We start from the raw sequence: 57,671 nt of genomic DNA on the forward strand, positions 1-57,671 counted from the left end.
GAAAGTTAATTTTTTTTGTATAGCCACGCTAATAACCATCTCCTGTTGGCATGGTAAATAAATTATATTTTTTAACAAATTATCCACTGCTTTTTTAGCACCTGCGTAAGCTTCGTTATAATAATCATGCACTAAAATAACGTCTAAATTTATCATTTTAGGATAAAAGTACTCAAGTCCTGCTAAGATAGGTTCATATAGGTCACAATCTATATTTACAAAGTAAAATTTTTCTTTTTCTAAATTTTTATCATCTTGCACATTTTGTGGAAACCAACCCTTTTTAATGATAATATTTTTTAGATTTTGCATTTTTGACATAACTAAATATAAAAGTATCGCTTAAATGTCCTTTTTATGGTTTTGTTTAAGGAAATTTCACAAATCTTTTTCACTAAAACCTTAAAAGCTATCAAAAAGATAAAGTTTTTTATCACAAAAATGCACGTTAGTCTCATTTGCAAATTTTCCTTGAAAAACTCAAAGTTCAGCCACATTTCCCTTTTAAATCAAATTCCTTACATTGCATAGCAAAATTCTTTAAAAATAAAATTCTAGTCTTTATTCTTAAAAAGCCATAACTGCTATCTATTTTGACTAATGGGATATTAAAATTTTTAAGTAAGTTGTTTTGGTATATCATACATACCAACTAAAGATGCGATTATAATTTTATCAAATTCGTAGTTTTTAAGTTCATTTGGATTTTTAATATCTAGGATATAGATTTTTTCTTTATGAGATATTTCTATTGTATCTTTCCACTTTTTAGGGTTATTATCGACAAAAAATAAAACTTCATTTTTATCGCTTACCTCCCCCCCCCATAAGTTTTTTAAAGATATTTATCCCAGAGCTACCTGCTCCAAAAATAATAACTTTTTGCATTTTTTCTCCTTTAAATAAATTTGCGTTAATGATATATTAAATTAATTTGAAAATACCTTGCAAACCTGTAATCATCATTTTTGCCCCAACTGCTACTATAAATACTTGAGTAATTCTTGCTATTACATGTAAGATTAAGGTGCCTAAAATTTTTTCAATGGTGGCTGCGTAATGAAATAAGATAAACAAAAATAAAAAAGATGCTAAGACCGAAAAGGTAGCTATTAAAAGCCCTGAAAGTTCAGATATTACTATAACAGTTGCTAAGGTACCAGGTCCTATAAGCATAGGAAAGGCCATAGGTACAAGACTTTGTTTTAAAAGTTCTTTCTCACTCATTGTTTTAAAATGTGAAAAATCCTGCGTTTTGGCTGAAAAAAGCAAATTTTTTATAGACATTACAATGAGTATTAGACCTCCGCCCACTCGTAAATCATCTAAATTTATTCTAAATACATAGGACATAAAAAAAGGACCTGTAAATAAAAAAACTAAAACTATTATAAAACCCGTATAAAGTATAGCCCTAAAAAGTTTTTTTCGCAAAAGCAAGGGCAAACCCTGACTCATTGCTAAAAATTGGGTTAAATTCCCAAAAGGATTTAAAACTGCAAGTATAGTAACACAGGCAAGTAAAATGGCCTCTACTTCGTTTTCTAAAATCTCAAACATCGCTTTTAAAATCAAGGCTAATTGAATTTACGCAGTGCCTTATATTTTTATGCGTAAAGCCCTCGCCTATAAAAATATGACCTAAATGACCCCCACAATTTGCACAGACAATCTCAGTTCTTCTTCCGTCTTTATCAGGAATCTTCTTAACACTATCCTTAATCTCATTATCAAAGCTAGGCCAACCACAACCTGATTTAAATTTATCATTTGAGTTATAAAGTGGCACGCCACACTGCTTACAAAGATAAATTCCTTTTTCATAAAAATCATTAAATTTACCAGAAAATGGTGCTTCTGTGCCTTTATCTATAATAACTCTTTTTTCTTCGTCGCTTAAATTTTTCATATCAAACCTTTAAAATTTTAAAAGCCTTATTATACTAAAATACCCTTATTTATTAAAGGGTTAGTATGAAAGAATTTTTTTCTAGCATAGAAAAAATTTTGTATGAAAATGATTTAGGGCTTAAATTTAAGGAATTTGAAAACTTTTTTGATGATTTTAAAAGTACTAAAATAATATTTAATATGCAAACTATACCTCTTGAAAAAGATTTAATTAATACGAATTTAAAGGTACTGCACCCAACTCGCATAAGAAGACCAAAATCTACAAATAGCAATACGGCCTTGGCTAAGATTATACACTCTGTTGCTCATATTGAATTTTGTGCTATAAATTTAGCCCTTGATGCCTTGTATCGTTTTAAGGATTTGCCTATGCAATTTTACAAGGACTGGCTAGAAGTAGCAGACGAAGAGATTAAGCATTTTAAGCTTTTAGTAAGGGCCTTAAATGAGCTTGGTTTTGAGTATTCAAGTTTTGCTGTGCATAATAATTTATATGAGGCCATGAATTTAACAAAAGATAATTTAGCACTTCGTATGGGCGTGGTACATAAGGGCTTAGAGGCAAAAGGACTTGATGCAAATCCTTTTGTAATAGCTAAAATTCAACATTCTAATAATCCTATAAAAAGTTATATAGAAGAAGTTCTGAAAATCATTTTAGAAGATGAGATAAAGCATGTTAAAAAGGGCAATATCTGGTGGGAATTTGCTAAAAAAGATATGGACTTTTTAAGCATTTGCAAGGACTTTAATCAATTTTGTTTAGCTGGAAAAAAGCTAAATATTCACGCAAGATTAAGGGCTGGTTTTAAAAAAGAAGAATTAATCAAGCTAGAAAATTTTTATAATTAAACTCAATCTAAAATATATTTGTGATATTGTGTTCTTTGATTTGTTGGCGAAAGTGAGTTTTAAAATTTCGCTTAAATCTATTATATTAGTATATTTTTTAAGCATATTATTGTACCACTCACTTCACATTTTTTTAAATATAAAAATATGACTAATAAAGAAATTTAATCCCACCAAAGTGGCGAGGTATTATTTAAATTTAAATTTATTCAAGCTTTCATTGAGTTTAATGGCTTGATTGTTTAACTCATTTGAATATGATTGTATTTGCTTGTCAATTTGTGCAAGTTCTCTAACACAATCTACTATAAAGCCATTATTTTGAAGGCTTGAACTAGTATTTTTATGGATAATATTCATTTATTTTATATCTTCAAGCGGGGTAGAAATGACCTTATTTATAGTTTCAGCAAGTTTTTTCATATCATATTTCATGGTGATTGACTGATCTGCAAGTTCTCTTCTAGTTTTTTGAGTTTTCTTGCATTTGGGTACTTATGTCATCAATTGACTTTAAAAGTTTTTTTACTATTGCATCAGTTTGGGTTATTGATTGTTGAGTTCTTTCGGCTAAGGAGCGAACTTCATCGGCCACCACGGAAAAACCACGTCCATGTTCTCCAGCCCTAGCTATTTCAATGGCTACATTAAGGGCCAGTAAATTTGTTTGGTCTGCAATGTCAGTAATAATCTTTAATATATCTAAAATTTCTCTTGCTTTGTTGTTTAAGATATTAAAATTATTAGTGATTTCTTGTACTATCTTGGATATTATCATAAATGCTATCTATGATTTGTTCTGTTATTTTAGAATCGCTTATTACCATTTCAAGATGTGCTTTTGTCTGTTGTGAGTGATTAACGTTAGTTTGAACTGCTTTTTGATTAAGCTCACCTAAATTTTTATTTTTATCACTAATGCTAGTATTGTCGCTAAGATTTTTAGAAATATTCATAAAAGAATCTGAAATTTTAAGATTTTCACTAGTTTGCTTAGAAGTTTGTGAAATGATATTTCTTGTATAATCTATAAAGGTATTAATAGGCTTTGTGATAAACCTTATATCATCGTGACTTCTAACATCTATTTTTTCTGTTAAAATTTTATTAGATATGATAAAATCAATCTTTTTTGTGATATTTCTTAGATTACCTAACATATTTTTAATTATAGCAATGGATAAAACAAGGGTTACTAAGATTATCACTGCTTCAAGTATAATTAATATTAAAAAATACGATTTTAAATCAGAAATAATTTTGCAATATTTAAATTTACCCCACTTACAATCTTATCTTACACATTTTTAAGACATCAATCTTTTGAGTAATGGTATCAAACCAAGTTTTAGCAGGTACGCCGTATTCTCCTTGAGTGTACTTTGCTATTAAGATATCTCTCATTTTTTGTACTTCGTTAAAACTTTTATCATTAATAGCATTATCATAAAAGGCTATATCATCTTTATTTGCAAAATTTTTAAAAAGCTTTACAAAGGCTTCTTGTTCGGTTATTAGACTTAAAAATTTATTATAAGCTGCAATTTGTGTTGGCATGCTTGTAACAAAGATAGCATTTGCAGTGGCCCTTTCAAGACCTGCTCTTTCTTTTGCATATAAAAAATTGACATAAGCTAGGGTTTGTGTGGCTATATTAATATTATCAATTAATTTAATTGTATTAAACTACCACCTAAAAGTACGTCAATGGTGTTTGTATAATAATTCACGGTTTGACCTGTTAATGGGGTTGAGTTAATAGACTCATCGGCGTTTTTTCTAGTAGTAGAAAGTTTTTGTAATTCTTCTATACCATTTTTTAAATATCCTAAATAAAGTTCATTAACATCAGTGGTATTTTTGATAAAATCAAGTAAATTTTTATGCTTTTCATCTGTTAATTTGCGTTGATTAACTAATTCATTTGCAAAGGCCTTTCCCTTGCTAGATAAAAAACCAGCACTCATACCTCTTTCTTTTTGCATTTCATGCACTAACTAGATATTCTTTCTGATATAAAAATTTGATTTTGTAGTTGTATATTTTGCTTTACTAAGCTATGAGTTCTGCTAAGTTCGTATACTAAGAAAAAAGTAGGGCAAGGGATGGGATTAAAACTAATGAAGAGCTTAAAAAATAAGCAATTTAAGCATAAAAATTTTAGTAGATTTTTTTGAAAAATGATTTATTTGTTAAATTTTTTTGTTTAAATTATAAATTTTTATATTTTTACAAGGGCTTTAAAGATTGATATTTTAGGCATTTAATGCTTTTTTAACTTTTGTTTAAAGATATTATAAATAGCTTATTATTTGATTTTACTTTAAATTTGACTGGGCATTACCATTTTACACAATAATTTATAAATTGTTACAAAATTTATCGTTTTTTAATGCTTTTTGCTAAAAAAATACATAAGATTATAAGAAAACTAACGCAAAGCACTTCTATAATGATGAGTATTATAAAATATGATTTTAGCTTTAAGATTATTTGATTTATCTCTTCTTTAAGCTCATTTACAAGCTCATTTTCTATATCTTTTAATAAATCAATCTTTTTGGTAATAGTATCAAACCAAGTAATTACATTTACATTATATTCCCCTAAGTTATGCTTTGCATATATAGTACTTCTCATGTTTTGAACTTCTTCAAAAATTTGATTTTGGCTTATTTCATTATAAATATCTATGTTAGTTAAGGACCCTAGCGATTTAAATAAGTTTATATAAATTTCTTGCTGGGATACAAGGGTTAAAAATTTGGTGTAAGCGTTGTTAGAAAGGGCTTTATTAGTGATAAAAATATCATTTACAAAGGCCCTTTCTATCCCTGTTTTTTCCTTTGCATATAAAAAATAAGTATAAGATAGACTTTTTCTAGCAATATTAGCATTATTTATCAATTTATTTGCATTTAGGGAGTTATCAAGCAAATCTTGTATGGTGTTTGAATAATAATTTAGAATTTCATTGATTAAATTTTCACTTTTTAAACCATTATCAACATTGCTTCTAATCTTTGTAATAAGTTTTAAATTTTCAATCCCTTGGTGTATTAAATATATATAATTTACATTAACATTTTTCATTTTTTCAATGAAAAGCAACAATTGATTATATTTTTTATCACTTTTTAGTCTTTGGGCTTTTAACTCGTTTGCAAAACGTTCTTTATTGCTTGATAAAAAGCCTATACTCATTCCCCTTTCTTTTTGCATTTCGTGTATAAGGGCTGAGAATTTTTCAGAGATTAAAATTTGATTTTGTAATTTATCGTTATCATCTAGTAAAAAATAGGTTTTATTAAGTTCATTTGCAAGAAAAAAAAATATAGCAAATAAAGGAGCAGTAGCAAGTAGCATAATCTTAATTTTTAGGTTAAATTTAGTAATCATTAATTTTTCCATTAAAAGTTTTGAAAAATATTATAATCATTATTTATTAAATGAATTTTAAACAAAAAGATTTTTTTTAAATATTTTGTAAATGAGTTTGTAAATTTCTAAAATTATCAAAGCCACTTTTAGAATTAATCTTATTTTCTAAAAGCTTTAAAAACTCAGTTCTGTCTATATTTTTAGCACCCATAAATTCTAAATGCTTATTATAAACTTGACAATCTATTAAAAAATTATATTCTTTTAATAGTTTGCAAAGTGCGATTAAAGCTATTTTTGAGACATTTTTTTTAAGGCTTACCATGCTTTCTCCAAAAAACATTTTACCTATGATAAGTCCATAAATTCCACCTATTAATTTATCATTTTCATAAAGTTCAAGGCTGTGTGCTACTCCTTTTTTAAAAAGGGTGTTATAGGTCTTTATAAATTCATTATCTATCCAAGTTTTTTCCCTATTTGCACAAAGTTTAATAAGGCTTAAAAAATCATAATCAAGCCTGAATTCATAGCAGTTTAAAAATTTTTTTATGCTTTTTTGTATGTGAATTTGATTTGGAAATAAAACGCAACGTGGATTTGGACACCACCAAGTAACAGGCTTACTAGTCCAAGGAAAAAGCCCAAATTCATAGGCATTTATTATAAAATCACAATCTAAATTAGGGGTTAAAAAAACGGGGGCATCACTCGGGGCGTTTAATAATTTAGAATACAACTGAGATTTGTTCATTTTTATCAAGCTTGATTTTAGCCTTACCACCTTTTTTCAAGCGACCAAATAAAATTTCATCGCTTAATTTTTCGCCGATTTGTTCGCTTATAACGCGTTTTAAAAGCCTAACGCCAAATTCCTTTTTATAAGCTAGTCTTGCTAAATGAATTTTTACCTTCATATCAGCACTAAGACTTACGATTTTTAAATTTTGTGAAATTTCATCTAATTCTTTTTGAACGATTTTTGCTAAAATTTCATCATCTAAGTCATTAAAATGTAAAATTTTATCTATTCTATTTATAAATTCAGGTGCGAAAAATTCCTTTATAGCCCTATCGTTTTTTTTACTTGTAGAGCTTAAAAAACCAAGTTCGTTATTATCTTTTAAACCTAAATTTGAAGTCATTATTATAATGGTATTTTTAAAATCAGCCTTTAAGCCACTATTATCTGTTAAAGTTGCATTGTCAAAAATTTGCAAAAAGGTATTGCTAAGGTCAGGGTGTGCCTTTTCTATCTCATCAAAAAGCACTACGCTAAAAGGATTTTTTCTTATAGCATTACTTAAAAGTCCACCTTCTTCATACCCTACATATCCAGCTGGAGAGCCTATTAGCTTACTTAAAGAATGCTTTTCTGCATACTCACTCATATCAAAACGTTCTAAATTTAAGCCTAAAAAATTTGCTAACTTCTTACAAAGTTCAGTTTTTCCAACTCCACTTGAACCTGTAAATAAAAACACACCCTTTGGTGAATTTTGATTCTTAAACCCTGCCCAGCTTTGCTTTAAACTTGCACAAAGTCCATCTATTACTTCATCTTGTCCAAAAATTTTTGTTTTTAAATTTGAGTTTAAATTTAAAAGGGCCTTATTTGTATCAAGTTCAAAAATTTTATGAGAATGAGTCATTTTTGCTAGTGTATCTTCTAAATCCTTTAAGCTAGGCGTTCTTTTTTTCTTTGCGTTTAAAACAAAGGAAGCCCCAAGTTCGTCGATTAAATCAATAGCACTATCAGGCAAGAATTTATCATGGAAAAATTTCTTAGCTAATTCAACGCAAGCCTTTAAAATTTCATCATTTAATTTTATATGATGAAAGCTTTCATATTTGCTTTTTAAGCCTTTTAATATAAGCAAACATTCTTCTTCGCTTGGTTCATCGACATTTATCTTAGCAAATCTACGACTCAATGCCTTATTTTTATCAAAGGTATTTTTATATTCTAAAAAGGTAGTAGCCCCTATACATTTTAAGCTACCATTGCTAAGTGATGGTTTTAATAAATTCGCACAATCTGCATTATTTTCACCGGCTGCTCCAGCCCCAACAATGGTATGAATTTCATCTATAAATAAAATAGCATTTGGCATTTTTTCAAGTTCATTTAAAACACTTTTAATGCGTTTTTCAAAGTCACCTCTATACTTTGTACCCGATAATAAAGCACCTAAATCAAGGCTATAAATTTGAGCATCTTCTAAATTTTTTGGCACTTCTTTGTTAGCAATCTTTAAGGCTAGTCCCTCAACAATAGCTGTTTTTCCAACACCGGCCTCGCCTATTAAGATAGGATTATTTTTCTTTCTACGAACTAAAATTTGCATCATTCTTTCAAGTTCGAAATTTCTTCCTACTAATGGGTCTATTTTACCATTATTTGCAAGGGCTGTTAAATTTATAGTGTAAAGATTTAAATTTTCTACATTATTCATATTTTTTAAGGATGAAAGCTTATCTAAGTTTAGCCCATGTTTTTGAAGTAAATAGCTAGAATACGAACGTTTATCAATTAAAATTTGTTCTAAAAAATCAACTATTTTAATATTTATTTTTGGATTTTTCTTTTTAAAATTATTTAAAATTTCATCAAGTACAACAGAAACTATAGGAGTGGTATTTTTTTCCTTTAAAATCTCGTTTTTATCGGCTATATAGCCTCTAAGTTCCCTTTCTAAAAGCTCAAAATCTCCATCTGCGTACTCTTTAAAAATTTCCTTAAAATTATTGCTTAACTTTAAAAGTGCAAAAAGTACATGTTCACAAGTTATAAATTCATGGTGATTTATCACGCTTAAATGTTTTGCGTTATCAAAAAAACTTTTTAATTCTTCATCGTATTTCATTATTCTTCTTCTACTATGCTTTGTAATGGAAAATTTGCAAGTCTTGCAGCACTTCTTACCCTTTTTTGCTTAGAAAGTGCTATTTCTTGGCTATAAATGCCACAAATTCCACTGCCCTTATTGTGTATATCAAGCATGATTTTACTAGCACTATCCATATCGTGTCCAAAAATATTCATTAAAATTTCAACTACAAAGTCCATAGTGGTAACATCATCATTTATTAATATAACCTTGTATAGTTTTGGTTCTTTAAGTTCGATATCTTCAAGTGTTTTTTCTTTAGGCATTACTTTTCCTTAATCCTTTGTATATCAGCTTGCATTAAGCTTGTAGGCACCTTGCCAAGATAAAATTTAACCATCTTACTCTCATTATAATAATCGCTTAAATCCTGATAAACTCCATTTTTAAGCATAATTTTAAAGGGCAACTGTTCCATGTGTTTATAATCAATGTCTGATAAAATTTGGGCTATAATCTTATCATTATCCTTAGAATTACTTAAAAAATAATAGGCCTTATAATCATCGGCAAATTTTTTCACCACTTCATCACTAACATCTTCAAAATGAGTTAGACCTATTATTAACAAATCTTTATTATTGTTTCTCCAAAGCTTGGTAAGTTCGCTTGCTTCTTCTTTACATGGTGCACAAAAGGTACCAAATAAATCAATTAATACAATCTTATCTTCTTCATTTTCAACCACAAAACCATTTTGCGTTCTAACTAAGGTCTTAGAACCACCATTTACGCTTTGAAGTGTGATTTTATCATTTAATTCATAGTGTTTAAACATAAAATCATTTTTAACTATCTCTTCACCACTACAAGCACAAAAATAACAAGCACAGCATAAAACAAGCAATAAGCTTGTAAGTTTTTTCATATTTATCCTTTTTTTAAAAATAAAAATTAAATTTTAACATTTTTGATTTAATATTTAGATATTTTTATAATTTTTCATAGCCATTTTTGCGTCTAAATCAGCTTGTTTTTTCTTTAAACTTTCTCTTTTATCGTGTAAATTTTTACCCTTTGCAAGTGCTAAGGTCGCTTTAACCTTGTTTTTATCATTAAAATATAAATCTAAGATTATTAAAGTAAAGCCTTCCATGCTAACCTTGCCAAAAAGTTTATCGATTTGCTTTCTATGCATTAAAAGTTTACGGGCCCCTTTTTCTTGGTGCTTATAAAAGGCGTGAGTTGTATTTAAGCAAGAAATATGGGCATTTAGTAAAAATAATTCTGATTTTATAATCCTTACAAAAGAATCCTTTAAATTCGCCCTACCTGCCCTTAAAGATACCACTTCGCTACCCTTTAAAACAATACCAGCTTCAAATTTTTCTATTATAAAATAATCAAAAAGCCCCTTTTTATTTCTAGCAATAATTTTCATTTTTTAGCCTTAAAAATAGTACTTCCACTACCACTCATAAAAAAATTTTCATCTAAGTACTTTTTCATTTTAGGATATAAATCAACGCAGGGTTTAAATAAATCATTTAGCAAGGTATTTTTTTCTAATAAAAGTTCTTTTGAATTAATTTGTTCTAATTTTTTAGCTATTTTTAAATTTTCACTAAAATCAATATTTTTTTTATCAAATTCCTTATAAACAGCCTGTGTTTGGCATTTTATATTAGGCATTATAAGAGATAAATCTATCTTTTCATCATTAAATTCTTTTAAAATTTCCCCACAACCACTTACATTTGCACTATTAAAGCCAGATATAAAAAAAGCTATATCACTACCTAGTTTAATGCTTAAAGTTATTAAATCTTCTTTTGTGTATTTTAAATTTAATTCTTCATTCATCATTATTAAAAAGGCTGCACAATCACTACTTCCACCTCCTAAACCAGCACAATGAGGGATATTTTTAATAAGCTTTAAGCTTTTATCTTTAAAAAATTCTTTTAAACTTTCTTTATGCCCTAAACTAGCTAATAAATCATAGGCCTTAAAGATAATATTATCATCAAAATTAACATTGCTAATTAACTCAAAGCCTTCTTTATTTTTATCATTAATTAAAATTAATTCATCAAATAAATCATTGATTAAAACAAAGCGAGAGCTTAATAAATGGTACTTTCTACTATCAAGTCCTAAAATTTTTAAAAAGATATTAATCTTTGCTTTTGCTTTCATTTTTGTGAAATTTTTCCCTTAATGCTTTTAATTGCTTGATATCGCTTTTATGAAGTACGGAGTGTAAATTTTCATCCTTAATTTGAGCTATTAATTCTTTTCTTAAAATAACTAAGGATTTTGGGGCCTTAATGCCTATTTTAGCATAGCCTTTGCCTGTTTGAACGATAGTTATTTCAATATCGCGTCCTATTTGTATGCTTTCATTTTCTTTTCTTGATAAAATCAACATAGCTTACTTTCCAAAATATTTTGGCAAAGTTTAGCACAATTTCATTTAACAAAGCTTTTATTTTAAAAATTCATTCATATCCTGCAAGGCCTTAAAGATATTTTGTCTGTTTTTAATATTTGCGTGATTTGAATAATTTATATCCTTAAAAGATAGCACGCCAAGCTTGTTTATTAAAATGATTCTATCCTTTTCGATTATGGCATTTTCAAGGTAAGACCCAGCTATAAAATACTCTCTTTGCGTCAAATTAAATAAATTTTGCCCCAAGCTATAAGTTTTAGGGTTATTTTTAACGCCAAAAACTTCTTGCATTAAGGTAACTGGTATATCATAAGCAGTACTTAAAGTATCAATTTCTTGTCCTTGCTTTAAGGGGTGTTTTACAATGAGTGGAATTTTAATTTGAGTATCTGTAAAATTGCCATTGTGACCAAAAAAGCCCTTTTTATTGTCATCAAATTCCTCGCCATGGTCTGAACTAATTATAATTATAGTATTTTTATCTAGGTTTTTTTCTTTTAAAAGTTCTAAAAGCTTATTTATATTTGTATCAGCGTAATAAACAGCGTTTTGATAAAGATTAAAAAACTTAGTTTTTTCTTCATCATTTTTTAAATTTAGTTGATTAGGCTTTGGAATGTATGGATTAAACGGTGTTTTAAAATCTGGTGGAAAGGAAAAGCCATGTATATTATCAAAAAATATAAAAGAAAAAAATCTTTCATTATCCTTTAAATTTGTCAAAAATTCCTTAAAATCACTTATACATTCTTCATCCCTTAAATACGCAGGATTAGGCTTTGAACCAAATCTTAGATTATTTTCTTGATTAAAGATATTTTTATAAAATTCAGGCTTATTAAGACTTGCTGAGGTAAAAACGCCTAGCTTATAATCATTCTTATAAGCACTTTGAAGTAGGGCTGGAATGGTACCAGCATTTAAACTAGCATGCCAGTAATTTGGACTTATCCCATAGAAAAGCCCAAAAATTCCACCTCTTGTAGAATTTGAACTTGAATAATGATTTTTAAAAACAAGGGCATTTTTTGAAAAAGCATAGCTTAGTGGCATATTTGTTTCATTTAACATATCAAATCTAAGCGAGTCATTAATGATTAATAAGATATTTAAGGGCTTTTTCTTATTTTCATCAAAGATTAAGTCTTCTTTTGGATAATCAAAAACGCTTGATTTTGAAAGAGAAATTTTATTATTATGCAGTTCATCCTTGCTAATTAAGCCAAGTCTAAGCATCATATTATTTGCAGTCAAGGGCTTAAAAAGTGGTAAGCGATTTATAAAATCAGTTGTATTTATTAAATTTTTTGCATTTGAATAAGCATGATTTAAATTTGCAAAAATAAGGCAAAAAAGGGCAGTTAAAACGAAGTATCTAACCTTAAATTTATTAAGCATTTTAGCTAGGTAAATAATAAAAAAGGCATATAAAATAAGACAAGCAATTTCAATAAAAGAGCGAATTTTAAGTGAAGTACTTAACTCAATCACGTCCCCACCATTAAAAAATAAATCAAGCATGGCTAAATTTAAATGAAAGCGGTACAAAGAAAATAAATGGCTATCTATGGCTAAAATCACAAAGGCAAGGCTTAAAATTAAAATTTGAAAAAAGATACTTAGTTTATTTTTTATAAAAAGAAAGGGCAAAATTAAAAGAGAAATTATAAAAAAATATATGAAAAAATGCCCCAAAGAAGCTATATAAAAAAAGATTAAAGTCAGGTTAGTACTTTCACTTTTTAAAGGTGCAAAAAAGCTAGAATAATACAAGGCAAGTGGCAAAGAAAGTACGCTAAGCCATAAGATATATTTAAATTTTAACATTTTTTATTCCTTTGGTATATTGTTTAAAAGGTAAGAAACCTTTTCGTCTTTAAGTTCTATAATGCTGAAATTTTCTTTATTTTCTATATAATAAATTCCATTTTCTTGCACTTTTAACTCATCTTTATTTAATTTTGCTCCAAATTTTAATTTATCTAAGTTATCAATAAAATTTGGTCTTAAATTTAAGGTCTTTAAGGCATTTAAGCTTTTTTCATTTTCATAGATAAAATTGCCTTCTGCTATTCTTTCAAGTGAACTTAAACTTGCATTAATGCCTAATTTTTTAGCAAATAACTCACACCAAGAACGAACATACCCTCCCTCGCTTAAAATTATTTTGATATTTAAAAAGGGGTGATTATAACTTACTATATCGCATGAAAAAACCTGCATTTTACAAGTTTTTAATTCTATCTTTAAATCCCTTTTTGCAAGTTCATAAGCCCTTATGCCATTAATCTTTTTAGCACTAAATTTTGGAGGGATAAAGTTAAGTTCTCCAAGTAAGGAATTTTTAATATCTTCTAAAAAATGTAAATCAAAGGGCTTTAAAAGATTTAATTTTTCTATATTGTGCGTATCAAGGCTTTTTGATTTAAGCCCTAGCCATATTGTAGCCTTATATATTTTTTTATTTTTATCTAAAAAGCGAAAAAGTTTGCTAAATTTGCCAAAGGCTATTATTAAAACGCCTTTTGCAAAGGGGTCAAGAGTGCCAGAATACCCAGCCTTTTTTACCTTGTACTTTTTTTTAAGTTGCGTTAAAAAGGCGTTTGAGCTTAAATTTATAGGTTTTTTTGCAACGAAGAGTTTATTCATTGATTTTAGCTAAAAAAGTAGATAAAAGAATTCTAGTCTTACCGCTAAAATTTACGCTTACAAAAATTTCATTTTTTTTATGTTCGGTTACTGAAATAACTTTTCCAACGCCAAAAATTTTATGTCTAACTAAATCATTCTTTTTAAAATCATCGCTTTTATCTTGTTTATCTTTAAATTCTATATCTTCTTGCTTTTGAGCTTCTTCTTTTATAATCTTACTTTCTTTTAAGAAACGACTTTTTTTAAGGTCAAATTCTATACGCCCATTGCGTATTCTCTTTTTTGAGTAGTGAAAATTAAGCTGTTTTCTTGCCCTAGTAATGGCTACATATGCTAGTCTTCTTTCTTCTTCCATGTCACTAGACAAAGTACTAATTGGAAAAATTCCTTCTTCAAGCCCAACTATAAAAACATAATCAAATTCTAAACCCTTACTAGCGTGAATACTCATTAAATAAACATTATCTTCTTTTTCTTCCATGTTATCTTGGTCGCTTAGTAAGGAGATATTATTTAATATTTCAATTAAATTAAGTCCTTCTTTGGATTGTTCTTTTAAATCAGAATAAAAAGAATCTATATTTTCAAGCCTATCCTCATCGTTTAAATGTTCTTTATAATATGCCCTAAGTCCTATTTTTTCTTCAAAATTTTCAAATATTTCTAAGCAATTTTTGCAACCCCTTAAAAATTTTATACCCTCTATGAAATTTTTTATTTGATTGTCTGTTTTAACGCTAAAATAGCCAGTATTTGAGAGATTAACAAGGCTTTTAAATAAGGGTTGATTATGTTCAAAGGCCTTTAATTCAAGCATATTTAAGGAAGTTTGTCCAAAGCCTCTTAAAGGGCGATTAATGATTCTTTTAAAAGAATAATCATCATCTAAATTTACAATCAATCTTAAATAAGCGATGATATCCTTAATCTCTTGCCTTTCATAGAATTTTATACCACTTAATAATTTATAAGGAATTTGCTTTTCTAAAAGGCTTTTTTCTATATTCCTTGAAAGTGCGTTTATGCGAAATAAAACAGCTATTTCACCAGCCTTTACGCCTTTGTTTAAAAGATTTTTAATATTTGAGCTTAATTGTTCACCTTCTATCCTTTCATCAGCACTTTCATATACTCTAATCTCTTCTCCTACTTCTTGAGTACATATTAAATTTTTACCTAATCTTTTTTGATTATTTCTTATAAGTTCATTTGCAGCATCTAAGATAACGCCAACTGAACGATAATTTTGTTCTAGGGTTATTCTTTTTACATTTTCAAATTCTTTTTCAAAATTTAAGATATTTTCTATCTTAGCACCTCTCCAAGAATAAATACTTTGGTCATCATCTCCCACAACGCAAAGATTATCATGGCTAAGGCATAAATTATTTAAAATTTTATGTTGTAAAAAATTTGTATCTTGGTACTCATCAACCGTTATATATTGATAAAAAGAACTTTGAAATTGTCTAAATCTATCATCTTGTTCTAAAATTTCATTAGTAAGTAAAAGCAAGTCATCAAAGTCAACAAAATTATATTTTAATAAATATTTTGTGTATTTTTCATAATATGTAATTAAATTTTTAAAATTCTTTTCTGTAAAATCATAATCTTCACAGAAAAAATTCTCGTATTTTTCAATATTATTTTTGAATTCCAAAGCACTTATAGCTTGATTTTTAAGCCGTGAAATAGCATTTATAAATTTATTTACTATCTTTTTATCAAATTCATCTTCTATAATTTCTCTTTTTAAAATGCCCTTTACATCATCGCTATCTTGTACAGAAAAATCACTTAATCTATTTAGCCTATGTATGTGAGCCCTTAAAAACAAAAGGCCAAATTTATGAAAGGTACAAAGCAAGGGGTTTATATCACTTCTTTCTATCATATTTAAAGCCCTTTGTCTCATAACACTAGCTGCTTTATTTGTAAAGGTTAGGGTTAGGGTATTTTGTGGGGCAATGCCTACTTCTTTTATCAAATAAGCCAGTCTTGTAGTTATAGTTTTAGTTTTACCACTACCAGCCCCTGCTAAGATTAATAAAGGGCCATCAATATGACTTGCTGCTTGTTTTTGGCTTTCATTTAAGCTATCAAAAAGTGTTGTCATTTTTTCAAATTCTTATTGTTTGGATTATTTAAAAAAAGTTTTTTTGAATTTTGTGTTAAATGCTTTTTATCACACTCGCCCTTATAAAGGCTAAAATTTACAAAAATAACACTATTTTCAACTTGAATTTGATTAATAGCTGCTAAATTTAAATTAACTAGGGTTTCATAATCATCAGGTCCAAAACCTGCCTCAAAAAAGAGTTTATCTTTTTCAAGAGAGATTGACTCAAAGGTATAACCTGCAAGGGCAAACACGCTAAGGGCGTGATTTTGTATACCAAATTCTTCAGGTAAAGGTGGGTTAAAATTTACAAATTTGGTATGTACAACTATGTTAAATTCAATACCTCCATTAGTTAGCATTTTAATAACATCATAACAATGACTTGTCATTAAAGCCACAAATTTATTATCGGCTAAAAATTTATCTAGCATGTTTTATCCTTGTTTTAAAACTAAAAATTCATTAAGTATTTTTTTTACTTCCTCAATGCCTATTTGCCAAAATTCATCATCATCTATATCAAAACCAAAGCTTGAAATAAGTTCTTTTGGACTTTTAGAACCTCCACTTTCAAGTAAATTTATATATAAATTGCTAAAATTGTCACATTTTCCACTCTTATAAAGCCCATAAAGTGCTAGTACTAAAAGTTGGGCATAAGCATAAGCATAGCAGTAAAAAGGAGAGTGTATGAAATGAGGTATATAAGCAAACCAAAGTGCGTAATCATCGCTTAAATGAACGCTTTCTTTAAACATTTTTTGCGATTCTTCCATCCAAATTTTACTTAATTCTTCTATACTTAGATTATTCTCACTTGCATGAATTCTTCTTTCAAAGGTGGTAAAATTTATCTGTCTATACAAGGTAGCAAAGATATCTTCAAGCTTAGTAGCATAAAGGGCGATTAACTCATTTTTTTTAAGCCTTGTTTTTACATAATCAAAAACAAGCATTTCAGCAAAAACAGAGGCAGTTTCAGCTGTAGTTAAAGGGGTATTTTGATTTAAAAAACTAACCTTATAGCTAAGTTTTTGGTGTATGCTATGACCTAATTCATGTGCTAGGGTAAATAAATCTCTTCTTGTATTTGTGTAATTTAATAGTATAAAAGGGTGGGTATCAGGCACACTAGAATGAGAAAAAGCACCCCCTTGCTTATTTAAAGCAGGATATACATCTATCCAGCCTTCATCAAAGGCACTTTTGGCTATTTCTTTAAATTTAGGCGAAAAGGCATCAAAGGCTTTTAAAACTATATCCTTGCTCTTTTCAAAATCAAACTCACTTTCTTTTCCAATAGGGGCATATCTATCATAATCCTTAAGCTTTGCAAGTCCTAAAATTTGTTTTTTTCTTTTATAAAAGGTATCTACTATGTCAAAATTTTTTTCTACTATGTTTATTAAAGAATCAACGCTTTTTTGTGAAATTTGATTGCTTAAATGCCTCGGGGTTTCAGCACTTTCATAGCCCCTTAAATGGCATTTTGTACGAAGCTCTGTTTTAATGGTATTTAAAATAAAGCTTAGCAAATGGGCATTTTTTCTTAAAACCTTACTAAAGGCCTTTGCAGCTTTTTTTCTATCACTTCTTTTAGCACTATAAAGCTTACTTAAAATTTCTTCTTCGCTTAATTTTTTACCATTAAAATTTATCCTAAGTCTTGCCATGCTTTCATCAAAAAGGCGAGAAAAGGCATTTGCCCCACTATTTGAAAGATGAAGCATAATCCTTTCTTCTTTTTTGCTAAGCATGTATTTTTTTTGTTTTATCAAAGTTTCTAAATAATAGCCATAATTTGTTCCACAATGACTATAATTATTAATAAAGCTTATAATTTCCTTGCTTTTTTTATCACTTAAAGCACAAAATTCAAGCTCAAAAAATAATAAATTTTCTTCAATCTTCTTACTTTCTTCTTCAAATTTAGCTAAAAACACACCCTTACTAGTATCCTTTGCAAATACTAAATAAGCATAGGTCATAATTTTATTTAAAGCAAGATTTAATTTTTCAAATTCTAATAAAACGTTTAAAAATTCATCATTACTAAGATTTTTTAACTTACCTTCATTTTCTTTAAAGGCTAGTGATTTTGAAATAGTATCTTGTGTATAATCAAGCAAGTCGTTTTCATCCTTAAATAAAACGCTTAAATCCCATTCTAACATTTTTCACCTTTCTAAAATAAGTTTTTTCAATACAGCCATTCTAATGGCAACGCCGTTTTTAACCTGCTTTAAAACAAAGCTTCTATTATCATTTAAAACTTCATCGCTTATATCAATATTCCTATTTACAGGACCTGGGTGAAGTATGATTACTTTGTGTTTGTCTAAAAGTCTTAAATTTAGACAAAAATCATTTGCATAATCTTTTAAGGAGGCATAAATGCTTTTATTATGTCTTTCAGTTTGAGTTCTTAAGTTCATAATAATATCTGCACTTTTAATTAATTTTTCATCAAGCTTATAAGCCTTATTTAAAGGCGATTTTGGCATAAAATGAGGAGGGGCAACAAGGGTTATATTTAAACCAAAACGAGTTAGAAGTTCTATATTTGAAGAAGCCACCCTTGAATTTTTTATATCTCCTATTATTAAAATGTGTTTATTCTTAACCTTGCCTTTAAAATGCGTAAAAATGGTAAATAAATCAAGCAAGGCCTGGGTAGGATGTGCATGTTTTCCATCGCCTCCATTTAAAATAGGACAATGAATATGCTTTGCCAGGATATGAGGAACGCCTGAATTACTATGTCTTATCACAATAGCATCAGGGCTCATTGCATCCAAATTTGCAGCCGTATCAAAAAGCGTTTCTCCCTTACTTGAACTACTTCTTGAAACATCAAGTCTTAAAACACTAGCACCAAGGCGGCGAGCCGCACTTTCAAATGAAGAAAGAGTCCTAGTTGAGTTTTCAAAAAATATAGTTGTCACACTTTTTTTACTAAGTAAAGTTCTAGCCTTTTCATCTAAAAATTCCTTAGCATCTTCGAAAAGTTCTAAAATTTCATCTACTTCAAGGTCTTTTGTAGTTATAAGATGCCTCATTTTTGTCCTTATATTCTTTGAGTTTTTATTTTATCAAATTAAGGTTAAAAATTGCTATGAAGTTAAAAATTAAGTCTTAAATCATTACATTTTTTTGCTAGAATATGCCGTCTTTTTTAGACTAATTCAATCCGAAAGGAAAAAAATGTATCTATTCACTTCCGAAGTTGTAAGTCCTGGACACCCTGATAAGTGTGCAGATATAATCGCTGATACAATAGTGGATATACTTTTGAGCAATGACAAAGACTCAAGAGTGGCGAGCGAAATCTTTGTCGCAGGAAATAAAGTAGTAATTGGAGGCGAGATTAAGTCAAAGCATAAACTTTCTCGTGCAGATTATGAAAATTTGGTAAAAGGTGCCTTAGAAAAAATAGGCTATGATGGTAAAAGTGCTTTTAGCAAAGAACAATGCTTGCACCCAGATGACATAGAGATATTGCTTTTCATAAATGAACAAAGCCCTGAGATTAATCAAGGGGTAGACCAAGAAAGTGGTGAGATTGGTGCAGGAGACCAAGGCATTATGTTTGGTTTTGCAAGTTGCGAGGCCCCTGAATTTATGCCAGCAGCAATTTATTATGCTAGAATGATTTGTAATAAGGTCTATGAGTATGCAAAGGCTCACCCAAACGAACTTGGCGTAGATATAAAAACTCAAGTTACTATTGATTATGAAGATAAGAAAAATTTCGAAGAATGTAATCCTAAGCACATTCATACCATAGTAGTATCTGCACCTTGCGTTGAAAGTATGAGTATAGAAGAGGTTAGAAAACTTATTACTAAGCTTATTTTAGAAAGTAATTTACCAAAAGAACTTTTCAATCCCGATAAAACAAAAATCTTAATAAATCCAACAGGTAAATATGTAAGTCACTCATCCTTACATGATAGTGGTTTAACAGGAAGAAAACTTATAGTTGATAGTTTTGGAGGATATGCCCCAATTGGAGGTGGTGCGCAATCTAGCAAAGATTATACAAAGGTAGATAGAAGTGGACTTTATGTAGCTAGGTGGCTTGCTAAGCATATAGTGGCTGCAAATTTGGCTAAAAAATGTGTGGTTCAATTAAGCTATGCTATAGGGGTTGCTAAGCCTATATCAATTAGCGTTGATTGCATGGGTACAAATTCAAAGCTTGATGATAATATTTTAAGCGAATTTATCACTAAAAACTATCCTCTTACCCCAAAGTGGATAACTCAAAAATTTGCCCTTGACAAGCCTTCTAAAACGCATTTTTTATATGCAAATGTAGCAGCTAGGGGTCAGGTTGGTCAAAAGGATTACCCTTGGGAGCAACTTGATGAGTTAGATAAATTTAAAGATTTGCTTTTGCATTCTTTTGAACTATCACTTTAAAGGCTTTAAGCCTTTAAGGTTTTTTAGGATTTTTAATAAATTTCAAATAGATTTTAATTTTTTTATATCATTAATCTTAATGAAAATAGGGGTATTAATATTTTAAAAAATAAAAACAAGCAAAATTTATAAATTCACAAGGGAATTTTTAGGTTTTATAGAAAGCTTTTAAAATATATATATACAATGCATAAATATTAAAAAAGCTTTTAAAAATTTTTAATTTGTCGTGCTATTTTTACAATACAATAATAAGGCCTTATAGTATAAGCTATTTTTTTCTTCATCAGGTAATAAATTTAAATCATTTATCTTTATTATCACATTGCATTCATCTTCTGAGGGCTTTTTATCATTGATAAATTGTTTTATATAATTTAAAGCACTTGTAGAATCTGTAATATCCGAACTTGTAGAAGTACTGCTAGAAGAGGTACTATTTTTATTTAAGACAGATTTTAAATCAAAACCACTCATAAATAACACAGCTATTAATATAGCACTAAATTTAATAATTTTCATTTTTTATCCTTTTTAAAAAATTGTAACATAAATAAATTATTTTTTAGGTGTTTTATTTGCCATTTGATAAATAAAGGCAAAGACCTCTGCTACTGCCTTATACATATTTGGTGGAATTTCATCACCCAAATCAAGTTTACTAAGTATCTCAACCAAGTCCTCATCTTCTTTTATAGGCACTCCATGTTCTTTTGCAAGGGATATAATCTTAGCTGCACTTTCTCCTTTTCCACTAGCTAAAACCTTTGGGGCGTTATGTAATTCTTTTTGATAGCCAAGGGCAACTGCCTTTTTTATGGACTTTTGACTCATACCTTTTTATCCATTCCCATTTGTAAATCATAATTTCTTAAATTCTTTGTATCAAATTTTGACCTTATTATATCTCCTATAAAGAAATTTGAACTTAAAAGCCCAGCCTTGTTAATACTGCGTTTTAACTCGTGTGCATGTTCATAAATAGTTTTACGAAATTCCACATTTTCAGCCATTATATTAATATCAATATATTTTTCATTATTTAAACAAACCAGTACTTCAAGTTCGCCAAGGTGTGCAAATTCAAGCTTAATTTGTGCAAAAAATTTATCCTTCTTACCTCTTCTAAATACCACCTTAGAATCATTTAAATCCTCCCAAAAGAAAGGCAAATAAGTATTTATAGTATCATTTGCAAGAGATAAAAGTTGGTTATTTTCAATTTGTGCTAAAAGCCTATTTGAAGCATTATAAACTGCCTCATCGCCCTCATTTTTAGCTAAATTTGAAATTTGTAAAAGCGTGGATTTTACATCGTTTTTTATCTCATTTGCTATGTCTTGTTGGGTTTTAACCCCTATATTTGATAAATCTTTTAAAGAAATATTAAGCTTATTATTTAAAATTCTTAACTCGCTTAAATTTGTCTTGGCCGCCTGACTTTGTGGTTCAAGCTGCTTTAAACTTTCATTAATTCGCCTTGAAAGATTTGCTAAATCCTTGCTTAAATTTTCTACCTTGCTAAGTTCGCCAGCCTCCGTTTTAAAGGCTAAATTCTTTGCAACATGCGTTTTTACAATATCAACTCCTTTTAAGGCATTGTGCAAGGCCTGATTAACCTGGGCTGCTTGATTTTGCTTAGCTTGGGCTGAATTTATCGGAATTTGTGTGGTTTGTTGTGTATTTTGTTGATTTTGTGCTTGTTGATTTTGTGAATTTACTTGGGCGTTATTTTGAGTTTGGTTATTTTGATTTTGTATATTTGGCTGATTTTGCGTTGTTTGTTGATTTGGTTGGTTTTGTTGAGTTTGTACCCCTTGCGTATTTTGATTATTTTGTAAATTTGGGTTTTGATTATTTGTCTGTTGTGTTGTATTTTGATTAGCTTGATTTTGTTGTACTCCTTGGGAATTTGGTGGATTTTGTGCTCCTTGTTGACTTTGTGCCTGGGCGTTATTTTGAGTTGAGTTATTTTGATTTTGCAAATTTGGCTGATTTTGTGTTGTTTGTTGGGCTTGGTTTTGTTGATTTTGCGTATTTACTTGCTGATTTTGATTAGCTTGATTTTGTTGTACTCCTTGGGAATTTGGTGGATTTTGTGCTCCTTGTTGACTTTGTGCCTGGGCGTTATTTTGAGTTGGGTTATTTTGATTTTGCAAATTTGGCTGATTTTGTGTTGTTTGTTGGGCTTGATTTTGTACCCCTTGTGAATTTGGAGTTTGGTTTTGCGTATTTACTTGCTGATTTTGATTAGCTTGATTTTGTTGCATTTCTTGAGAATTTGCTTGGGCTGTTTGTTGATTTTGTGTTTGTTGATTTTGCGAATTTACTTGAGCGTTATTTTGATTTTGTATATTTGGCTGATTTTGCGTTGTTTGTTGGACTTGATTTTGTTGCACTCCTTGCAAATTTGGCTGGGTATTTTGATTATTTAAATTTGGTGTGTTTTGTGGATTTGTTGTATTTTGCAAGTTTTGCAAATTTGGATTTTGAGTTGTACCTTGCGTACTTTGAGTTTGAGAATTTTGCGTGTTATTTAGTATATTTTTTAATGTTGTTTCAAGACGCTCAAATCCTTGTGCTGCTTGATTTAAGCTATTTGTATTGTGCATTAAATTTAAATTTTCTGGCTTTGCAAGAGTAGCAAAAAAATCACTTTTTATAATGTTTAAGGTCTTTAAAATAAAGTTTGCTATTTGATTTACCTTGCCCTCGGCTCCCATAGGATTTTTATTTATATAATTTCTAAAATTTTCTAACTTAGAAGAAAGGTCTAAAAGAATCTTGTAATTACTAGCTTGTAATACTTGCTTATTTTCTACTTGATTATTATTTATGATATTTTGAAGTTCTTTAAGGCTATCTTTAGTGCTTAAATTTTGCGTTTCAAGCATCCAAATTTCAGATAAAATTTTCTCGCTACTTAGCGATTTTGCTGAATTTATAAGGCTATAAAAGCTTTTAGGAAGCATTTCTTCGTTTAATGCGTTTTTAAGCTTGGTTTCAAAAAATACCCCTGAATTTTTAAAAAGTGGGGCTAGATTGTTTGATTTTATTTCGCTGGCTGGTTTTAAAATTTCATTTATCTTATCTAAAAGTTTGCTAAATACATCACTTTTTGCAAGCTCACTACTTAAAAGTTTAAGCTCATTTGCAAAATTTGGGGCAAAATTTAAGGTATTTGCTTGTTTCATTATAGAGGTGTTATGGTCTTTGTTTGTTTGAATTTGGTTTAATAATTTATCTACTAATTCTTGTAATTTTTGATTGGTTTGAGTTGGGCTAAATTGTTCTTGTAAAAGATTTGTGGTGCTATTTATTAAGCTTTGTTTAAGAGTTTGTGATAAGGTACCCTTAGTATCAAGTAATTTTTCCCTAACCTCGCTTTTAATCTCGCCTTTGCTATCTGGTTTTGTAGCATTTGCAGCAACTTGAGAACTAATGGTGTTGGTATTAATCATACTTTTTCCTTATTTAAATGCACTTTTTACATAAAAAGCAAAGATGAAAACACACAAAATCAAAACTGAAATTCCACTTACAAAGCCTAAAACTGAAAGTAAATTATGGCGATGCAAGTATAAAAATCCAGCGACTAAAATCACATAAGCCAAAATTTTTAGCAAGGAAAAATACAAAGAAAAATATTGTATTTTTTGCTTAAAATTTGGCTTTAAATCGGCATTAAAGGCTTTAAAGTTAATAATTTCAGGTAAAATTTTATACTTTTTTAAAGTTATATTTAAGGGTGGATTTTCATAATTTAATTTACTAGCCCTTAATAAAATTTGTCTTTTATAGCTTAAAAAAGAAGTAATTATAATTAATAAAAAGCTAAAAATTCCTACTTCAAAGCTTAAAAAAACGGATAAATTTAAGCTATTAAAAAGCCAAAATACAATTAAGGATATTAAATTTAAGGTGCAAAAAATAACACAAAAGGCAAGTTTTTTTTGCATTTATTTTTTTTCTTTTAATTTTTTAGCTATCAATTCATCTCTTTCTTTAAATTCTTGATAGCTTTTAACCTGTCCTTGATAGGCTTTAAAGATATTTAAAAAGGCTGCTAATATGCCTATTATAACGCCTAGCCAAAAAAGCCAAGGATAGGGCGTATAGTTTTTTAATAAAAGCCCTATGCCCATGCCTAAAAAAATGGCTACAACAATGGAAATTCCAAGGCTTAATCCATCGGCTGCTTGTATGCTTTTTTGTACTATTTCTTGCCTTTTGTTATCGTATTTTTTCATTTTAGAGATTCTTAAAGCTTATAAAGGCACTATCAAGGGCTTTATCTATGATTTTTTCATTCATACAAGCACAAATAAAGCCTGTTTCAAATTGAGAAGGTGCTAGATAAATTCCATGTTTAAGCATATTTTTATGAAATTTAGCAAAAAGCTTAGTATCTGAACTTAGGGCATCTTGGTAATTTTGTACCCTTTTATCGGTGAAAAAATACCCAAACATAGACCCTACAAAGCAAGTTTGAAAAGGAACACCTTTTTCATTTGCTATTTTTTGTAAGCCCTTTGTAAGCCTTTTTGAAAGTTTTGCTAATTTTTCATAAAGATTTGGGGTATATTTTGCCTTTTTAACACTAACTAGACCTGCTGCCATGGCTAAGGGATTGCCACTTAGCGTACCTGCTTGATAAACTCCACCTTGAGGGCTTAAAAGTGTCATTATCTCATTTCTCGCTGCAAAGGCAGCAGCAGATAAACCTCCTCCTATTACCTTGCCAAAGGTTACTATATCAGCTTGTATATGATTTATGCCGTAACTTCCTAAAAAAGACGCTCTAAAGCCACTCATAACTTCATCAAAGATTAAAAGCGTTTCATTTTCTTTACAAATTTTAGTTAATTCTTGCAAAAATTCAATTTTGCCAGGTACTAAGCCCATATTACCAGCGATAGGTTCTATAATCACACAAGCTATATCTTTATGCTTATCAAAGCATTCTTTAACGCTATTTATATCATTATAAGTTGCTACTAGGGTATGTTTTGCAAAATCTTCTAAAACGCCTAAAGAACTAGGGGTATTAAAGGTAGCTGCACCACTTCCAGCACTTACTAATAAGCTATCACTATGTCCATGATAACAACCTTCAAATTTTAAAATTTTATCCCTTTTTGTAAATGCCCTAGCTAATCGAATAGCACTCATAGTAGCTTCTGTGCCACTATTTACAAAGCGAATTTTATCAAGATGAGGAAAGTCTTTTAAAACAAGCTTTGCTAAACTTGTTTCAAGCAAGGTAGGTGCTCCAAAGCTAGTACCTCTATTTAAGGCCTTTAAACACGCATTGTTAATATCCTTATCACAATGTCCAAAAAGTAAGGGTCCCCAGCTTTGCACAAAATCTACATAGGTATTTCCTTCAATATCCTTTATGAAAGCCCCTTTTCCACTATGTATAAATGGTGGATTAGAATTTACGCTTTTAAAGGCACGAACTGGCGAATTTACGCCACCTGCTATATATTTACACGCCTTTTCAAAGGCCTTTTTATTTTTCATTTTTTTGCTCCTTATCTTGGTTTATATAATTATACAAGGCAATTATCTCATTATCAGTTAATGAATAATTTGGCATAATGGATTTTACGCTTTTAATTTGCATTAAAGATTTTTTAAAGTCTTCAAAATTTAGCCCCTGTATGCTTGGTATAAGATATGGCGTTTTAATGCCTTTATTTGTGTAATAGGCTAAAATTTTACCCTCCCCTCTTTCTCCGTGGCAGTTTTTGCAACCTATACCTCTTGGATTTTCATAAAGCATTTTAGCGTATTCTTTCATAGTTATAAAATCTTCTGCAAAAAGACAAGATATTACAAAAGATATGATTAATAAAAATTTCAAAATTTCACCTTGTTAATATAGTTTTAGTATGATACAATTTTTACTTTAAAAAAGTGATTAAAAAAAGGAAAATTAATGACTCTACTTGATGGTAAAACCTTAAGCACTAAGATAAAAGAAGATTTAAAAATTCAAAGCAAGGCTTGTAAAGAAAAGGGCGTTGAGCCATGTTTGGCTGTGATTTTAGTAGGCAATGATAGTGCTAGTCATACCTATGTAAATGCAAAGGCTAAGGCATGTGAGTTTTGTGATATAAAGTCCTTAGTTTATAAACTTGATGAAAAGACAACTCAAAGAGAGCTTTTAGCCTTAATTAACACTTTAAATTATGATGATAGCGTTCATGGAATTTTAGTACAACTACCACTTCCTAGCCATATAAATAAGAATTTAATACTTGAAAGCATAGCTAGTTCAAAGGATGTAGATGGCTTTCATCCTATAAATGTTGGTTATTTAAATTTAGGAATTGAAAGTGGATTTTTGCCTTGTACCCCTCTTGGTGTAATGAAGCTTTTAAAGGCTTATGATATAAGCTTAGAAGGAAAAGATGTAGTAGTAGTAGGTGCTTCAAATATAGTAGGTCGCCCTATGGCAACACTGCTTTTAAATGCAAATGCAAGTGTTAGTATTTGTCATATTAAAACAAGGGATTTAAGTCTTTATACAAAGAATGCTGATATTATCATTATGGCTGCAGGTTGTCCAAAGTTATTAAAAGAAGATATGATAAAAGATGGAGTTGTTATAGTTGATGTGGGTATTAATAGGGTTAATGATAAATTAATAGGAGATGTGGATTTTGAAAATGTTAGTAAAAAGGCAAGTTTTATTAGTCCTGTGCCTGGTGGAGTAGGTCCCATGACTATAGCAATGCTTTTAGAAAATACTATAAAATCTGCTAAAAATATAGCCTTTAATGAGGTTGGTTTAAAATGAGCCGTTTAAAAAAACTTTATAATTTTTCAAATTCTTGGACAGGTACTATCATAATAGTCTTACTTGTCATTTTTTTCTTTATACAAGCTTTTGTTATTCCTAGTGGTTCTATGAAAAATACCTTGTTAGTTAAAGATTTTTTATTTGTAAAAAAATTTAGTTATGGCATAGTTACCCCTCATATTCCTTGGTTTGAATTTCCTTTATTGCCTGATTTTTTTAATAACGGACACTTAATCGAAGGACCTAGACCACAAAGAGGTGATATGGTAGTATTTAGAAATCCTCAAGATAAATCAATTCATTTTGTAAAAAGATGCGTTGGCGTTGGTGGGGATAGAATTATTTATGCTGATAAAACCTTATATGTTAGAATGAGTGAGGGCGATTCTTACATGAAAGAACATTATCCAGGGGATTTAGTTAGCTTAAAGAATGAGCTTTTTGTAAAAGAACCATTTAAGCAAAAAGGCATTAATTATGATGATAGGGTGGATATTGATGATATTATTTTTAAATTTATAAATGTTGGTGCCTTTGCTATGAAAGCAGTTGATATCGAAGGTCTTAATAGGGCTTATGAATTTGAAGTGCCAAATGATGAATATTTTATGATGGGTGATAATAGAGATCATTCTAATGATAGTCGTTTTTGGGGTGCTGTGCCTTATAGCTTAATAGTTGGCAAGCCTTGGTTTGTGTATTTATCTTTGGATGATGATTTTAGTGTTCGTTGGGATAGGATAGGTCGTTTTGTTGACACTCTTGAAAATAATGAAAAATACATAAAAGAACAAATTCAAAATGAAAAGGATTTTAGTTAACGCCACAAAGGGCGTTAATTTATTTTGTTAAAGGTATCAATAAGCCTTCATATAAGCTTTGATATACATTTTCATTTGTGAAAATTTTAGCAAGTTCTAGTCCAAAAAGAATAGCCACACCAGGTCCTGCTGCAGTTATAACATTGCCATTCTTAACCACTGCTTTATTAATCCTAGTTCCTTGTAAACCTGCCTCGCAACTTGGATAACAAGTAAATTCTCCACTTAAAACACCGGCTTTATTTAATACAATAGGTGCAGCACAAATTGCAGCTACGATTTTATTATCACTATGAAGTTTTTTAATAAGGCTTAAAATTTCTTTATCAGCCTTTAAATTTTGCATACCCTCAAAGCCACCAGGCAAAACAATACCAGCAAGCTCGTCCTTATTTACAGCATTAAGCGACATATCAGCCTTTATATAAACGTCATTTGCCCCCTTAACTAAAAGTTCGTTATTTAAGGCTACGCTAAATACTTGCAAATTTTTATCTAACTCACTAGCCCTTCTTAACACATCTATAATGCCGATAAATTCAGCCTCTTCAAAGCCTTGTGCTAAAGCAACCATAACTTTTTTCATTTTTTTCTCCTTTAAAATTTGATATCTTTTTTCTCTTTCCTTTGTCCTTTGTCTCATTTGTTCATTAAAACCAAGTATTAAAAATACTAAAAAAGAGACAAAAAACACTATAAAAATAAATTCTAAAATTTGCATTTTTTACCTTTTAAACTTAAAAATTATAGGCAAAAAAAGTTAAATTTTAAAGAAAATGCAAAGTTTTTTATATAAAATTGTTACTTATTAATTGTTTAGGATAAGTTTTGCAAGAAAAAAATTTAAAGCTTTTTATATTCTTTGCTACTATTATTTTATGGGGTTATTTTTCCTTTCCTTATGAGCTTTTGCAAGTTCAAAAAGATTCTGTTATAGTTTATGAGTTTACTCCAAATGCTAAAATTTACTTACAAAGTTATGTAAGGACCTTGATTTTAACCCTTGGAGCAGTTCTTATAGGCTTGATTGTTGGTTTTTTACTAGCTATTTTAAAAACACTTCGTTTGAAGCTTTTAAATGTGATAATTGATGAGTATATAGATATTATAAGGGGTACTCCTGTAGTTTTACAATTAATGATTTTTGCCTATGTGATTTTTGTCTTTTTAGATAATTTATTGGTTGGGATTATAGCACTTGGCTTAAATGCATCAGCTTATATTGCAGAAGTTATTAGAAGTGGCATAAATAGCGTTGATAAAGGACAAATGGAAGCAGCTAGGGCCATGGGGCTTAATTATAATCAAGCAATGCGTTTAATAATACTACCACAAGCCTTTAAAAACATACTTCCAGCCCTTACGAGCGAGATTATCTTAGTTTTTAAGGATACTTCTGTGGTGGGCTTTATTAGCATTATTGATATAACCATGCAAAGTAAAAGCTTGCAAGCCATTCTTTATAATCCAAAACCTATAATTTTTACAGGGCTTATTTATTATATTAGCGTTAAAATTTTTAGTTTTTTAATGAGAAAGGTAGAATTAAGGCTTAAAAAAGATGATTGAAATTTCAAATTTATATAAAAATTATGGTGATTTAGTAGTTTTAAATGATATTTCAGTAAATATCAAAAAAGGGGATATAATAGCCATTATAGGACCAAGTGGAGGAGGCAAAAGCACATTTTTAAGGTGTATAAATTTATTAGAAAGACCAGATAATGGCAAGATTATTATAAATAATAAAAACATACTTGATAAAGACAATAATGTTAATCATTTAAGGCAAAAAATTTCCATGGTTTTTCAACATTTTAATCTCTTTGCAAATAAAAATGTCTTAGAAAATTTATGCCTAGCTCCAGTCACAACGGGTATTTTAAGCAAAGAAAGGGCTATTAATAAGGCAAGAATTTTATTAAAAAAAGTAGGCTTAGTTGATAAAGAAAACACTATGCCTTATAAATTATCAGGGGGACAAAAACAAAGGATTGCAATTGCAAGGGCTTTGATGATGAGCCCTGAGGTGATTTTATTTGACGAGCCTACTTCTGCACTTGACCCTGAAATGATAGGAGAGGTATTAAGCATAATCAAAGAACTTAAAAAAGAAAATTTAACCATGCTTTTAGTAACGCATGAAATGGGCTTTGCTAAAAATGTTGCAAATCGTGTATTTTTCATGGATAAGGGTAAAATTATGGTAGATGAAAGTCCAAAAGAATTATTTGAAAATCCACAAAATACTCGCTTGAAAGAATTTTTAAATAAGGTTTTAAATCATTAAATTTTTTTAAGCCTTGCTATAAAAAAGCCATCACAATACTCATTAGGCAAAATTCTTTTTGTCTTGTGAAGTTCCTTAATATCACTAATGCCATTTTTTGCCTTTATGTTTTCTAAATCTAAATCTAGTATTAAAAGCTTAAATTCACTATTTAAGGCATTTTCAATTACTTCTTCATTTTCTTCTTTTAAAAAAGTACAGGTACTATAAACCAACTCACCTCCTATTTTAAGAGCATTTAAGGCAGAATGTAAAAGCTTTTTTTGAGTTAGACTTAAATTTTTAATCTCTTTTTTATTTATATTTTTAAATCCTGTTTTTGCCATGGTAGAACAAGGGGCGTCAACTAAGATTTTATCAAATTTTAAAGGACAAAGTTTACCTATATTAATGCTATTTTTTAAAAAACATTTTGCGTTAATATTGTATTTTTTAATCGTTTCTTTTAGGGTAAAAAAACGTTCTTTATTTTTTTCAACACAGGCTAAATAACCTTGATTTTGCATAAAATTTGCTAAATTTACACTCTTTCCACCAGGGGCTGCACATAAATCAAGCACACTTTCACCACTTTTTACATTTAAATTTTTAGCACATAAATAAGAGGCAAAATTTTGTATATAAAAATACCCCTTATTAAATTCATCCATTTTACTTAAAATAATTTTATCATTAGGCTTAAATACATAGCAAAAATTATTTATTTTTTGAAATTTTAAATTTAATTTTAAAAAGGCATTTTCTAACAAATTTGAAGTAGTTTTTAATAAATTTATAAAAATGCAAACGTTTTTTTCATTTTTAAAAGATTGCTCGATTATATCAAATTCATCTTTATTATAAAGTGATTCCAAGATAATCCCTTAATAAAACAAGGGCGGCTAAGCTATCAAGCTTACCATCCTTTTTTTTGCTTTTAAATTGCTTTAAAGTTAAAGCCTCTTTGCTTGTAAAACTCTCATCCTTAAAGATAATTTGACCATTAAATTCAAGTAAGCTTACAAAATGCTTGATACGCAAAGTCATTTCTTTTTCGCTATTCCCACCCTTTGGAAAACCAATTAAAAGCGTAGAAATTTCATATTCTTTTATGATATTTTTTATCTCACTTGCTGCTTGTTTTCTATTTTTTCTAATAATGGCAGTTAAAGGAGTGGCAATGTTATTAACCCCAAGTGCTAAGCCTATACGTTTTAAGCCAATATCTAAGCTTAGAATTTTCAATTTATCACCCTTATAAAAACCCCATCTATTTGAATTTTGCCTTCAAGTTCATACTCATAAACCCTTTGTCCAAATTTTGCTAAAGCTTGTTCAAGGCTTACTCCTTTTTTGCAAAATTCTAAAAGTTCGTCCGTGTTTTTATTTTCTACTTTTCCAAACTTAGATGCAAAATCCGTAAAATCAGCGATTAAACTGGCTTTATTTTCACTTAATAAAGCATTTGTACCCTTACTTTCATAAATTCGTTGAGGTAGCACAAATAATGGTTTATTTATCCTTATAGCCATTCTTGCACTTTGCATAGAGCCACTAATTAAATCAGCCTGTGCTATGATTATCATTTGAGAAAGTGCTATTATAAGGCGGTTTCTTAGTAAAAAATCATAAGGCTTTGGGGTGTAATTATCATAATTTTCACTAAGGGCTAGGCCTTTTTCATAAATTTCTTTTATAATGTATTCATTATTTTTTGGATAAATTTTATTAAGTCCATTTGCAAAAATGCCTATAGTATTCGGCATAGCAGCCTTACTAGCTATTATATCAACCCCAAGGGCCCCTCCACTTACCACGCAAACGCCCACATTTTTTAATAAACTTGCAAGTTCTAAAACACAATTTTTAGTATAAACACTCATTTTTCTAGAACCTATTATCGCAACCTTTGGCATATTTAAAAGGCTTAAATTTCCCTTGTAAAAAAGTTCTTTTGGAGGATTTTCTAAATTATTAAAAAGTTTTAAATAAGACTTATCAAGTTTTAAACTACTCATAAATTTCACTTAAATACACAAGTTTAATGCTATTTAAAAGTTTTTTGCTTTCTTTTAAGGCCAAGATTGTATTTTTTTTAGGGTGTGCTATGGCGATTGCAAAGCCATTTTTCTTAGCTAACATAACTGCTTCTTTAATCTGCTTTTTAATCACTGCTATATCGTTTATATCATCTAAAAAAACGTCTCTTTGAATATAACCATGACCCATTTGCTTAGCTATCTTTTCTACCTTAGAATTTGGAGTAGTAAGTGAGTCTACAAAACGCAAATTATGCTTATCAAGTGCCCTATAAAGCTTTTTCATCGCCTTTTCATCGCTAGTAAATAGGCTACCTGTATGATTATTTATAAACTTAACCCCCTTAAAATTCTTTTTTATATCAGCAATTTTTTTATTTATTCTATCTTGACTATCATTTGGGTGCAAGGTATCAAGCTTACTTTCATAATTTATAGCAGCTAAGGGCAAGTGAACCATATAAAATTTTAAATTCTTTGTTAGCTTGTGAGTATCCTTATAAAAATTATCACTTGGAAAAATAGAGGGCGTAAATTTTAAATTTAGCTTTTTAAATTCGTTGATTTGGTCTATATTTGAAATATCATCTATGATTAATACTAATTTTGGATTTTTTTTATCAATCTTAGCATTTTTGTGTTTTATGTCTTTTTGAATTTCTTCTTCAATCTTTTCATCAATTTTAATCTCTTCTACAACTTGACTTAAATTTTCATCATTATTTTCTAAGCTTATATTATTTTCTTGTATGCTTAAATTTTCATCCATTATAACTTGTTCTAATATTGAAATTTTAGAACTTTGATTAATATCTATAAAAAAATCTTGCTTATAAGTTTTATTTAAATCTAAATTTTGGTTTTTATTTTCTAAGCTTAAAGAACTTTGCGTAGTGTTTATATCTTTTAAGACTTGCTGTTTTTGATATTTAATCAATATAGCAAGGCTTAGGGCTACGCAAAGTAAAAATAAAATAGCGATTATTAATAATCGCTGAATTTTAATTAAGGTACTTTTTGACAAGTTTAATTCTTGTCTTTATCTACAAGTTTTTTAGCACTTATCCAAGGCATCATAGAACGAAGCGAACGACCTGTTTTTTCAATCAAAGAATCGTTCATATTTTTTCTTTCAGCATGCATTCTAGCAAAACCAGCCCTTCTTTCAAGTATAAAATCCTTTGCAAAAACTCCATTTTGAATGTCTTTTAAAATACCTCTCATAGCCTTTTTTGTTTCGCAAGTTATGATTTTTGGACCTGTTATATAATCGCCATACTCAGCTGTGTTTGATATAGAATAACGCATATCAGCAATTCCACCTTGATAGATTAAATCCACGATTAACTTCATCTCATGCAAACATTCAAAATACGCCATTTCAGGTTCATAACCAGCCTCAACTAAGGTTTCAAAACCAGCTTGTATTAAGGCAGTTAAACCTCCACAAAGCACGGCTTGTTCGCCAAATAAGTCAGTTTCAGTTTCTGCTTTAAAAGTAGTTTCTATAATGCCAGTTCTACCACCACCTATAGCACTTGCATAGCTTAGGGCTATATTTTTTGCATTTTTGCTTTCATCATGTGCAACTGCGATTAAACAAGGAGTACCTCCTCCTATGCTAAATTCATTACGCACGGTGTGACCAGGTGCTTTTGGAGCTATCATTATAACATCAACTCCAGTTGGGGCTACTATTTGTCCATAATGTATATTAAAGCCATGTGCGAAGGCTATAGCCTTACCACTACTTAAATTTGGCTTAATTTCGCTATTAAAGATATCAGCTTGTAATTCATCAGGTGCTAAAATCATAATCACATCGCAAATTTTTGTAGCCTCGCTAACGCTTTTTACTTCAAAACCAGCATTAACAGCCTTATCCCAGCTTTTACTACCTTGTCTAAGACCTACCACTACACCTACCCCACTATCTCTTAAATTCATAGCATGGGCGTGACCTTGAGAACCAAAGCCAATTATTGCTACCTTTTTAGATTTAATCAAACTTAAATCACAATCTTTGTCATAATAAACCACAACAGCCATTCTTTTTTCTCCTTTTAATGTAAAAAGTAAAATTATATCAAAATAATCCCACAAAATAGATTTATTTATAAATTTCATGTAAAATTTGTTTTAAAGATAAAATTTAAAATACAAAGAATAAGCCGTGAAAGAATTTTTAAAAAGCCTTAATTTTGGTCTTTATGCTAATAAAATCAATAACGAGTTTAAACAAATTTTAAGAGAACTTTTAGCTAATGATATCATCAAGGAATATAAAAATAAATATTATTTAAATAATGGCTATGTCTTTGGTGAGCTTGATATTACAAGTAAGGGTACGGGTTTTTTAAAATGTTTTGATGAAAGCTTTACTAAGGATTTATTGATTGAAAATAAATATTTAAAGGGGGCTGATTACAAAGATATAGTAGTTTGTAAACTTTTGCCACTTAGAAAAAAAAGACCTAGTGCTAAGGTGATTTTGGTTTTAAAAAAGGCAAATGAAAGTTCTATAGTTATTACTAAACAATACGCAAATGTTATTTTAGGAATGAATATTAAAACTGGCTTAAGCGTAGCCTTAAAGGCCTCTCAAAAATCCTTAAAAGCCTTGCCACTAGGCACAATTTTAAAAATAGAAAATGTAAATAATAACATAACGCAGGTTTTAGGGCATATTGATGATGAAAGTGTGGACGAGAAAATTTCTTTAAATTTATATAATAAAAATAGCGAATTTAATCAAACTTGCATTAACGAGGCCCTTGCAAATGGAGATAGCGTTGATGCTAGTTTTTATCCTCGTAGAAAGGATTTAAGGCATTTAGCATTTTGTACAATCGATCCCTTTCATGCAAAGGATTTTGACGATGCTATTTTTTATTCTAAGCAAGAAAACGCCCTTTATGTAGCAATTGCTGATGTTAGTGAGTATGTACATGCTTATAGTGCGATTGACAAAGAGGCTAGAAATAGAGGCTTTTCTATATATTTTCCCCATGTTGCAATCCCTATGTTGCCACATTTATTAAGTGAAAATATCTGTTCTTTAAAGCCAAATTTAGACCGCCTTGCCTTTTGCTTTAAGCTAAGTTTTGATGATAATTATAAGGTGGTTAAAGAAGAATTATTTGAAGCAATTATTAATTCTAAGGCTCGTTTTAACTATGATGAAGTAGATATTTTTTTAGAAAAAAAGCCTGATTTAAAAGAAATATCCTGGCTTTATGAACTTTTTAAAATCACTCAAATTTTAAGAAAAGAAAGACTTAAAAATGCCTTTGAATTTAGGACAAAAGAACTTAGAATGATGCTTGATGAGAATTTAGCCTTGAAAAACACAATTTACGAAGAAGATACCTTTTCTCATAATTTAATTGAAGATTGTATGCTTTTAGCAAATAAAGCAGCGGCAAAAATGATTGACATAGGCATATTTAGAAATCATTTAAGTGCTGATTCTAAAAAGATTGATAAGCTTATAAATGAACTTGCAAGTCTTGGTATAGATGTAAAATTAAAGCCAAATTTACCCGAACTCATACGAGATATCCAAACCCTGGCTGATGAGTTAAATTTAAGAGGAGAGGTGGATAAATTAATTATAAAAGCTCAAAAAAAGGCAGAATATGCAAGTATTAACGCTGGGCACTTTGGCTTAGGCTTTGATAAATATACTCATTTTACAAGCCCTATTAGAAGATATTCAGACCTTATCTTGCATAGACTTTTAAAAGCAAAATTAAAAAACGATGAAAGGCTTTTTAATTATTTGCTTTTGAATATAGATAGTACTTGTGAGAATTTAAGCGTACTTGAAAGGGAGGCTGATAAGGTTGCCTTTGATTTTATGGATAGGAAATTTGCAAGGTGGGCAAAGAAAAATATAGGCAAGAAATTTAAGGCTTTAATTATAGAAAATACTAGCGTAAATATAGCTAGATTGGATGATGATATAAGGGGGGCTGATATTATTTTAAGTGATATTAATGTAAATTTATTACAAAAAGTTGAGGTTGAAATAACACAAAGTGATATAGTAATGGCTAAAATTTTTGGTAAAATTACAAGGAATTTAACTTCGGAGGATTAATGTATAAAAAGGATCTACAAGGCTTACTTTATAAAGATGATTTTCCAAATTTCTTTGCACTTTATGGGGCTGATAATTTTCAAATAGAACTTTTTACAAAATTTATCAAGGAAAAATTTAAAGTTGATGAAAGCTTGAAAATGTACTTTGAAGAATACGATTTTAATAGGGCTGTTGATTTTTTGTCCTTGGGTTCTTTATTTAGTACTACAAAATTACTTGAATTAAAATTAAGCAAAAAACCAGCCAGTAAGGAGTTAAATAATTTAGTTGAACTTTGTAAAAAAAATAAGGATAATTTTTTTATCTTAGAACTTTATGATGAAAATTCAAAGCAAAATGATTTAGAAAAGGCATTTGAAACAAATTTTGTTCGCTTTTTTAAGCCAAATAGTCCAAGAGAGGCCATAGAACTTTTAGAATTAAAAGCAAAGGATCTTAATGTCAATGTTACGCAAAATGCCTTATTTGCCTTATATGAGATTTTTGATGAAAATTTATATCTTGCAGCTAGTGAGTTAGCTAAATTTCAAGGCTTAAATTTGGATGAAAACAATGTTAAAACCTATTGTTCTAGCGTAAATTTAGGCAGTTTTGAGAGTTTTTTTGACCTTCTTTTAAAAAAGGCTGATATTAGAATAGAACTTGAAAAAATCTTAGATAATTCAAATGAAATAGCCTTTATTAACTCACTTTACAATGAATTTTATAGGCTTTTTAAAATAGCCTTATTTGCTAAGATTAACGGCAGGGTTGATTTAAAAGAAATTCTAAACTATGCCCCGCCCCCGCAAGTTGCTAAGAATTTAAGCACTCTAGCCTTTTCTTTAAAATTAGAACAATACAAAGAAATTTTTTACATACTTTTAAAAACAGAACATAGCATTAAAACTAAGTCAAATTTAATAAAAAAAGAATTTTTAATATCCCAAATGCTTAAACTTTCTCGCTTTTTAAAAGCTTATAAATAATTTGGTGCGTCATTTGAAAAGAGTATTAAATCATTTTCTTTAGTTTGTGTTGCCAGTGTTGGGACAAGTTCGCTTTTATCATTAAGTATAATATTTTTAATATTTAAGTGTTGTTTAAAAATACCAGCATTAATCCTTGCACTAATTATAGCCATATCAAAGCACTCATTTATAATCTTGCAAAGCCTTATATTTTCTTCTTCTTCAACCTCTATTATACCAGGGGTTACAAGTACTCTTTGCCCCTTATTATAATCTTTACACATCCTATAACTTTCACTCATCCCAGCAAAATTCCCATTAAAGCCATCATCTATAATAAATTTTGGATTTTTAGAAATTACTTGCAAGCGGTGTTCAACAGGGTTTAGTTTTGAAATTTTTTCACTTAAATTTATTATATTTAAGCCAAGTTCTTTAGCACAACATATACAAGCACATAAATTTTGAGCGTTAAAGGTACCTAAAATATGGCTCGTAAAATGATAGGTTTTATCAATTATCATAGAAAATTCTAAACTCTCAAGGCTAGAATTTGCCTTTGTTAATTTTGTATCATAAATTATTATATTTTCACCTTCACTAAGCTTTGTACTAGAATGGACAAAGGCCTTTTTTAATCTCTTTGATTGCAAGGCTTCAAGCTTTGTTTTTCTTATATTTTCAACGCTTTTAAAATATTCTAAATGAGCCTTTCCAATCTCACCTATAATGCAAAAATGAGGGTTTAAAAATTTAGTTATTTCTAAGATATCACCTTTTAATCTAGCCCCGGCCTCTACTATATAAATTTGAGTATCAGGTTTTAAATTTTCATTAATATCTTTTATTATGCCAAGTAAGGTATTTACACTTCGTGGTGTTTTTTGTACTAAAAAATCATCTTTTAAAAGTTCGTATAAAAAATTTTTTATACTAGTTTTTCCAAAACTGGCTGTTATTAAGATGATTTGCAAATATTTAAAAATATAAATTTTTCTAGCCCTTTTTTTATAATAAGCATTTAATAAAATATCATAAATTTTTAAAAGTATAAAAGATAGTGGCAAGGTAGTGGTTAAAAAATACAAAGAATAACTAAGGGCTAAATAGCTAAAAATAGCACTTAATATTATTAAAATTATAAAAAAAACTATAACCTTTTTTGTAAAAACTAGCTTTTTGTCAAGCTTTTTATGCCAAAAAATAAGACCTAGGCAGTTTATTAAAAGATAGATTAAAAGTATAATTTGATTAAAAGCAATAAGACTTATAAAAATCAAGCAAGGTACGATTATAAAATATAAATGCAAGTAAAAATTATGATAATGAAAGATAATGCGTTTAAATTTATATGAATACCATTGCAAGGTTAAGATAAGGTAAAATCCTAGGCTTAGATTAAATAAAAATGAATTTATTATTTGCATTATAGCCCCCTAATCTTGTCGCTTATAAATTTGCCTTCTTTTAAAAAGAAGAAGTGGTCTCCTTCTAAGGCATAAAAGGTACTATTTTTTATAAGTGAGTGAATTTTTTCTCCACTACTAAGTGGGGTTGCCTTATCATATTTTCCCCAAAAAATAAGGGTTATTGCTTTTTGATTTTTAAAAAAATCTTCGAAGTTTTCATCCACTATTTTTTTAAAAATTTCATACATTAAGGGACTTAAATTTGCCCCGTCCTTGCTTACAAAAAATTTATAAAAATGAGAAAAACCTAGTTTTTTTAAGAATTTAAATATCTTTATTTTTAAACGCACTTTAAGGCTTTTTTTTACCACTATGCCAGCACTTGAAAGAAGAATTAATTTTTGATTTTCTTTACATAAAAGCGTAGCAATCTTACCTCCATAAGAATGACCTATGAAAATATCAATATCAATTTTTTTTGACTTTAAAAATTCATTTATGATATTTACATAATCCTTGCTAACTATTATTTCTGCAACGTTTGATTTACCAAAGCCAGGCAGGTCTAAATAAATATGAGTATAATCTTTTAAATACTTGCTAAATGCTTGTTGCATTAATTCTTTATTTGCCCCCCAGCCATGCAAAATAAGAATTTTTTTTTCTTGATTTGGATTTTTTAATTCATAAGAAAGATTATATGTGTGATTATTATATAAAATGCTTGTACTAGCCAATTTAAACCTTTTTATTATAGATATTTTCTAATAAATTTAAGGCATCTTGTAAACGTTCAAATTCTTTCATACTAAGCATTACAGCTTCAAATTTATTATTTTTCAAAATAACTAATTTTCCACTTTCACTTTTTTTAAGCTTATCAACAATACTACTAAAATTTCGCACCAACTCAGTAGCCGTATATATTTCATCCTGTTTAAAAGAAAGCATTTTTTTTCCTAAAATACATAAAATTTCGTGTAAAATTTAGCGTATTTTCACTTAAAAAGCTATAATTTTCCTTTTTGTCCGTTTATAGAATGTAAAAAAGAATAAGAAATTTCTATTTTTTCTTCATTTTTAACGCTTTTTGCTAATCTTTCTAAGATTTGATTAAAATCCTTAAATAAATAATTTGCAAGTGAGCCTGGATTTGGGTTTATTTCATTAAGATAAACTTCATTATCAAGCACGAAAAAATCACATCTTATAAGTGCTCCTTTAAATAAAGGATTATAAATTTTTTTAAAGCTTTGCCTTAATTTTTCTTTTAAACTCTCACTTATATCAGCCTCAACCACTTCACTACTATTTGAAAAGCTATAATACTTTTGTTCAAAGTCTAATAATTCCTTTTTATGTGGTTCTTCTATAATAGAAAAAATAAACTCATCATCCACCATGCACCCTGCTAAATTATATTCTTTTATATTGCTTTTAAATTCTTCAACTATGATATCAGTGTCAAATTCAAAGCCCACATCCTGAGCATAATTAAATTCTATATTATCTTTTAAAACCGAAATTCCTATACTACTTCCAAGTCTAGCTGGTTTTAAAATGCAAGGATAATTTATCTTTGGCAAGGCTTGATTTTTTCTTAACATTACATAAGGCAGGGTTTTAACGCCAACATTTTTAGCATAAAGTTTAGTTAATTCTTTATTAAAGGATAAAACACTAGCCTCCATTCTAGGACCTATGTATTTAAGTGAGTAAAATTCGCATAAAGCTGCTATTTTTCCATCCTCTCCGTCTTTTCCATGTATTAAATTTATAATACAATCAAAGCTTAAATCATTTGTACCAAAAAGGCTTTTTGAAAAAAAGCCACCTTGTTTTAAAAAGAGTTCTTTTTCTTTTTTATAAGCATTTGAACTAAATATTTTAGCGTTTAATTTTTCTTTTGGAATTTCATAAAATTTTCTATCTTTATCACAAAATACAAAGCAAAGTTCATTATTTAAAATTTTTTTTAACACCACAGCACTAACAATGCTAATTTCATGTTCGTACGAATTTCCACCAAAAAGTATAAGATATTTCATTTTTTTCCTTAGGCAAGTTTTTTAAGGGCTTCTTTTATAAGCTCACTAGTATCTTTTGACTCACAAGTTGCAAGCACAGAAAGAATTTTATCTTGTTTAAAGCCTAGACTTAATAAGGCTTGATAAGCCTCGTGTTTATCATCGCTAATACTTTCTATTTTTTTCATATCTCCAAGTTCGACTATAATGCGTTTTGCACTTTTTACACCAATACCAGGTACCTTTTTTAAAACAGATTCATCGCCTAAGGCTAGGGCCTTATAGAAGGAATTTGTATCAAGGCTAGAACAAACTGCCATTGCAGTGCTAGTTCCTACGCCATTTACTTTTAAAAGCATTTCAAAAACCTTTTGTTCATCCTTATCTAAAAAGCCAAAGAATTTATTAGAGTCTTCTTTTATTATTTGAGTGATTAAAAGCTCGATTTTTTCATTAATTTTTAATTTTGAAGAACAAAACAAAGATATAAAAACGCCATAACTTACGCCATTTTGACATTTAATAACAGCAAAGGTAGGTTCTTTTTTAGTGATTATGCCTTCGATTGCGACAACCACGAAAGCACCTCCTCTTCGTACTCTACACTCTTTTCAAGCACTATAAATTCTTGATTATCCATTTCTTGCTTTTTTAACCCTATGTATTTAAAATTCTCATTAGCAGAAGAGGCATAAAAAATATCTTCCTTTGGTTCAAGCAGACTAAATCTAATCTCGCACATTTCACTCCATTTTCCACTTTTATTAATAAAGGTAGCCTTGACAAGTTCATCTTGCAAACTTTTAAATTCATCATAAAATTTATTTTTTTCTTCTAAAAGTGCCTTTTCATCGCTTTGAGTTTTTATAAAATCCTTTTTAAGTAATTGATAATCCCTTAAAATCTTTTTATATTGTATAGGAATTTCTTGCTTAAAGGTTTGTAATTCTTGCATTTTTTTCTGTATGGTTATGATATTTGATTTATTTGCTAAAAGATTTTGTTTTAATATCAAGCATCTTTTATTAAGCTTTAAAATTTCATCGTGTAATTTTGTAAGAATTTGTTCGTAATTTTTTTCTTGGGTTTTAATCTTAGCGTGAAATTTATTATTTTCCCCTTCAAATTTTTCAACTACAGCATTTTCAAAAAAGGTGCAAAAATTATTATGAGTAAGTGTATCAATATAAATTTTATCAGCTATGATATTGCCCCCTAAGCTCTTTTTTATCTTAACAATCCTAGCCTTAATGGTACCATTTTCAAGTAAGTCTATATTTACAATATCCCCTTCTATATAACCTCTATGCGTTTTTATATAGGCCTCATTTTTTGCATAAAGTTTAGCCTTAGTATGTGTGGTCCCATCGATATTTAGCTTACTTGCCCTTAAATTTGTATTACCAGCCACGCTACCTGCGACATTTAATTCCTCGCATTCTATACCAACGCCAGAATTTACAGCATCTTGCATATCAGAAAGCAATCTTATATTAATCTTAACATTTTTATCAAGCCCAGCCTTAATAATGCCAACCGTTTTAAAATCCACACTTCCAAAATCAATAGTATTTGCTATATCAAAGCTATTAGCATTTTCGGCAACATAGCCCTTTTTTTGCGAAACATAATCTACATATCCATCATTTTGTATAGGTTTTAAATTTTCAGAACAAGAAAAATTTGTCTTGCTTTCAGCAGGTTTTGCAACCTTTAAAAAATGTAAATTTAAACTCTTTCCAGGGCTTCCATCTTTTTGTTGAATATGTCTTAGTATAGTTTCATTTTCATTAACCGCTATAATGCCTGATAATTTTTCATCAAGGGTATAATCTTGTACTTTTTCTTTATAAAATAATATTAGCCTTTCACTTTGACTAGGTACTAAATCAATTCCTCTTGCAACTATTAGTTGAATTTTTTCATTTATAGGTGTGTGTTGGTGTTTAGCAACTGTGTTAAAAAGATTTTGTTTAAAATCAAAAAAGCGAATCCCTAAGAAAAATTTTAGTTTAATAAGCTTTTTATAAATTGTTTGTATAAGGTCTAAGATAAGATTATCATGGTATTTTAATTTAGTAAAATCAATCTGTACCACTATTCTAGTAATATTTTTATTTGCACTTAAACGAATGGCATTTGAAACTTCATCAATGCCTTTTCTTTGAAAAAATTCTACCTTATAATTTTGTTGAATATGCAAATCTTCTTTTAAAAATACTTCATCCTTTTCAAAAAATGCTAAATCTTTTTCACTTATTTCTTCCCATTGTGGTGTGGTACCGAAACGATAATGTGTATCAAAAGAAAGCACATTAAAATCAACCTCTTCTACCTTTATATCAAGTTTTTTAGCAACATTAAAGATATCTTTATAAGGATTTTGTGTATTTATGGTTACTGTTTCTGGCAAATTTGCTCCATTTAAAAATAATTTTAAAATATATTATACTTAATTTTAATCAATTTTAGATAAAATACAAAAATATTTTTTTACGATTAATTTATAATGAAAAGTGTTATTTTTAAAAATTTTCTTATCAATGCATCAGGCATTTTATTTTCTAGAATTCTTGGACTTGCAAGGGATGTTTTACTCGCCCTTTTTTTAGGGGCAGGTTTATTTAGTGATATTTTTTTTGTAGCTATAAAAATGCCAGCATTTTTTAGGCGAATTTTTGCAGAAGGGGCCTTTGGACAATCTTTTTTACCAAATTTTGTAAAGGCTAAAAAAAAGGGTGCTTTTTGCTTTCAAGTACTTATTCAATTTGGTATTGTGGTGTTTTTATTTTGCCTTTTAGTTAGTTTTTTCGCCTCTTTTTTTACTAAAATTTTTGCCTTTGGTTTTGACGAAAATACCATAAAACTAGCCGCCCCTCTTGTTGCAATTAATATTTGGTACTTATTTTTTATCTTTTTAGTTACCTTTTTAGCAGCTATTTTAAACTATAAACAAAAATTTTTTATAACCTCTTTTTCGGCATCTTTATTTAATCTAAGTATAGTAATAGCAGCCTTTTTTGTTGATAAAAATGAACCTAATCAATCGCTTTATTATTTTTCCTATGCCACTGTTTTAAGTGGGGTAGCCCAGTTAATATTGCACTTAATGGTACTTCGTTCAAATTTAGTTATTAAAGCAATGTTTTTAGCAATGAAATTTAAAACTAAAACAAAATTAAATAATTTTTATGCAAATTTCTTTCACGGGGTGCTAGGTTCTTCAGCTACGCAGTTAAGCTCTCTTTTAGATACTACAATAGCAAGTTTTTTAATTACAGGCAGTATTTCTTATTTATACTATGCTAATCGCGTTTTTCAACTTCCACTAGCCCTTTTTGCAATAGCCATAACTCAAGTTTCCTTTCCTAAAATTTTAAAACACTTAAAAAATAAGCAAGAAGATTTAGCCTTAAATTTTATGCAAAAGGCCTTTGCAAGTTTGAGTATATTATTAATAATTTCAAGCATAATAGGCTCTGTTTTTTCCTTAGAAATTTCAAAGCTTTTATTTGAAAGAGGAAATTTTAACGAAAAAGATAGCCTTTTAACTGCTTATGTATTAATAGCCTATTTAATAGGACTTTTACCCTTTGGTTTACAAAAACTTTTTTCCTTATGGCTTTATGCTAGATTTAAGCAAAAAATAGCAGCCCTCATAGCCTTTAAGGCCCTTGTTTTATCCTTTCTTTGTTCGATTTCATTAATCTTTTTAATAGAAGATGAACACTTAAAGGTTTTAGCCGTAGCTCTTGCCAGTTCAATGTCAGCTTTTTATCTATTTTTTGCAAATATAAAAGAATTTGGCTTTAAACAATTTTTATCGATATTATCTTTTAAATGGGTTTTTATTGGCGTTTTGGGCTTAATTTTATTTGGGCTTTTACTTTTTTATTTAAAAGGTGTAATTTTATTTATGTTAATATGTTGCTTTGATTTTATAAAAGGAATGTTTTAATGAGGCTTTTTGATAGCGTTAGCAAGGAAAAAATTAATCTAAATCAAAAAGAAGTAAATATCTATCTTTGTGGTCCAACTGTTTATGATTTATCACATTTAGGACATGGAAGAAGTAGTGTTTGTTTTGATTTATTGCACCGTGTTTTATTAGCCTTAAATTATAAGGTAAATTTTGTTAGAAATTACACTGATATTGATGATAAAATTTTAAACAAAATGCAAGAAAGCAATAAGTCCTTAGAAGAAATAACTGAACTTTATATAAAAAAATATGAAAGTGATATGGCTAGTTTAAGGATTTTAGAACCAAGCAAAAAGCCAAGGGCTACGCATTTTATAAGGCAAATGTTAGAATTGATTAAGGACCTTGATAAAAGGGGCTTTGTTTATAAATTACAAGATGGAATTTATTTTGATACAAGCAAAGATAAGGCTTATTTAAGTCTTTCAAAAAAGCCCTTAGATAATACTAAAACGCGTTTAGAACAAGAAGTTAGCAAAAAAAATCCAAGCGATTTTGTTTTATGGAAATTTGATGAAAATTTTTATGAAAGTGAGTATGGCAAAGGAAGACCTGGTTGGCATAGTGAGTGCGTGGCTATGATTTTAGGCATTTTTAAAAATACTCTTGATATACACGCAGGAGGGGCAGATTTATTTTTTCCTCACCATGAAAACGAGGCAGCCCAGTGTCGTTGTGCTTATGATAAAAATTTAGCAAAAATTTGGCTACATAATGGCTTTGTAAATATCAATGGAGAAAAGATGAGTAAAAGCCTAAACAATAGCTTTTTTATAGAAGATGCCTTAAAATCAAATTTAGGAGAGGAGTTAAGACTTTATCTTTTAAGCGTTCATTATAGGGGGCATTTTAATTATTCTTTGCAGGATTTAGAACTTAGCAAAAAAAGACTTGATAAGATATATAGACTTAAAAAAAGATTAGAACTTAAAGAACTTGAGGATTTTCCTATACACTCAAATTTTAAAAGCCAAATTTCACAAAATATCTTAGAGGTTTTGCAAGATGATTTAAATATCTCAAAGGCCTTAGCCTTGCTTGATGATTTTATTATAAATGCAAATTTAAGCCTTGATAAGAATCAAAAAGATATAAAAGAAAAATTACAAGATGAATTTAAGGAAGTAGCTAAAATTTTTGGACTTGGCTTTTTGGACCCTGTTTTTTATTTTCAACATGGAGTAAGCAAAGAGGAGATTAAGTGTATAGAAGAACAAATTCTACAAAGAAAATTAGCAAAAGAAAACAAAGAATATACAAAGGCTGATTTAATAAGAGATAATTTAAAACAAAGGGGCATTTTATTACTAGATACTAAAAATGGCACTATTTGGGAGAAAGATAATGTGTAAAACAATGAGTTTGCTTGAAATTTTATCGCGTTTTAAGCCCTTTTATAAACAATATTGGTTTTATTTTGTCTTAGCTATAATAGGTATGTTACTAGGGGCAGGAGGTACTGCTGGAAGTGCCTATGTATTAGAACCTATACTAGATAAAGTTTTTATAGAAAAAAATGAAGCTTTGCTTTATTATATCCCTTTTTTAGTGGTTATTGCATATTTTGCTAAAAGTTTTGGCGTTTATATGCAATCTTTTTATATCTCTTATATAGGCACAAATATCTTAAAAACATTACGTGAAAAGGTCTTGCAAAATTTATTAAACCTTGATATGAAATTTTTTAAACAATACAGAAGTGGAGAATTAATAAGTCGTTGTACAAATGACATAAACGCACTTCAAAGCATAGTTTCAAATATCATACCTGATTTATTTAGAGAAAGCATAACTGCCATAGGACTTTTAGCCGTAGTTTTATATCAAAGTACTACCCTAGCGTTTTTTGCCTTTATTATTTTGCCCTTAGCAATATTGCCTTTAATGTTATTTGCAAGGCATTTAAAACGTTATGCAAGGAAAATTCAAGAAAAAAATTCAGACCTTTTATCTCGTTTAAGTGAAATTTTTACAAATATCGAACTTATCAAGGCAAATAACGCCCAGCTTAAAGAAAGTATGAAATTTAATACCCAAAATGATATGTTTTGTAAATTAAATTTAAAAAGCATTAGAATATATAATCTTTCAAGTCCCTTAATGGAAACCGTGGGTTCAATAGGCATCGCTATAGTTGTTATAATTGGCGGAAAAGAAGTTATTGAGGGTAATATGAGCGTAGGGTCTTTTACAAGCTTTACAAGTGCTTTATTTTTAGCTTATACGCCTATAAAAAGGATATCAAATTTATACAACCAGTTTCAAACGGCCATTAGTGCAAGTGAAAGAACCTTTTATTTGCTTGATTTAAGACCTGAGATTAAGGGTGGTGAAAAGCAGTTAAATAATATTGAAAAACTTGAATTTAAAAATGTAAATTTTGCATATGATGAGAATAAAGAAGTGCTAAAAAATGTAAGTTTTGATTTTAAAAGGGGTGAAAGTTTTGGTCTTGTTGGACCTAGTGGAAGTGGAAAATCTTCAATAGTTGGTTTGATTTTACATTTTTTTGAAAAACAGGGTGGTGAAATTTTAATAAATAATGAAAGATTAGAAAATTTTAGCCTTGAATCCTTGCGTTCAAAAATTTCTTTAGTTACCCAAGATATTTATATGTTAAATGATACAATAGCAGCAAATGTAGCATTTAGCGAGAACTTAGATGAAGAAAATGTTATAAAGGCTTTAAAACTTGCAAATGCCTTTGAATTTGTGGAAAAAATGGGTGGAATTCACACTCAACTTTTAGAAAATGCTAAGAATTTAAGTGGAGGTCAAAAACAAAGAATAGCAATAGCTAGGGCACTTTATAAAAAGCCTGATTTATTAATATTTGATGAATCAACTTCTGCCCTTGATAATGAAAGCGAAAAGGCCATTGTAAGAACCATTGAAAATCTTAAAAAAGAACATTTGATTTTAATCATAGCCCATAGGTTAAGCACCATTGAAAAGAGTGATAAAATCGCAGTTTTAAAGGATGGAAACATTTTAGCTATAGGAAATGATGAAGAACTTTTGCAAACTTGCACGCTTTATAAGCAATTTAAAAGTAAAGATGATAATTTAAGTTAAATTTGGTTAAAATCCTAGCCAAAGAAAAGGAAAAGTATGAATTATAACAGCTTAAAATCGTTACTTTTTAAACTTGATGCAGAAATGGCACATTTATTAGCTGAGTATTCTTTAAGAAGTATAAGTGCAATTTCACCAGTATTTTTAAATATTTTAGCACATTCTTATATGGTAAATGATGAAAGCTTAGAACAAAATTTACTAGGTTTAGATTTTTATAATCCCGTGGGCTTAGCAGGTGGTTTTGATAAAAATGCTACTATGATTAAGCCCTTAAGCTCTCTTGGTTTTGGTTTTTTAGAATTTGGTACCTTTACGCCAAAGGCACAAAGTGGCAATGAAAAGCCTCGTTTATTTCGCTTAATCAAAGATGAAAGCTTACAAAATGCTATGGGCTTTAATAATAAAGGGGCACACTTCATAGCCCAAAGGCTTAAAAAACTTTATCCCTTTGTATTGCCACTTGGTGCAAATATAGGTAAAAATAAGCTTACCCCAAATGAAGAAGCTTTAAATGATTATTTTTCTTTATTAAAATCCTTTGATAATTTGAGTGATTATTTTGTAATCAATATCTCATCGCCTAATACTAAGAATTTAAGACAGCTCCAAAGTTCTAGTTTTTTAAAGGAATTATTAAGCGAGGCTAAAAATATAAGCAAAAAGCCTATTTTGATAAAGATTGCACCTGATATGGATTATAAAGATGCGATTTTGCTTTGTCAAAGTGGGACTGAATTTGGGGCAAGTGGCTTTATTATAGCAAATACAAGCGTTGATTATACCTTGCTAGATAATAACCGAACCTTTGGTGGCATTAGTGGAAAATTAATACAAGAAAAAAGTGGAATTTTTTTCAAAAATGTTGCTAAAGAACTTTTTAATAAAACACTTTTAATAGCAAGTGGAGGCATTGATAGTGCTGAGGTTGCTTATGAGAGAATTAAAAATGGGGCAAGTCTAATACAAATTTTTACAGGCCTAGTTTTTAAGGGTCCTTCTCTTGTAAAAGATATAAATTTAGGATTTATTGAATGTTTAAAAAAAGATGGATTTTCTAATATTAAAGAAGCAATTGGAGTAAATTTGAAATGATAAATTATAAAAAAATAAGTTTAAAAAATAAGCTTGATGTTTATGCCTTTAAGGTAAATGAAAATAGCGATGTAATAAGCGTTGATATTTTTTATAAGGTAGGTTCAAGGAATGAAGTTATGGGAAAAAGTGGCATAGCACACATGCTTGAACATTTGAATTTTAAGTCTACAAAGAATTTAAAGGCAGGGGAATTTGATGAGACAGTTAAGGGTTTTGGTGGCGTTGATAATGCAAGTACGGGCTTTGATTACACTCATTATTTTATAAAATGTGCTAAGAAAAATTTAGATAAGGCACTTTTTTTATTTGCTGAATTAATGCAAAATTTAAGCTTAAAGGATGAGGAATTTCAGCCTGAACGCAATGTGGTACTTGAAGAAAGACGTTGGAGAACGGATAATAATCCACTTGGATATTTATATTTTAGGCTTTTTAATAACGCATTTTTATATCATTCTTATCACTGGACTCCTATTGGATTTTATAAGGATATTGAAAATTGGAGTATTGATGATATTAAGGATTTTCATTCTACCTTTTATCAGCCAAAAAATGCTATTTTGTTAGTAAGTGGCGATATTGATAGTGAAGAGGTTTTTAAGAGTGCTAAAAAGCATTTTGAACATATTAAAAACACTAAAAAAATTCCTAAAATTCATTATAAAGAACCAAAGCAAGATGGGGCTAAAAGGCTTATTATAAAGAAAAGCTCAGATACGCAATTACTAGCCCTTGCTTATAAAATTCCAAATTTTAAACATAAGGATATGGTTAGCTTAAAGGCTTTAAGTGAGCTTTTATCAAGTGGAAAAAGTGCTTTGATGAATGAAATTTTAATTGATAAGTTAAATTTAATAAATGATTATTATGCCTTTGCAAATGATAGCATTGATGAAAACTTGTTTATTTTTATTTGTGTTTGCAATAAAAATATTAAGGCAGAAGTTGTAGAAAAAGAACTTTTAAAGATAATTGAAAATTTAAAGCTAGGTAAAATTTCTAAAAAGCAGTTGCAAAAGATTAAAAATAATGTAAAAAGTGATTTTGTCTTCTCTTTAAATACAGCTAGTGCTGTTTCTAATATTTATGGTTCTTATTTGGCTAAGGGTGATTTAAATCCTTTGTTAAATTTTGAAAATAATATAGAAAATTTAAGTATAGATGATTTAAAATTTTGTGCAAAAAAATATTTTAATGAAGAAAATTCAACGACTTTGATACTAAGAAAGGATTGATAAATGAATAAAATTATAGGTGCTATGACGGCTTTAATTACGCCTTTTAAAAATGGTAAGCTTGATGAGGAATGCTATGAAAGGCTTATTAAAAGGCAAATTCAAAATAATATTGATGCTATAGTTCCTGTTGGTACCACAGGAGAAAGTGCTACTCTAACGCATGAAGAACATAGAATTTGTATTCAAATAGCGGTACAAGCTTGTAAAAATACAAATACAAAGGTCCTTGCAGGTGCTGGAAGTAATGCAACTCACGAAGTAATAGCCTTGGCCCAGTTTGCACAAAGCGTGGGAGCTGATGGAATTTTAAGCGTTACTCCTTATTATAATAAACCTACTCAAAATGGACTTTTTGAACATTATAAGGCCATTGCAAATAATATTGACCTGCCTTTGCTTTTATATAACGTACCTTCTAGAACGGGCTGTGAGATTGAGGTTGATACTATCATAAAATTATTTTTAGAATGTGAAAATATTTATGGCGTTAAGGAAGCAAGTGGGAATATCCAAAGATGCGTGGAATTACTTGCAAAAGAAGAAAGAATGATTGTTATATCAGGAGATGATGCTATAAATTATCCTATCTTAGCAAGTGGTGGAAAGGGCGTTATTTCAGTTACTTCAAATCTCTTGCCCGATATGATTAGCAAATTAACGCATGAGGTCTTAAATGAAAATTATCAAGAATCAAGAAAGCTAAATTCTAAGCTTTATAATATAAATAAGATTTTATTTTGTGAAAGCAATCCTATCCCTATAAAAACTGCTATGTTTATAGCTGGGCTTTTGCCAAATTTGGAATTTAGGTTACCTTTATGTTCTATCAGTAAAGAAAATTATGTTAAAATTGAAAGTATTATGAAAAATTATGAGATAAAAGGATTTTAATGCAAGAATTTAAAGGAAAAACCTTAGTTATAAGTGGTGGTACAAGGGGCATAGGAAAGGCCATAGTTTATGAATTTGCAAAGGTTGGCGTAAATATCGCTTTTACTTATAATTCAAATGCTGATATAGCTAGGGATATGGTTGAGGATTTACAAACAAATTATAAAATCAAAGCTAAAGCTTATGAGTTTAATATTTTAGAACCAGAAAGCTATAAGGAACTTTTTGAAAAGATTGATTTAGATTTTGATAGGATTGATTTTTTTATATCAAATGCCATTATTTCAGGTAGGGCTGTAGTCGGGGGCTATACTAAATTTATGAAGTTAAAACCGAAGGGGATTAACAATATCTTTACAGCCACGGTTAATGCCTTTGTGGTAGGAACTCAAGAAGCAGCTAAGAGAATGGAAAAGATTGGTGGTGGAAGTGTTATTTCTATATCTTCTACTGGAAATTTAGTTCACATAGAAAATTATGCAGGGCATGGCACGGCAAAAGCAGCAGTTGAGGTTATGATGAAGTATGCAGCTACTGAACTTGGTGATAAAAATATAAGGGTAAATGTAGTAAGTGGGGGTCCTATTGATACAGATGCCTTAAAGGCTTTTACAAATTATGAAGAAGTAAAACAAGCCACTATTGATTTAAGCCCTTTAAATAGAATAGGTCAGCCAAGTGATTTAGCAGGAGCATGTTTATTTTTATGTTCAAGTAAGGCAAGTTGGGTAACAGGACATACTTTCATAGTAGATGGAGGCACTACTTTTAAATAAGCTTAAAATTTTATAAATATTTAAGTGCTTAAGTGCTATATTAGATTTATTTATAAAGGATAAGCCATGTTAGGTAGTAGTCCTTATTTTAAACGTTTATCAGTGGGTCTTTATTGTCCTTATGAAGGACTTAGTGATTTAGTGGTATCTTTAAAACTCTTATATGCTTTAAAATATATCTATAATGCAAAGGTTATTGTTTTTGGTTCTAAAGTCAATGAAAGCTTGGCAAGGGCAATTGAATTTATAGATGAGTATGTAGAACTTTCTTATGATATTAAGTATGAGAAGGATAAACGCAAGAACCGAGATATTATAAATGAATTTATGCTTGATTATATCATTCCTTTAAGGGCTGGAAATAAGAGCATAAATTTTTTAAAAAGCACAAATGCTAAATTTATTATTATTAGAACTAAAGAAGAATTAGAATATTCTTCAAGATTTATCTTTGTAAATTTTGAAAATAATAAAAAATTACAACAATCAAATGAATTTTTAAGGGTGCTTTATAGGGCTAGAAGTATTAATAGTGCCTTATTTGATAAAGAAATTTCAAAACTAAGCTTTGATATAGACATTCAAACTAAAAAAAAGCATAAAGAAAAAATTGATAACTTTTTTAAAAATATTAATAACCCTTTAAATTCAATACTTATATCACCCTTTGCTAAGGAGACAAAATATAATTTGCGTTTGAAAGATTATATAAAATTCATTAAAGAGGCAAGAACAAAGTATCCATATTTAAATTTTATAGTACTAACTAATGAAAAAACGCATGAAAATTTCTTAGAACACATTGATAAGATTGATGAAAAACTCCTTAAAAGCATATATATTTTTAAAAATGATGGAGATATTTTAAATATTTGTGAGCTTTTAAAAAGGGTAAAATGCTTAATAGCTCCAAGTTCAGGTACAATGTATCTAGCTACTATTTTAAAGATTAATAGCATAGGGCTTTATTCTTTACATGATACTGTTTATTGGGAAAGTTTTAATAAAAATTATGTTTTGCTTGAAAAAATCAAGGATGGTTTAAATAAAACAGACATTCAAAACGCAATAGGTATGCTACTTTTTAAACTTGCAGAATTTCTTAGAAAATAATCGCAACATAAGGCATTTATAGCCAAATTTTGATATAATTAATCTTATTTTTATTCAAAGGCTTTAAATTGCAAAAGATTCATTTTATCGGCATAGGTGGTATAGGAATTTCAGCACTTGCAAGATTCTTAAAAGAAAAAGGTTTTATCATTAGTGGAAGTGATTTAAAAAGGAGTAAGATTACAGACCAGTTAGAAAGCGAGGGCGTTAAGGTTAGTATTCCACACCGGGCTAGTAATGTTAAAGGCAAGGATTTAATCATTTACTCAGCTGCCATAAAGGAAGAAAATGCAGAATTTAAAGAGGCAAATAAACTTGGCATAAAATGCCTTTCTAGAAAAGAGGCCTTACCCTTGATATTAAAGGATAAAAGGGTCTTTGCAATAGCAGGGGCACATGGAAAAAGCACTACTTCAAGCATAATGGCTAGTTTACTGCCACAAAGTTCAGTGATAATAGGGGCGATTTTAAAGGAATTTGGTTCAAATATGATTTATAAAGAAAATGAAAATTTAGTCTTTGAGGCCGATGAAAGCGATAGTTCTTTTTTAAATTCAAATCCTTATTTAGCCATAGTTACAAATGTTGAGGCCGAACATTTAGAACATTATGATAATGAATTTCAAAAATTACAAAATGCTTATTTGCAGTTTTTACAAACAGCTAAAAAAAGGGTTATAAATGTAGAAGATGAGTATTTAGCTACTCTTGATATTGATGCTATAAGGCTTTATCCAAGCAAGGATATTAAAAATGTGCGTATGAGTGTGGAAAATTTTAAGCCTCAAACTTGTTTTGAGCTTAAAGATTTAGGCACTTTTTGCATAAATGGAATGGGCAAGCATTTAGCAATCGACGCAGCCTTGGCTATTTTAGCCTTAATCGATGAGTATGATATAAATGATTTAAGAACTAGGCTTAAAAATTATCAAGGCATTAAAAAACGTTTTGATATATTACATGCTAACGAAAAACTAGCAATTATTGATGATTATGGGCATCACCCAACAGAAATTGCTACTACTTTAATCGCAACAAAAGAATATGCAAAACTAGCAAAGTATAATAAAATAACAGCTATCTTTCAACCTCACCGCTACACCCGTTTAGCAGCAAATTTACAAGCCTTTGCTGATTCTTTTAAAGAAGTTGATGAACTTTTTATCTTGCCAGTTTATGCAGCAGGGGAGAAAAAAATAGTACTTGATATTAAAAAATATTTTCCAAATGCCATTTTTATAAAGGACATTAAAAGAGAGGGAGACTATCTAGTTACCAATAAGGGCAAGGTCTTAGAAGAAGGTTTAATTATAGGCTTTGGAGCAGGGGATATTAGTTTGAAATTAAGGGGAGTGTAGTGAGTAGAGTAGTAATATTTTTACTTTGTGCTTTTGCTATTTTAATTTTTGTTTACGCACTTAGAGAAAAATTAGGCAAAAAGGCTAAGCCTGCCTTTTTTATTTTATTTTTATTATTGATTTTAGGCATTGGAATTTTTGAATATAAAAACATTGTCAAAGGCCATAAACAAGACGATTTATTAATAGCCTTTAATCAAGGAAAAAGCTTAATATGCAAAAATATAATAGTTGAAAGTTCAAATTTTAATTATGAATTTGGTACTTCAAGTTTTATCTCAAAAGACATTAATAAAAGCTTGAAATTTCTAGTTTTAGACATTAAAGATTGTAAGTTAAATAATGAATGAAAATTTTAAAAATCTTTTAATAAAGCTTGATTTAAAAGAATATTTAGAAAATTTTACAAGCTTTTTTGCAAGAAAAAAAGATTTTTTTATGCAAGGGGATATAAGGCTTCATTTTAGTAGGATTAACGAACTTAGTCTCATTGAATTTAATCCACCCCCACTAGTTAAAAATTTGGACCTATCCCTAACTCACCTTAGCAAACAAGGAATTTTACACTTAGATGAAAGTTGTGAATTTGTAAAAATTATTCGTTATTTTGTGTATTTAAAAAAATTAAAATTTGAAAAAAATTTAAAAGAATGGCTTGATAAGATAGAATTTCCAAGTGTGCTTTTAGAACTTTGTGAGTATTTTGATGAAGAGAGCAATTTTAAAGAAAGCATTGATGAGGGATTTTTAAACATAAATGAGGCATTAAAAATAAAAGAAGAAATGATAAGGGCTGAGTTTAAAAAACTTAGCTATTCTAAGTCCTTAGCCCCTTATCTTATGGATACTCAAATTCACTTAATAAATGGCTTTGAGGCCCTTTTGGTAAGAGGTGGCTTTAATCATAGTTTAAAGGCTAAAATAGTAGGGCGAAGTTCAAGTGGGGGTTTTTATATCTTTCCTTTAAGTGTTGAAAATTTACAAGCTGATATTGATAAGCTTAAGGGTCAAAAAGAAGAATTATTTTACGAGTATGCAAAAAAAATTTCTTTTATCTTACATAAACAGCTTTTATTTTTGAAATTTATTAATAAGGCCTTTGATTTATTTGATAATTATAGTGCTAGAATTTTATTTGCTAAAAGTAAGGATTTTGAATTTGTCTTGCCAAGTAATGATGAAAAAATCATACTTAAAAATTTCGCCCATCCAGCCCTTAAACACGCAAAAAGCGTTGATTTAGATTTTTCAAAACGCGTTTTAATCATAACAGGGGTAAATGCCGGTGGTAAATCCATGCTTTTAAAAAGTATACTTTGTGCTTGTATTTTAGCAAAATATCTTTTGCCTATGCGTATTAAGGCAGATGAAAGTAAGATAGGGTCTTTTAAGGGTTTTGAGACCATTATAGAAGACCCTCAAAATGTGAAAAATGATATTTCAACCTTTGCTGGTAGAATGCTACAATTTTCAAGGCTAAATGGGTCTAAAAATCTACTTTTAGGCATTGATGAGATTGAACTTGGAACTGATTTTGAAGAAGCGGCATGTTTATATAGCATATTAATAGAAAATTTAATGGATAATAAAATCATAATTACAACGCACCATAAAAGACTGGCTATGCTTTTAGCAAAAAATGAAAATGTAGAATTAATAGCTGCTTTATATGATGAAAAAAACGCTATGCCAAAATATGAGTTTATGAAAGGAATTATAGGTAAGTCTTATGCCTTTGAAACGGCGTTGCGTTATAAGATTGCTCCTTTTATCATAGAAAAAGCTAGAATTTTATATGGAGAAGATAAGCAAAATTTAGAAGAATTAGTAGGAATTAATATAAATTTAGAATTAGAACTTAAAGAAAGATTAAGAAATTTAGAAAAAAAAGAAATAAAAACCAATGAAATTTTATCTTCTTTAAAGGAGCAAAAAGAAAGGCAGGATAAGGAATTTAAAGAAAGACTTCAAAGGCTTGAATTTGATTTTTATAAGGCCATAAATGAGGCCAAAAAAACTCTTGATTTTAAGGATTTAAAAGAAAAGCAACGTTCTTTAAATAAGGCAAATGAGTTAAAAAAGGCTATTAATGTAGATACTTTAAAGCAAGATTTAGAATTTAGACTTGGGGATTTTGTAAAGTATGAAAATATCAAGGGTAAAATCATAGGACTTACAAAAAATGAGGCCTTGATTGAAAGCGATGGCTTAAATCTTAGAATAGCTTTAAATTTGCTTAAAAAAACTTCAACTTTACCACAAAAAACAGCTAAAATTAATATTAATATAAAAAAACCAGCAAGTGTGAATTTAAGCCTTGATTTGCATGGTTTAAGAAGTGAAGAGGCCATTGAAAGACTTGATAAATTTATTTCAGATGCACTAATAGCAGGGCTTGACGAGGTTATAGTATATCATGGTATAGGCACAGGAAAACTTGCTTTTGCAGTGAAAGAGTTTTTAAAAACACATAAAAGCGTTAAGGAATTTAAAGATGCCACCGTTAATCAAGGTGGTTTTGGTGCTAAAATCATTAAATTTTAAAAAGGTGTTAAACTGCTTTTAACTTTTAAAATTTTATAATCAAGGCTTAAAAAATTTTAAGGTAAGAAAAATGGATTTTTTAGATGAAATGTTAAACAAAAGCCCTAAGGAAAAATTTATAGAAATTTTACAAAACGGCAATTTAGGAGCCTTAGAAAAGACCTTTGAAAGCTTTTTTGAAGAATATATAGCAATGATTGAATTACTAGAAAAACAAGGCTTAAACGAGAGGCATTTAAGGGAATTTATCCTAGAAAATGCTGAGTTAATGAGTGAAAGAAAAAACGATATTTTTATAGAACTTACGGCAAAAATTTTAGGGCACGAGGGATAAGTTGAGAAAAATTTTTATTTTGTGTGTATTTTTTATAAGTTCTTTTTGTGCTGAGCCTGAATTTGCACATATTTATGATTTTAAACTAAATAAAGATGAAAGGGCAAGTGTTGAGATAAAAGAGTTAGGATACGAAAATGATGTTCAAAATTTTGACTTTTATTGGACCCTTTTTGATAATACAAATATGATAGTT

Annotated in this window: 59 protein-coding genes and 3 pseudogenes (1 of these 62 running past the window's edge); 21 read left to right on the forward strand and 41 right to left on the reverse strand. The window is 29.1% G+C overall.

What is annotated here, in order from left to right:
- From FMM58_RS04550 to FMM58_RS04560, 3 genes and pseudogenes are all read right to left on the reverse strand, one after another.
- Positions 1 to 312 (reverse strand): annotated as a pseudogene (locus tag FMM58_RS04550) (TylF/MycF/NovP-related O-methyltransferase); the annotation flags it as partial.
- A 612-nt stretch (positions 313 to 924) separates the two neighbouring features.
- Positions 925 to 1,560: a MarC family protein gene (locus FMM58_RS04555; protein ID WP_150140324.1), complete on the reverse strand. Its 636-nt coding sequence runs from the start codon at positions 1,558 to 1,560 to the stop codon at positions 925 to 927.
- The gene (locus tag FMM58_RS04560; protein WP_150140326.1) at positions 1,553 to 1,909 is read right to left on the reverse strand and encodes a methionine-R-sulfoxide reductase; all 357 of its coding nucleotides are present in this window, start codon (positions 1,907 to 1,909) and stop codon (positions 1,553 to 1,555) included. Before FMM58_RS04560 ends, FMM58_RS04555 begins: the two co-directional genes overlap by 8 nt.
- Before the next feature lie 65 nt (positions 1,910 to 1,974).
- On the opposite strand from FMM58_RS04560, the gene FMM58_RS04565 reads away from it, so the two are divergent.
- Positions 1,975 to 2,766, forward strand: a complete 792-nt coding sequence (locus FMM58_RS04565; RefSeq protein WP_150140328.1) for a ferritin-like domain-containing protein — start codon at positions 1,975 to 1,977, stop codon at positions 2,764 to 2,766.
- Between the two features lie 189 nt (positions 2,767 to 2,955).
- Here the strand turns inward: FMM58_RS04565 and FMM58_RS08690 are convergent, their stop codons facing one another.
- The 19 genes and pseudogenes from FMM58_RS08690 to FMM58_RS04655 all read right to left on the reverse strand — a co-directional run bounded on the left by FMM58_RS08690 (position 2,956) and on the right by FMM58_RS04655 (position 19,269).
- Positions 2,956 to 3,126, reverse strand: coding sequence for a hypothetical protein (locus tag FMM58_RS08690; protein WP_190317947.1), 171 nt, complete (start codon positions 3,124 to 3,126; stop codon positions 2,956 to 2,958).
- A gap of 103 nt (positions 3,127 to 3,229) precedes the next feature.
- A pseudogene (locus tag FMM58_RS09235) lies at positions 3,230 to 3,475 on the reverse strand (methyl-accepting chemotaxis protein); the annotation flags it as partial.
- A 34-nt stretch (positions 3,476 to 3,509) separates the two neighbouring features.
- A complete protein-coding gene (locus FMM58_RS04575) occupies positions 3,510 to 3,974 on the reverse strand; it encodes a hypothetical protein (RefSeq protein WP_150140332.1) in 465 nt (154 codons plus the stop codon).
- A 76-nt stretch (positions 3,975 to 4,050) separates the two neighbouring features.
- Positions 4,051 to 4,443, reverse strand: a complete 393-nt coding sequence (locus FMM58_RS09140; RefSeq protein WP_150140334.1) for a nitrate- and nitrite sensing domain-containing protein — start codon at positions 4,441 to 4,443, stop codon at positions 4,051 to 4,053.
- Positions 4,434 to 4,751, reverse strand: a complete 318-nt coding sequence (locus FMM58_RS09145; protein WP_150140336.1) for a nitrate- and nitrite sensing domain-containing protein — start codon at positions 4,749 to 4,751, stop codon at positions 4,434 to 4,436. The genes FMM58_RS09140 and FMM58_RS09145 overlap by 10 nt, the downstream gene beginning before the upstream one ends.
- A gap of 394 nt (positions 4,752 to 5,145) precedes the next feature.
- A complete protein-coding gene (locus FMM58_RS04590; protein WP_190317948.1) occupies positions 5,146 to 6,165 on the reverse strand; it encodes a nitrate- and nitrite sensing domain-containing protein in 1,020 nt (339 codons plus the stop codon).
- A gap of 76 nt (positions 6,166 to 6,241) precedes the next feature.
- Complete coding sequence (gene aat, locus FMM58_RS04595; protein WP_150140339.1) at positions 6,242 to 6,901, reverse strand: leucyl/phenylalanyl-tRNA--protein transferase; 660 nt, start codon at positions 6,899 to 6,901, stop codon at positions 6,242 to 6,244.
- Positions 6,876 to 9,014: an AAA family ATPase gene (locus tag FMM58_RS04600; RefSeq protein ID WP_150180444.1), complete on the reverse strand. Its 2,139-nt coding sequence runs from the start codon at positions 9,012 to 9,014 to the stop codon at positions 6,876 to 6,878. The genes aat and FMM58_RS04600 overlap by 26 nt, the downstream gene beginning before the upstream one ends.
- Entirely contained in the window at positions 9,014 to 9,304 is a 291-nt protein-coding gene (locus FMM58_RS04605; RefSeq protein WP_150140343.1) for an ATP-dependent Clp protease adaptor ClpS, read from the reverse strand. The genes FMM58_RS04600 and FMM58_RS04605 overlap by 1 nt, the downstream gene beginning before the upstream one ends.
- Complete coding sequence (locus FMM58_RS04610; protein ID WP_150140345.1) at positions 9,304 to 9,906, reverse strand: TlpA disulfide reductase family protein; 603 nt, start codon at positions 9,904 to 9,906, stop codon at positions 9,304 to 9,306. The genes FMM58_RS04605 and FMM58_RS04610 overlap by 1 nt, the downstream gene beginning before the upstream one ends.
- Before the next feature lie 54 nt (positions 9,907 to 9,960).
- On the reverse strand, positions 9,961 to 10,419 hold the full coding sequence (gene smpB, locus FMM58_RS04615; RefSeq protein ID WP_150140346.1) for an SsrA-binding protein SmpB: 459 nt from the start codon (positions 10,417 to 10,419) through the stop codon (positions 9,961 to 9,963).
- Positions 10,416 to 11,177 (reverse strand): 4-(cytidine 5'-diphospho)-2-C-methyl-D-erythritol kinase, encoded by a 762-nt coding sequence (locus tag FMM58_RS04620; RefSeq protein ID WP_150180445.1) that lies wholly within the window; start codon positions 11,175 to 11,177, stop codon positions 10,416 to 10,418. The genes smpB and FMM58_RS04620 overlap by 4 nt, the downstream gene beginning before the upstream one ends.
- Positions 11,155 to 11,409: a carbon storage regulator CsrA gene (gene csrA / locus FMM58_RS04625; RefSeq protein WP_150140349.1), complete on the reverse strand. Its 255-nt coding sequence runs from the start codon at positions 11,407 to 11,409 to the stop codon at positions 11,155 to 11,157. The genes FMM58_RS04620 and csrA overlap by 23 nt, the downstream gene beginning before the upstream one ends.
- Before the next feature lie 57 nt (positions 11,410 to 11,466).
- Positions 11,467 to 13,260: a sulfatase-like hydrolase/transferase gene (locus FMM58_RS04630; protein ID WP_150180446.1), complete on the reverse strand. Its 1,794-nt coding sequence runs from the start codon at positions 13,258 to 13,260 to the stop codon at positions 11,467 to 11,469.
- 3 nt (positions 13,261 to 13,263) lie between these two features.
- On the reverse strand, positions 13,264 to 14,082 hold the full coding sequence (gene truB / locus FMM58_RS04635) for a tRNA pseudouridine(55) synthase TruB (protein WP_150180447.1): 819 nt from the start codon (positions 14,080 to 14,082) through the stop codon (positions 13,264 to 13,266).
- Positions 14,075 to 16,204, reverse strand: coding sequence for an ATP-dependent helicase (locus FMM58_RS04640; RefSeq protein WP_150180448.1), 2,130 nt, complete (start codon positions 16,202 to 16,204; stop codon positions 14,075 to 14,077). The genes truB and FMM58_RS04640 overlap by 8 nt, the downstream gene beginning before the upstream one ends.
- On the reverse strand, positions 16,201 to 16,641 hold the full coding sequence (locus tag FMM58_RS04645; RefSeq protein ID WP_150140358.1) for a hypothetical protein: 441 nt from the start codon (positions 16,639 to 16,641) through the stop codon (positions 16,201 to 16,203). Before FMM58_RS04645 ends, FMM58_RS04640 begins: the two co-directional genes overlap by 4 nt.
- A gap of 3 nt (positions 16,642 to 16,644) precedes the next feature.
- Entirely contained in the window at positions 16,645 to 18,384 is a 1,740-nt protein-coding gene (locus FMM58_RS04650; protein WP_150140360.1) for a M3 family oligoendopeptidase, read from the reverse strand.
- A 3-nt stretch (positions 18,385 to 18,387) separates the two neighbouring features.
- Positions 18,388 to 19,269 carry an aspartate carbamoyltransferase catalytic subunit gene (locus FMM58_RS04655; RefSeq protein WP_150140362.1) on the reverse strand — a complete coding sequence of 294 codons (882 nt, stop codon included), beginning with the start codon at positions 19,267 to 19,269 and terminating at the stop codon, positions 18,388 to 18,390.
- A 145-nt stretch (positions 19,270 to 19,414) separates the two neighbouring features.
- Between FMM58_RS04655 and metK the strand changes: the two genes are divergently transcribed.
- Positions 19,415 to 20,635, forward strand: a complete 1,221-nt coding sequence (gene metK / locus FMM58_RS04660; protein WP_150180449.1) for a methionine adenosyltransferase — start codon at positions 19,415 to 19,417, stop codon at positions 20,633 to 20,635.
- A 219-nt stretch (positions 20,636 to 20,854) separates the two neighbouring features.
- Here the strand turns inward: metK and FMM58_RS04665 are convergent, their stop codons facing one another.
- Genes FMM58_RS04665 through FMM58_RS04695 form a run of 7 tightly spaced genes read right to left on the reverse strand, consistent with a single transcriptional unit; the run spans position 20,855 to position 26,504 of the window.
- Positions 20,855 to 21,157 carry a hypothetical protein gene (locus tag FMM58_RS04665; RefSeq protein ID WP_150140366.1) on the reverse strand — a complete coding sequence of 101 codons (303 nt, stop codon included), beginning with the start codon at positions 21,155 to 21,157 and terminating at the stop codon, positions 20,855 to 20,857.
- Positions 21,158 to 21,193: 36 nt separating this feature from the next.
- Complete coding sequence (locus tag FMM58_RS04670) at positions 21,194 to 21,469, reverse strand: FlhB-like flagellar biosynthesis protein (RefSeq protein WP_150140367.1); 276 nt, start codon at positions 21,467 to 21,469, stop codon at positions 21,194 to 21,196.
- The gene (locus FMM58_RS04675; RefSeq protein ID WP_150140370.1) at positions 21,466 to 24,096 is read right to left on the reverse strand and encodes a flagellar hook-length control protein FliK; all 2,631 of its coding nucleotides are present in this window, start codon (positions 24,094 to 24,096) and stop codon (positions 21,466 to 21,468) included. The genes FMM58_RS04670 and FMM58_RS04675 overlap by 4 nt, the downstream gene beginning before the upstream one ends.
- Positions 24,097 to 24,105: 9 nt before the next feature.
- A complete protein-coding gene (locus tag FMM58_RS04680; protein WP_150151746.1) occupies positions 24,106 to 24,594 on the reverse strand; it encodes a hypothetical protein in 489 nt (162 codons plus the stop codon).
- Positions 24,595 to 24,885, reverse strand: a complete 291-nt coding sequence (locus FMM58_RS04685) for an AtpZ/AtpI family protein (RefSeq protein WP_150151749.1) — start codon at positions 24,883 to 24,885, stop codon at positions 24,595 to 24,597.
- Position 24,886: 1 nt separating this feature from the next.
- Complete coding sequence (hemL, locus tag FMM58_RS04690) at positions 24,887 to 26,161, reverse strand: glutamate-1-semialdehyde 2,1-aminomutase (protein WP_150151752.1); 1,275 nt, start codon at positions 26,159 to 26,161, stop codon at positions 24,887 to 24,889.
- A complete protein-coding gene (locus FMM58_RS04695) occupies positions 26,151 to 26,504 on the reverse strand; it encodes a c-type cytochrome (RefSeq protein ID WP_150140378.1) in 354 nt (117 codons plus the stop codon). Before FMM58_RS04695 ends, hemL begins: the two co-directional genes overlap by 11 nt.
- 75 nt (positions 26,505 to 26,579) lie before the next feature.
- On the opposite strand from FMM58_RS04695, the gene folD reads away from it, so the two are divergent.
- Entirely contained in the window at positions 26,580 to 27,443 is an 864-nt protein-coding gene (gene folD / locus FMM58_RS04700) for a bifunctional methylenetetrahydrofolate dehydrogenase/methenyltetrahydrofolate cyclohydrolase FolD (RefSeq protein ID WP_150140380.1), read from the forward strand.
- The gene (lepB, locus tag FMM58_RS04705; RefSeq protein WP_150140382.1) at positions 27,440 to 28,267 is read left to right on the forward strand and encodes a signal peptidase I; all 828 of its coding nucleotides are present in this window, start codon (positions 27,440 to 27,442) and stop codon (positions 28,265 to 28,267) included. The genes folD and lepB overlap by 4 nt, the downstream gene beginning before the upstream one ends.
- A 19-nt stretch (positions 28,268 to 28,286) precedes the next feature.
- Here the strand turns inward: lepB and FMM58_RS04710 are convergent, their stop codons facing one another.
- Positions 28,287 to 28,853, reverse strand: a complete 567-nt coding sequence (locus FMM58_RS04710) for a DJ-1 family glyoxalase III (protein WP_150180476.1) — start codon at positions 28,851 to 28,853, stop codon at positions 28,287 to 28,289.
- Positions 28,854 to 29,095: 242 nt separating this feature from the next.
- Between FMM58_RS04710 and FMM58_RS04715 the strand changes: the two genes are divergently transcribed.
- Positions 29,096 to 29,836: an amino acid ABC transporter permease gene (locus FMM58_RS04715; RefSeq protein WP_150140384.1), complete on the forward strand. Its 741-nt coding sequence runs from the start codon at positions 29,096 to 29,098 to the stop codon at positions 29,834 to 29,836.
- Positions 29,829 to 30,557, forward strand: a complete 729-nt coding sequence (locus FMM58_RS04720) for an amino acid ABC transporter ATP-binding protein (protein WP_150140385.1) — start codon at positions 29,829 to 29,831, stop codon at positions 30,555 to 30,557. Before FMM58_RS04715 ends, FMM58_RS04720 begins: the two co-directional genes overlap by 8 nt.
- Here FMM58_RS04720 and FMM58_RS04725 read toward each other — a convergent pair.
- The 5 genes from FMM58_RS04725 to ilvC are packed head-to-tail and all read right to left on the reverse strand — an operon-like array spanning position 30,554 to position 34,624.
- The gene (locus FMM58_RS04725) at positions 30,554 to 31,417 is read right to left on the reverse strand and encodes an RsmB/NOP family class I SAM-dependent RNA methyltransferase (protein ID WP_150180450.1); all 864 of its coding nucleotides are present in this window, start codon (positions 31,415 to 31,417) and stop codon (positions 30,554 to 30,556) included. The two genes, FMM58_RS04720 and FMM58_RS04725, sit on opposite strands and share 4 nt — an antisense overlap.
- Positions 31,395 to 31,781 carry a Holliday junction resolvase RuvX gene (gene ruvX, locus FMM58_RS04730; protein WP_150140389.1) on the reverse strand — a complete coding sequence of 129 codons (387 nt, stop codon included), beginning with the start codon at positions 31,779 to 31,781 and terminating at the stop codon, positions 31,395 to 31,397. The genes FMM58_RS04725 and ruvX overlap by 23 nt, the downstream gene beginning before the upstream one ends.
- The gene (locus FMM58_RS04735) at positions 31,778 to 32,554 is read right to left on the reverse strand and encodes a DNA-processing protein DprA (protein WP_150180451.1); all 777 of its coding nucleotides are present in this window, start codon (positions 32,552 to 32,554) and stop codon (positions 31,778 to 31,780) included. The genes ruvX and FMM58_RS04735 overlap by 4 nt, the downstream gene beginning before the upstream one ends.
- Positions 32,547 to 33,599, reverse strand: coding sequence for a divergent polysaccharide deacetylase family protein (locus tag FMM58_RS04740; RefSeq protein ID WP_150140393.1), 1,053 nt, complete (start codon positions 33,597 to 33,599; stop codon positions 32,547 to 32,549). Before FMM58_RS04740 ends, FMM58_RS04735 begins: the two co-directional genes overlap by 8 nt.
- A gap of 2 nt (positions 33,600 to 33,601) precedes the next feature.
- Positions 33,602 to 34,624 carry a ketol-acid reductoisomerase gene (gene ilvC / locus FMM58_RS04745; protein WP_150151755.1) on the reverse strand — a complete coding sequence of 341 codons (1,023 nt, stop codon included), beginning with the start codon at positions 34,622 to 34,624 and terminating at the stop codon, positions 33,602 to 33,604.
- A gap of 124 nt (positions 34,625 to 34,748) precedes the next feature.
- Here ilvC and FMM58_RS04750 point away from each other — a divergent pair, with 124 nt between their 5' ends.
- A complete protein-coding gene (locus FMM58_RS04750; protein ID WP_150140397.1) occupies positions 34,749 to 36,677 on the forward strand; it encodes an RNB domain-containing ribonuclease in 1,929 nt (642 codons plus the stop codon).
- Positions 36,677 to 37,648, forward strand: a complete 972-nt coding sequence (locus tag FMM58_RS04755; protein WP_150140398.1) for a DNA polymerase III subunit delta — start codon at positions 36,677 to 36,679, stop codon at positions 37,646 to 37,648. The genes FMM58_RS04750 and FMM58_RS04755 overlap by 1 nt, the downstream gene beginning before the upstream one ends.
- Here the strand turns inward: FMM58_RS04755 and FMM58_RS04760 are convergent.
- Genes FMM58_RS04760 through FMM58_RS04785 form a run of 6 tightly spaced genes read right to left on the reverse strand, consistent with a single transcriptional unit; the run spans position 37,639 to position 43,479 of the window.
- The gene (locus FMM58_RS04760; RefSeq protein WP_150140400.1) at positions 37,639 to 39,057 is read right to left on the reverse strand and encodes a Mur ligase family protein; all 1,419 of its coding nucleotides are present in this window, start codon (positions 39,055 to 39,057) and stop codon (positions 37,639 to 37,641) included. The genes FMM58_RS04755 and FMM58_RS04760 overlap by 10 nt on opposite strands.
- Positions 39,057 to 39,776, reverse strand: a complete 720-nt coding sequence (locus tag FMM58_RS04765) for an alpha/beta fold hydrolase (protein WP_150180452.1) — start codon at positions 39,774 to 39,776, stop codon at positions 39,057 to 39,059. The genes FMM58_RS04760 and FMM58_RS04765 overlap by 1 nt, the downstream gene beginning before the upstream one ends.
- Position 39,777: 1 nt before the next feature.
- Complete coding sequence (locus tag FMM58_RS04770) at positions 39,778 to 39,990, reverse strand: type II toxin-antitoxin system Phd/YefM family antitoxin (protein ID WP_150140404.1); 213 nt, start codon at positions 39,988 to 39,990, stop codon at positions 39,778 to 39,780.
- 59 nt (positions 39,991 to 40,049) lie between these two features.
- Positions 40,050 to 41,087 (reverse strand): D-alanine--D-alanine ligase, encoded by a 1,038-nt coding sequence (locus FMM58_RS04775; protein ID WP_150180453.1) that lies wholly within the window; start codon positions 41,085 to 41,087, stop codon positions 40,050 to 40,052.
- A gap of 8 nt (positions 41,088 to 41,095) precedes the next feature.
- Positions 41,096 to 41,644, reverse strand: coding sequence for a Holliday junction branch migration protein RuvA (gene ruvA / locus FMM58_RS04780; RefSeq protein ID WP_150140408.1), 549 nt, complete (start codon positions 41,642 to 41,644; stop codon positions 41,096 to 41,098).
- Positions 41,620 to 43,479, reverse strand: coding sequence for a flagellar assembly protein A (locus FMM58_RS04785; RefSeq protein WP_150180454.1), 1,860 nt, complete (start codon positions 43,477 to 43,479; stop codon positions 41,620 to 41,622). The genes ruvA and FMM58_RS04785 overlap by 25 nt, the downstream gene beginning before the upstream one ends.
- 96 nt (positions 43,480 to 43,575) lie before the next feature.
- Between FMM58_RS04785 and murJ the strand changes: the two genes are divergently transcribed.
- The 13 genes and pseudogenes from murJ to FMM58_RS04850 form a co-directional block, all read left to right on the forward strand.
- On the forward strand, positions 43,576 to 45,024 hold the full coding sequence (gene murJ, locus FMM58_RS04790) for a murein biosynthesis integral membrane protein MurJ (protein WP_150140412.1): 1,449 nt from the start codon (positions 43,576 to 43,578) through the stop codon (positions 45,022 to 45,024).
- Positions 45,024 to 46,400 (forward strand): cysteine--tRNA ligase, encoded by a 1,377-nt coding sequence (cysS, locus tag FMM58_RS04795; protein WP_150180455.1) that lies wholly within the window; start codon positions 45,024 to 45,026, stop codon positions 46,398 to 46,400. The genes murJ and cysS overlap by 1 nt, the downstream gene beginning before the upstream one ends.
- Positions 46,393 to 48,123, forward strand: a complete 1,731-nt coding sequence (locus tag FMM58_RS04800) for an ABC transporter ATP-binding protein (RefSeq protein WP_150140416.1) — start codon at positions 46,393 to 46,395, stop codon at positions 48,121 to 48,123. The genes cysS and FMM58_RS04800 overlap by 8 nt, the downstream gene beginning before the upstream one ends.
- A gap of 36 nt (positions 48,124 to 48,159) precedes the next feature.
- Positions 48,160 to 49,218, forward strand: a complete 1,059-nt coding sequence (locus tag FMM58_RS04805; RefSeq protein ID WP_150180456.1) for a quinone-dependent dihydroorotate dehydrogenase — start codon at positions 48,160 to 48,162, stop codon at positions 49,216 to 49,218.
- Positions 49,215 to 50,456, forward strand: a complete 1,242-nt coding sequence (locus tag FMM58_RS04810; protein ID WP_150140419.1) for a M16 family metallopeptidase — start codon at positions 49,215 to 49,217, stop codon at positions 50,454 to 50,456. Before FMM58_RS04805 ends, FMM58_RS04810 begins: the two co-directional genes overlap by 4 nt.
- 3 nt (positions 50,457 to 50,459) lie before the next feature.
- Positions 50,460 to 51,350 carry a 4-hydroxy-tetrahydrodipicolinate synthase gene (gene dapA, locus FMM58_RS04815; protein ID WP_150180457.1) on the forward strand — a complete coding sequence of 297 codons (891 nt, stop codon included), beginning with the start codon at positions 50,460 to 50,462 and terminating at the stop codon, positions 51,348 to 51,350.
- The gene (locus FMM58_RS04820) at positions 51,350 to 52,126 is read left to right on the forward strand and encodes an enoyl-ACP reductase (RefSeq protein ID WP_150140422.1); all 777 of its coding nucleotides are present in this window, start codon (positions 51,350 to 51,352) and stop codon (positions 52,124 to 52,126) included. The genes dapA and FMM58_RS04820 overlap by 1 nt, the downstream gene beginning before the upstream one ends.
- 66 nt (positions 52,127 to 52,192) lie before the next feature.
- Complete coding sequence (locus tag FMM58_RS04825; RefSeq protein WP_150140424.1) at positions 52,193 to 53,239, forward strand: glycosyltransferase family 9 protein; 1,047 nt, start codon at positions 52,193 to 52,195, stop codon at positions 53,237 to 53,239.
- Positions 53,240 to 53,307: 68 nt separating this feature from the next.
- Entirely contained in the window at positions 53,308 to 54,597 is a 1,290-nt protein-coding gene (gene murC / locus FMM58_RS04830) for a UDP-N-acetylmuramate--L-alanine ligase (protein ID WP_150140426.1), read from the forward strand.
- The gene (locus tag FMM58_RS04835; RefSeq protein WP_150140428.1) at positions 54,597 to 54,947 is read left to right on the forward strand and encodes a hypothetical protein; all 351 of its coding nucleotides are present in this window, start codon (positions 54,597 to 54,599) and stop codon (positions 54,945 to 54,947) included. Before murC ends, FMM58_RS04835 begins: the two co-directional genes overlap by 1 nt.
- Positions 54,940 to 57,141 (forward strand): endonuclease MutS2, encoded by a 2,202-nt coding sequence (locus FMM58_RS04840; RefSeq protein WP_150140430.1) that lies wholly within the window; start codon positions 54,940 to 54,942, stop codon positions 57,139 to 57,141. The genes FMM58_RS04835 and FMM58_RS04840 overlap by 8 nt, the downstream gene beginning before the upstream one ends.
- A 70-nt stretch (positions 57,142 to 57,211) precedes the next feature.
- On the forward strand, positions 57,212 to 57,475 hold the full coding sequence (locus FMM58_RS04845) for a DUF2018 family protein (RefSeq protein ID WP_150140432.1): 264 nt from the start codon (positions 57,212 to 57,214) through the stop codon (positions 57,473 to 57,475).
- A gap of 1 nt (position 57,476) precedes the next feature.
- Positions 57,477 to 57,671 (forward strand): annotated as a pseudogene (locus FMM58_RS04850) (exporting protein) (its annotated part continues 219 nt past the right edge of the window); the annotation flags it as partial.

Origin of the sequence: Campylobacter sp. LR291e, assembly GCF_008633915.1 — a bacterium.
GTDB lineage: Bacteria > Campylobacterota > Campylobacteria > Campylobacterales > Campylobacteraceae > Campylobacter_D.

What these genes read in the sequence shown, in the direction of transcription:
- FMM58_RS04555 (WP_150140324.1), bottom strand. Translation starts at nt 1,560, where the DNA reads ATGTTTGAGATTTTAGAAAACGAAGTAGAGGCCATTTTACTTGCCTGT.
- FMM58_RS04560 (WP_150140326.1), bottom strand. Translation starts at nt 1,909, where the DNA reads ATGAAAAATTTAAGCGACGAAGAAAAAAGAGTTATTATAGATAAAGGC.
- FMM58_RS04565 (WP_150140328.1), top strand. Translation starts at nt 1,975, where the DNA reads ATGAAAGAATTTTTTTCTAGCATAGAAAAAATTTTGTATGAAAATGAT.
- FMM58_RS08690 (WP_190317947.1), bottom strand. Translation starts at nt 3,126, where the DNA reads ATGAATATTATCCATAAAAATACTAGTTCAAGCCTTCAAAATAATGGC.
- FMM58_RS09145 (WP_150140336.1), bottom strand. Translation starts at nt 4,751, where the DNA reads ATGCAAAAAGAAAGAGGTATGAGTGCTGGTTTTTTATCTAGCAAGGGA.
- FMM58_RS04590 (WP_190317948.1), bottom strand. Translation starts at nt 6,165, where the DNA reads ATGATTACTAAATTTAACCTAAAAATTAAGATTATGCTACTTGCTACT.
- aat (WP_150140339.1), bottom strand. Translation starts at nt 6,901, where the DNA reads ATGAACAAATCTCAGTTGTATTCTAAATTATTAAACGCCCCGAGTGAT.
- FMM58_RS04600 (WP_150180444.1), bottom strand. Translation starts at nt 9,014, where the DNA reads ATGAAATACGATGAAGAATTAAAAAGTTTTTTTGATAACGCAAAACAT.
- FMM58_RS04605 (WP_150140343.1), bottom strand. Translation starts at nt 9,304, where the DNA reads ATGCCTAAAGAAAAAACACTTGAAGATATCGAACTTAAAGAACCAAAA.
- FMM58_RS04610 (WP_150140345.1), bottom strand. Translation starts at nt 9,906, where the DNA reads ATGAAAAAACTTACAAGCTTATTGCTTGTTTTATGCTGTGCTTGTTAT.
- smpB (WP_150140346.1), bottom strand. Translation starts at nt 10,419, where the DNA reads ATGAAAATTATTGCTAGAAATAAAAAGGGGCTTTTTGATTATTTTATA.
- FMM58_RS04620 (WP_150180445.1), bottom strand. Translation starts at nt 11,177, where the DNA reads ATGAAAGCAAAAGCAAAGATTAATATCTTTTTAAAAATTTTAGGACTT.
- csrA (WP_150140349.1), bottom strand. Translation starts at nt 11,409, where the DNA reads ATGTTGATTTTATCAAGAAAAGAAAATGAAAGCATACAAATAGGACGC.
- FMM58_RS04630 (WP_150180446.1), bottom strand. Translation starts at nt 13,260, where the DNA reads ATGTTAAAATTTAAATATATCTTATGGCTTAGCGTACTTTCTTTGCCA.
- truB (WP_150180447.1), bottom strand. Translation starts at nt 14,082, where the DNA reads ATGAATAAACTCTTCGTTGCAAAAAAACCTATAAATTTAAGCTCAAAC.
- FMM58_RS04640 (WP_150180448.1), bottom strand. Translation starts at nt 16,204, where the DNA reads ATGACAACACTTTTTGATAGCTTAAATGAAAGCCAAAAACAAGCAGCA.
- FMM58_RS04645 (WP_150140358.1), bottom strand. Translation starts at nt 16,641, where the DNA reads ATGCTAGATAAATTTTTAGCCGATAATAAATTTGTGGCTTTAATGACA.
- FMM58_RS04650 (WP_150140360.1), bottom strand. Translation starts at nt 18,384, where the DNA reads ATGTTAGAATGGGATTTAAGCGTTTTATTTAAGGATGAAAACGACTTG.
- FMM58_RS04655 (WP_150140362.1), bottom strand. Translation starts at nt 19,269, where the DNA reads ATGAGGCATCTTATAACTACAAAAGACCTTGAAGTAGATGAAATTTTA.
- metK (WP_150180449.1), top strand. Translation starts at nt 19,415, where the DNA reads ATGTATCTATTCACTTCCGAAGTTGTAAGTCCTGGACACCCTGATAAG.
- FMM58_RS04665 (WP_150140366.1), bottom strand. Translation starts at nt 21,157, where the DNA reads ATGAAAATTATTAAATTTAGTGCTATATTAATAGCTGTGTTATTTATG.
- FMM58_RS04670 (WP_150140367.1), bottom strand. Translation starts at nt 21,469, where the DNA reads ATGAGTCAAAAGTCCATAAAAAAGGCAGTTGCCCTTGGCTATCAAAAA.
- FMM58_RS04675 (WP_150140370.1), bottom strand. Translation starts at nt 24,096, where the DNA reads ATGATTAATACCAACACCATTAGTTCTCAAGTTGCTGCAAATGCTACA.
- FMM58_RS04680 (WP_150151746.1), bottom strand. Translation starts at nt 24,594, where the DNA reads ATGCAAAAAAAACTTGCCTTTTGTGTTATTTTTTGCACCTTAAATTTA.
- FMM58_RS04685 (WP_150151749.1), bottom strand. Translation starts at nt 24,885, where the DNA reads ATGAAAAAATACGATAACAAAAGGCAAGAAATAGTACAAAAAAGCATA.
- hemL (WP_150151752.1), bottom strand. Translation starts at nt 26,161, where the DNA reads ATGAAAAATAAAAAGGCCTTTGAAAAGGCGTGTAAATATATAGCAGGT.
- folD (WP_150140380.1), top strand. Translation starts at nt 26,580, where the DNA reads ATGACTCTACTTGATGGTAAAACCTTAAGCACTAAGATAAAAGAAGAT.
- lepB (WP_150140382.1), top strand. Translation starts at nt 27,440, where the DNA reads ATGAGCCGTTTAAAAAAACTTTATAATTTTTCAAATTCTTGGACAGGT.
- FMM58_RS04710 (WP_150180476.1), bottom strand. Translation starts at nt 28,853, where the DNA reads ATGAAAAAAGTTATGGTTGCTTTAGCACAAGGCTTTGAAGAGGCTGAA.
- FMM58_RS04720 (WP_150140385.1), top strand. Translation starts at nt 29,829, where the DNA reads ATGATTGAAATTTCAAATTTATATAAAAATTATGGTGATTTAGTAGTT.
- FMM58_RS04735 (WP_150180451.1), bottom strand. Translation starts at nt 32,554, where the DNA reads ATGAGTAGTTTAAAACTTGATAAGTCTTATTTAAAACTTTTTAATAAT.
- ilvC (WP_150151755.1), bottom strand. Translation starts at nt 34,624, where the DNA reads ATGGCTGTTGTGGTTTATTATGACAAAGATTGTGATTTAAGTTTGATT.
- FMM58_RS04755 (WP_150140398.1), top strand. Translation starts at nt 36,677, where the DNA reads ATGTATAAAAAGGATCTACAAGGCTTACTTTATAAAGATGATTTTCCA.
- FMM58_RS04760 (WP_150140400.1), bottom strand. Translation starts at nt 39,057, where the DNA reads ATGCAAATAATAAATTCATTTTTATTTAATCTAAGCCTAGGATTTTAC.
- FMM58_RS04770 (WP_150140404.1), bottom strand. Translation starts at nt 39,990, where the DNA reads ATGCTTTCTTTTAAACAGGATGAAATATATACGGCTACTGAGTTGGTG.
- FMM58_RS04775 (WP_150180453.1), bottom strand. Translation starts at nt 41,087, where the DNA reads ATGAAATATCTTATACTTTTTGGTGGAAATTCGTACGAACATGAAATT.
- murJ (WP_150140412.1), top strand. Translation starts at nt 43,576, where the DNA reads ATGAAAAGTGTTATTTTTAAAAATTTTCTTATCAATGCATCAGGCATT.
- cysS (WP_150180455.1), top strand. Translation starts at nt 45,024, where the DNA reads ATGAGGCTTTTTGATAGCGTTAGCAAGGAAAAAATTAATCTAAATCAA.
- FMM58_RS04800 (WP_150140416.1), top strand. Translation starts at nt 46,393, where the DNA reads ATGTGTAAAACAATGAGTTTGCTTGAAATTTTATCGCGTTTTAAGCCC.
- FMM58_RS04805 (WP_150180456.1), top strand. Translation starts at nt 48,160, where the DNA reads ATGAATTATAACAGCTTAAAATCGTTACTTTTTAAACTTGATGCAGAA.
- FMM58_RS04810 (WP_150140419.1), top strand. Translation starts at nt 49,215, where the DNA reads ATGATAAATTATAAAAAAATAAGTTTAAAAAATAAGCTTGATGTTTAT.
- dapA (WP_150180457.1), top strand. Translation starts at nt 50,460, where the DNA reads ATGAATAAAATTATAGGTGCTATGACGGCTTTAATTACGCCTTTTAAA.
- FMM58_RS04820 (WP_150140422.1), top strand. Translation starts at nt 51,350, where the DNA reads ATGCAAGAATTTAAAGGAAAAACCTTAGTTATAAGTGGTGGTACAAGG.
- FMM58_RS04825 (WP_150140424.1), top strand. Translation starts at nt 52,193, where the DNA reads ATGTTAGGTAGTAGTCCTTATTTTAAACGTTTATCAGTGGGTCTTTAT.
- FMM58_RS04840 (WP_150140430.1), top strand. Translation starts at nt 54,940, where the DNA reads ATGAATGAAAATTTTAAAAATCTTTTAATAAAGCTTGATTTAAAAGAA.
- FMM58_RS04845 (WP_150140432.1), top strand. Translation starts at nt 57,212, where the DNA reads ATGGATTTTTTAGATGAAATGTTAAACAAAAGCCCTAAGGAAAAATTT.